Origin of the sequence: Flavobacterium sp. 22659 (assembly GCF_052044235.1) — a bacterium.
GTDB lineage: Bacteria > Bacteroidota > Bacteroidia > Flavobacteriales > Flavobacteriaceae > Flavobacterium > Flavobacterium johnsoniae.
This window is the reverse complement of sequence record NZ_JBQEMU010000015.1, coordinates 1-57,671: the sequence shown is the minus strand read 5'-3', so window position 1 is coordinate 57,671 and position 57,671 is coordinate 1. Positions and strand designations below refer to the sequence as shown.

Genomic DNA, 57,671 nt, shown 5'->3' with positions numbered 1-57,671 from the left:
TTCCAATTCAGACAAAACCTGAACCATTTTTATGAATTCTTCTCGGAAATTAGCATAGGCATATTTTTCTGTTTTATCATAATCCAGAATCGAAAGTCCCTCTTTAAAAGCGTCATGGTAATGGTCTAAAACAGCAGTTCCATAATCTGAAAACTCGATAAAAGAATCGGCTGCAATATCAGATACTTTATGGGTTGACGGAAAGTAGTTTTCGATAGTTAAAATTGAACCATCAGCATCGGTAACATTGCTGCAGATCAATACATCAGGTCTGTTTACACTAATTATAGCCTGAACATCTGTAAAACGTTCAAAATGCATCAGCATATCGTCACTGTAAATCAGCCAGGCAGTAACATCTCCTTTTACAAAAAGTTCTCCATGATTGTATTCTCCTAAAAGTGCATCGCATTTTACGCCTCCGCCTAAATAATGCACACTTCCAAACAAATTAATATTTACAGATTCAGTTTCTCCCAACACAATTAAAGCCGGAGAGTTGTCTGTATCATAAGAGCTTATAAGTTTAGTAACTTTAAGATTTCCTTTAAAAATAAATCCTAGTATAAAAATATCCGAATGCTCTTCTGTACTAAAATCCATTTCAAATGAATCCATTTCTACATCATCTTCTGCTAAAAGAAATATTGGATTTTCCTCATAATCAGGAAAACGCCAGGTATCTTCAAAAACATTGTAGATTTTCTGATCTTGAAAATTAGTAAGATCACCTATAATTTCATGGGCTTGGTGTCGATTAATGACTTTAAAAGTAACACCTGCAAACTGAATGGTTTCAAAAGGAATTTTTTCTTCTTTGCTCATATTGGGGCTTATATCATTTTTAACAAATGTAGAAATTATCTTCATTTATTAAAATAATACTTACTTTAAATAATTAAAAACTCTGCCGGAAAAATAGCAGAGTTTTTGAATATGAGATATATATTTTAATTATAAACTTTAAAAGGCAGATTACCTGACTTTTGAATATTCAAATCCTGGTCCATCACAGTTTTGCCAAGTGCTTATCAATGTACCTTCCTTAATAAACAATTCTTCGTTTAGTTTCCCTGTACAGCTTCCAATAATATCACTTTCGGCATTATAAGTTAATTGAAGGTGTGTCTGATTTTGAATTAATGTTGTTTTAAAAGTTCCGGATGCTGTTGTAGTTACACCATTTCGTATTCTGGTTTTTACAAATGTATCATCACTTTTAAAGTCGTAAAATTCTTTCCATTGAGGTTCTCCGGCAACATAAATAGCCAAAATAAAAGTAGTTGTATATTTTGTTAATTCCCATTTTCCGTAATAGTTGGAGGAATTTCTGGAATCTGCATCATCGTTTGAACAAGAAACAATGCTTAACATCAACATAAAAATAGAGGCAAACTTTTTCATCTTTGGTTTATTTTTAAGGTTAGTTTATATAATAGATGAATATATAGTTAAAAGGTTGCGTTTTAATTGATTAACTTAAGAATAGCATTGTAAAAAAAACATTTTAAGGTTCTGTCAAACATTCGATTTTCAAATTTACTAATTAAAATCTATCTTCGCTTTTCTAAATAAAAGAGCATAGAACAAAGAATATAGATTATTTTTATTTAAAATCAACAATCTAAAATCTATAGTCTAAAATCTAAAATTCAAAATTCTTCATGTCTAATAATCTTCTTGAAACTCCTATCGAATACTTAAAAGGTGTTGGCCCAAGCCGTGGTCAATTGCTTCGTAAGGAATTAGGAATTCATAAATATGGAGATTTAGTAAACTTTTATCCAAATCGATATATAGACAGAACTCGTTATTATAAAATTAATGAGCTTCAAAACACCGGATCTGAAGTTCAGATTATTGGAAAAATTATCAATATAAAAACAGTCGAATTTGCTAAGAATAAAAAACGTCTTGTTGCTTCTTTTGTTGATGATACAGGACAGATTGAACTTAACTGGTTTCAGGGTCATAAATGGATTCGTGAAAGTTTAAAACTTAATGAACCGCTGGTTATTTTTGGAAAATGTTCTTTATACGGAAGTCAGTTTAGCATGGCGCATCCGGAAATTGAATTGCTGAGCGAACACGAAAAAAGTCTTCGTTCTGCCATGCAGCCTGTTTATCCTTCTACAGAAACCCTTACAAACAGAGGAATTTCTAACAGAACAATAAACAAAATGATGGAACAGTTGTTTATTGAAACCGGAGCTTTGTTTACAGAAACTTTTCCGCCTTATTTACTTGAAGAAGTAAAACTGATCTCAAAAAGAGCCGCTTTATTCAACATACATTTTCCTAAAAGTGCCGATGCTTTGGCGAAAGCACAATTTAGATTGAAGTTTGAGGAATTGTTTTTTATTCAGCTGCAGTTAATTACTAAAAACCTAATTAGAAAACATAAAATTAAAGGTCATCCTTTTACAAAAGTGGGTGAACTTTTTAATGAATTTTATCAAAATCATCTCCCGTTTGACTTAACAAATGCTCAAAAAAGGGTAATAAAAGAAATTCGTTCTGATATGGGAAGCAATGCCCAAATGAACCGATTACTGCAGGGAGATGTAGGATCTGGAAAAACAATCGTAGGTTTTATGAGCATGCTTTTGGCTATAGATAATGGTTTTCAGGCTTGTTTGATGGCGCCGACAGAAATTTTAGCAAATCAGCATTTTATTGGTTTATCTGAGTTTGCCAATACTTTAAACATCAGTATAAAAATCTTAACCGGTTCAACCAAAACTTCTGAAAGAAGAATTATTCATGAAGATCTCGAAAATGGAAGTCTTCAGATTTTAATAGGAACTCACGCTTTATTAGAAGACAAAGTTAAATTTAAGAATTTAGGTCTTGCTATTATTGATGAACAGCATCGTTTTGGGGTAGAACAAAGATCTAAATTGTGGAAAAAAAATGAGATTCCGCCGCACGTTTTGGTCATGACAGCAACGCCAATTCCGAGAACTTTAGCTATGAGTTTATATGGTGATCTGGATGTTTCTGTAATTGATGAACTGCCACCGGGAAGAAAACCAATTCAAACCGTTCATCGATTTGATACAAACCGTTTAAAAGTCTGGAAATTCCTGCGTGATGAAATTGCGAAAGGCAGACAGATTTATATTGTTTATCCCTTAATTCAGGAATCTGAAAAAATGGATTACAAAGATTTGATGGATGGTTATGAAAGTATTTCAAGGGATTTTCCGCTGCCGCAATACTCAATTTCAATTGTTCACGGAAAGATGAAACCTGCGGATAAAGATGCCGAAATGAAACGTTTCTCTGAAGGAAAAACAAATATCATGGTGGCTACAACTGTAATTGAAGTTGGTGTAAATGTGCCTAATGCCAGTGTTATGATTATCGAAAGTGCTGAACGTTTTGGTCTTTCGCAGCTGCATCAGCTTAGAGGACGTGTTGGACGTGGTGCCGAACAGAGTTATTGTATTTTAATGACTGGACATAAATTAAGCTCTGACAGTAAAACCCGAATGGAAACTATGGTGCAGACCAATGATGGTTTTGAAATTGCCGAAGTCGATCTCAAACTTCGTGGTCCTGGAGATTTAATGGGAACGCAGCAAAGCGGTGTTTTAAACCTTCAGATTGCTGATATTGTAAAAGACAGAGAGATTTTGTCTTTCGCCAGAAATTATGCCCTGAAAATCTTAAAAGAAGATCCACCGTTACAAAAACCCGAACACGCTATTTTAAAAACTGTCTTCTTAGAATTAACGAAAAGAAAAAATATTTGGAATTATATTTCTTAGTCGCTGGCGCTCTAGGCACAAAGGTGCAAAGTCACAAAGTTTTTTAATGAGTATCATTCCGAGGAAAGTTGAAGGCTAAAAAACCTTTGTCACTTTGCCTCTTTGTAACTCTGCCACTTAAAAAAAATACTTCACTGCATCTAACTTTAGTAAGTTAAAATATTCAGGTGATTTAGATTTGTTGGGGGCAAATTTGTTTTTGAATATTGCCGACACAATGAAGTATAACTTTTTGTGATTTATTATTTTTTAGGAGGTGTTTTATCAAATAATCCGCTGAATAAACCCTTGCTGACTTTATTTTTATCGTCTTTTCCGGTCGCAATTAAATGATCTACATATTCCATATAGGTTTTCTTGCGTTCTTCTAAAAAACCAACCAAATATTCCTCAGAAGCTATTATCCCGCTGGTCTGCTCGATTTGCAGCAGTTTTTTATACAAAGGTTCTATGAATTTTGTAATAATAGGTTCAGGAACAGATTTTCGTGTTCCGAAATATCCAACTATATCACCGTCTCCATTTGTATCGGCTATAATTTTAAAGTCGGTTACAACCCAGTAATAACGGCCTGTTTTGGCCATATTTTTTATAATTACATGAATATTTTCACTTGATTTAATGCTATCCCACAAGAACTTAAAAATTACTTTTGGCATATCAGGATGCCTCACAATACTGTGAGGCTGTCCAATAAGTTCAAATTCATCATATCCGGAAACATCTATAAAATCTTCGTTGGCATATAGAATTGTTCCGTGCTTATCTGTTTTACTTAGTAATACTTTATTTTTATTCCAATCGACTTCTCGGTCTGATGGAGTTGGGCGGGTAAATCTAGTGTCCATAAATTTTCTATTAATAATTAACAAACAATGGTAGTGCTGCGTGTATTTTTTTGGAAGTTGGTTTTTTAATTATTTTAATGTCTGGTATTAGTAGATTTTACATGAATATCATTTACCAAATCATCGATTTTTTTAGCACTTTCACGCATCATATCCAGATAAGTCAGCAGTTTATCATTATCTGTATGACCTTTTGAAACATCAATTAATTTTAAAACAGAATTAACCGGAAGCTTTAAATCTAAAGTTGTTCTGTGAATAAAATCATTGTATTCTTTTGTAGCCGACATTGAACTGAATTTTGCCGAAGCAAGTTTCATGTTTTCTAATTCATATTCATCAGAAATTTTAGAAATATGATTTTGGCTGTGTTCTTTAAAATAGTAGGCCCAATATCCATTCATAAAAAATACAACTGCCGCTAAAACAGTATGAATAATCAGGGTTTCTAAATCAAAGTTTACCTGAGAAAAATAAACCTGAAGACCGTTTGCATCGTTAAAAACAAAATTTTGCAAATAAGCCAGACCAGCATGATGCAGTATAACTAAAAGCGTGAGCGGAATTTGTAATTTCCAGTTTTGATAGATAATCAAAATAGTACTTGCAATAAAAACCGTAAAATGCATTTCAAACAAACCATGCATTTGGTAAATGTACTGCGCCATAAAAATTGCCAGTATAACAGACAAAACATACTGATAGAATTTTGAATTCTTCATAAAAAACTTGGCAGAATAATACGCTAAGAGATTAAGAGTTCCTACTCCCACTCCTATTTCGAATGTATCGTACTTAAATGATAATCCAATTCCGAGAAGAAAATAAACAACAAGAACGTAATTAATAATAGTATCTGATTTTTGTGTCATTGTAGACATAAAACTGTGCAGATAATCTTGCTCATTCAAACTGGCTTTTGTTTTCATAGGTAAAAAATTAAGTTAGTGATAGATTTTATTTAGTGCAATTTGGTAACGAACATCCGTAAGCTCTTAGAGCTAAAGCATTAAATGAGGGCGAATTGTTTTGTTTTAACAGCGAATCGATCGCCATTTGAGCATAATTACTCTCTGCATCTGTACAATATCTTGTTTTATTGTAATTACCCCGGTAATATAAATTATGAGAAGGATCTAAAAGAACAGCCTGCGGCGTAGAAATTACACCGCATTTTTTTGCAATTCCTTCATCAAAATATACAGGAATCCGGGCTCCAAATTTTTGTTGGATTTCTTCAATAGTAAAAGTTTTGTGCTTGTTTAAAACAACTATTTTAAAGTTAATTCTATCGCCATACTTTTTTATGAGATCACTCACATGAGGTACATTAAAGCGTGAGCACGGGCAGTCAGGATTAAAAAAATGAAAGAAAACCGGCTTGTTGTCAAAAGGACAGCATTGCGATAAATTTATTTTACTTCCCATAGCTATATCATGATAGTTTTTGGGAATTGGCGTTGGCAGACTGTATTTAAACTCATTCTGCCAGAAAAGAAAGCCTATTGAAGCAAATAGTAATGTAAACCATAAACTTAGGAGTAATTTTTTCTTCATATAATATTTTTTAGCAATTAAGAACAGAAATTATAAACACTTGTTAATACAATTATCAATCAAATTCTATAAAAAACCCAAAAAAACTACACCAATCCTACTATTTTAACAATAATCCTAAGAGTATTCCTTAACAAATACTGATAAAATTATCATTTTGTTTAACATATCAATAATACAAATAAATTCGACAAACTGCAAAAAAAATCGGACAAATACTATTTTTTTTATTCTTTACCTATATCAATAACTGTTTTTAAAAATAAAACAGAAACAGCAGAAAACACATCTGCTTGATTTAAAGATAAATACAAATAAAGCATCAAAAAAAATTAAAAAAAATAACATTTTGCTTTTAAACCTTTTATTAAAAACAATATCTAAAAGCAAACTCTTTACAACAACTATGCATACTAAATACAATTTGAAATTATTGCAATCCAAATGTTAAATAAAAGCTAACATCTTTCGGTTTCAACACAAAAAGTTAAATTTGCCAGTTGCAAAAACATACACCAAAACACACATTCACCTAAATTTTTATGAAATTAAAACATCTAATCTACGCCTTGATAATCATCGTTTTAGGAGGATTTATTACGTATAGAATAATATCCAACAAAGGAAAGAACGACGAATCAAAAAAATTTGGCGACAAAGACAAACCAACAACAGTAACAGGATTAGTAATTCAAACTACTACTTTTGATAATAATTTGTCATTATCTGGTTCTATCGAAGCCAATGAACAAATTGAAATTCACAGCGAAGTTTCTGGAATTGTAGAAGGTATTTATTTTAATGAAGGAACTTATGTGAATAAAGGTCAGGTACTTTTTAAAGTAAATGATATCGAATTAAAAGCGCAGTTAAGACAAGCTGTAACTAAAGAAGGCTTGGCTGCAGAAAATGAAAGAAGAGCTAAACTTTTACTTCAAAAAGAAGCCATCAGCCAGGAAGAAGCTGATGTAGCAAGAGCAGACCATGCTTCTGCGCAGGCACAAAGCCAATTAATAAGAGCACAAATATCTAAAACATCTGTAAAAGCACCATTTTCAGGAAAAATTGGTCTTCGTTCTATTTCACCGGGAACTTATATTACACCAACTGTTTTGGTAGCAAAACTAGTAAACACAGGAAAATTAAAAATTACATTTTCTATTCCTGAAAAATATGCTTCGCAGGTACAATCAGGATCTACTATAGATTTTACGGTTTCGGGTTCAAATAAAACCTATACAGCAAAAATATATGCCATAGAACCTGAGGTAGCCGTTGCAACCCGTACACTGCAGATTCGTGCTATTGCCGACAATACCGACGGAAAACTTTTCCCTGGAACTTTTGCCGACATCAAATTACCTTTAAACATTATTAAAGACGCTATAGTTGTTCCTTCTCAAGCTATTATTCCAATACAAGACGGTAAAAAAGTTTTTATTGCCGATAATGGCAAAGCAAAAGAAGTTATGGTTGATGCTACAACAAGAACCGATTCTTCAATTCTAATTTTATCAGGATTAAAAGCTGGAGATACTTTAATTACAAGCGGTGTTATGTCATTAAAAAACGAAGCACCAATTAAAGTTAAAGTAAAATAGTCATAAAGACTTGAATATAGATTTAAAGATAGTAGTAAGATTTAGCAATAAATCTGAAACCTATAACCGACAATCTAAAATCTAAAATTACACATGAGTTTATCAACTACAAGTATAAGAAGACCAGTTTTAACCATCGTACTGAATTTATTAATTATTTTATTCGGTTTCATTGGTTATACTTTTCTCGGCGTACGAGAATTTCCTTCGATCGATCCGGCACAGGTTTCAATTAGAACCAATTATACCGGAGCCAATGCTGATATTATTGAATCACAAATTACAGAACCTCTTGAAAAAGCAGTAAATGCAATTGACGGAATTCGAAATATAACTTCTTCAAGTAATCAGGGAAGCAGTAACATTACTATCGAGTTTAATCTTGATAAAGATTTAGAAGAAGCCGCAAATGACGTGCGTGACAAAGTTTCGCAGGCAATTAGAAGCTTACCGCAGGATATTGATGCTCCTCCGGTTGTATCAAAAGCCGATGCTGATAGTGATGCCATTATTTCGATGACGGTTCAAAGTGATACACGAAGTTCATTAGAATTAAGTGATTATGCCGAAAATGTTATTTCGCAGCGATTAGAAACAATTCCTGGAGTCAGCGCCGTTCAAATCTGGGGACAAAAACGTTATGCAATGCGTTTATGGATTGATCCAGCCAAACTTTCTGCTTATGGCTGTACCGTAGCTGACGTACGTACGGCATTAAATTCTCAAAATGTTGAATTACCTTCAGGAAAGTTAACCGGAAACAATACTGAATTAACTGTAAAAACTGTTGGAAATCTTTCTAAACCAGAAGAATTCAATAATATTATTATTCGTACTGACGGTGATAAAATTGTTCGTTTAAGTGATATTGGAGGTGCTGAATTAGGACCGGAAAATTTAGAAACCAAACTAAGTCAGTCAGGACTTCCATTAATTGGTCTTGCTATTGTACCAATGCCGGGAGCCAATTATTTAGATATTTCGAAAGAATTCTACAAAAAGTACGAAACTTTAAAGAAAGATCTTCCTAAAGATATCAAACTAAATATTGCACTTGATAATACCATTTTCGTAAAAAAATCTGTACTTGAAGTTGCTGAAACTTTAGGAATTTCTATCGTTCTGGTTATTATCATTATTTATTTGTTCTTTAGAGACTGGGCAATTGCTTTCAGACCTTTAATTGATATTCCGGTTTCGTTAATTGCTACTTTCTTTATTATGTGGCTTTTCGGGTTCTCTATCAACGTATTGACCTTATTAGCTATCGTATTGGCAACCGGTCTGGTTGTAGATGATGGAATTGTAGTTACAGAAAATATCTTTAAAAAGGTCGAAGAAGGAATGTCGCCTATTGAAGCCGCAATTAAGGGTTCAAACGAGATTTTTTATGCCGTAATTTCGATTTCTGTAACTCTTGCTGCAGTATTTTTACCAGTAATCTTTCTTGAAGGTTTCGTTGGACGACTATTTAGGGAATTTGGGGTTGTAATTGGTGCAGCCGTATTAATATCTGCCTTTGTATCCTTGACTTTAACACCAATGCTGAATGCGTATTTAATGAAAGGCGGCGAACAGAAAAAATCTAAATTCTATATTAAAACCGAACCGTTTTTTGAAAAAATGAACAGCAGTTATGCCGAGGCATTAACGAAATTCATGGATCGAAAATGGATTAGTTTTCCAATCTTAATTGCTTGTTTTGGATTGATTTATTTATTTTTTACTATTCTTCCAAAAGAAACCGCGCCTTATGATGACCGAAGCTCTGTAACCATGCGTATGACAACTCCTGAGGGATCTTCATACGAGTATACAGATCGTTTTATGCAGGAAATTTCAAGATTAATTGATGATTCTATTCCGGAGAAAAAAGTGAGTCTGGTGATTACTTCTCCAGGATTCAGTTCAAACTCTGTAAACAGCGGATTGGTTAGACTTACATTAAAAGATGTTGATGAAAGAGAAAAATCGCAAAAAGAAATTGCTGATAAATTAACCAAATGGACTAAGCAATATCCAAATGCTAAAACTTCTGTAACACAACAGCCTACAATTGCAGTTAACAGACGAGGCGGTTTGCCTATTCAATATATTATACAGGCTCCAAATTTTGATAAATTAAGAGAGAAAATCCCTGTTTTTATGAATGAAGTTGGTAAAAGTGATGTGTTTTCTACTACTGATGTTAACTTAAAATTCAATAAACCAGAGATCAACGTAACTATCGACAGAGCAAAAGCCGAAAGTTTAGGAATTTCTATTCTTGACATTGCACAAACATTACAGCTTTCGTTAAGCGGACAGCGTTTTGGATATTTCATTAAAAACGGAAAACAATATCAGGTTATTGGGCAGTTTGACCAAAAAGACAGATCGAAGCCGTTAGATTTGACTTCGATGTTTGTGAAAAACAAAAATGGTGAATTGATTCAAATGGATAACGTAGTTAAAGTTTATGAGCAGAGTAATCCGCCTCAATTATACCACAACAACCGTTATATGTCGGCTACTGTTTCTGCAGGTCTGGCTCCAGGAAAAAGCTTAGGAGAAGGAATTCAGGAAATGGACCGAATTAAAGCGAAAGTTCTGGATGAAAGTTTCACAACCGATTTAGCGGGAGAATCACGAGATTTCGTAGAAAGCAGCTCGAATACATCTTTTGCCTTTGGATTAGCTTTATTATTAATCTTCCTGATTCTTGCAGCACAATTTGAGAGTTTTATCGACCCGTTTATTATCATTTTAACGGTGCCAATGGCCGTTGCAGGAGCATTATTTTCATTATGGCTGTTCAATCAAACCTGGAATATTTTCAGTCAGATTGGTACTGTAATGCTTATTGGTCTGGTAACCAAAAACGGTATTTTAATTGTTGAATTTGCCAATCAGTTACGAGAACAGGGAAAACCAAAAATGGAGGCTATTCTTGAAGCATCTGAAGCACGTTTACGTCCAATTTTAATGACCAGTTTAGCTATTGCATTAGGAGCACTTCCAATTGCTATGTCGCTTGGAGCAGCTTCAACCAGTAGAATTGGTATGGGAGTTGTAATTGTTGGAGGAACTATTTTCTCTCTTGCATTAACACTTTTTGTTATTCCGGCGATTTACTTTATGTGGTCTAAAGCCCGAAAACATTATCCTGAATTTGATCGTATCGACGAATACGAAAAAGAAAGTATCAAATAATTGTCCAAAAAATCACGAATTTTACTCAATTAAAATTCGTGATTTTAAAGTCAAAGAAAACAAATATGAATATTAAAAAACTATACAGCGCTTTACTAATTATTCTTTTATGTGTTTTTAAAACAAATGCACAAGAAGTTTTAACTATTGAAGATGCTATGAAAATCGCTTTAGAGAACAATTTTGAGATCAAAATTGCTAAAAACAACTCTACAATAAGCGAAACCAATGTTACTGTTGGAAATGCCGGAATGCTGCCTACAGCAACTGCTTCTGTTACAGACAACAACAGTGTAACTAATTCATCGCAAACGCGTCAGGATGGAACTTCGACATCTTTAAACAATGCCAAAAACAATAGTTTAAATTATGGAGTTAGTCTTGGGTGGACTGTTTTTGACGGATTAAAAATGTTTGCCAGATTAGATCAATTAAAAGAGCTTCAAAAATTAGGTGATTCTGAATTAAAAAGAATCATATTGGTTAAAATTGGTCAGGTAAATTCGGCTTATTATGATTTAGTGCAGCAACAGCAACAATTAGCGGCTTTAGACACAACAATTGTAATTTCTAAACAAAGATTAGAGTTAGCTAAAAATCGTTTTACAATTGGAAAAGCTTCAAAATTAGAAGTTTTAAATGCTCAGGTTGATTTAAACTCAGATCAGGTTGCATTATTAAGACAAAAAGAATCTTATGCAAATTCTAAAATATTGTTGAATCAATATCTGGCTCGTGATCCAAAGATTGATTTTAAAGTAACTGATGAAGTTAACGTAGACAATAAACTTGTTTTAGCAGATTTGATGGATCTTGCACAAAAACAAAACCCGGCATTAGAATCGCAGATAATAAGCAAAAGAATTGCCGAATTACAGCTTAAACAAGTAAAAGCAGACCGTTATCCAACTTTAAGATTAACTTCTGGTTATAATTTTGCTGAGAGCCAGTCTAGTTTAGGTTTTACCAGCGAAACATCTTCCAGAGGTTTTAATTATGGTTTTAATGCGAGCATGAACATTTTTGATGGATTTAATCAGCATAGAAATGAAAAAGTTGCTAAACTTCAAATTGAAAACTCTAAAATTGCTGTTGAACAACAAACTTCAATATTAAATACACAATTAAGTACTGCTTTTCAAACCTATTTAACCAATTTAGAGTTAATAGATCTGGAAGAAAACAACGAAGCAATCGCTAAGCAAAACTTAGAAATTACCCTAGACAAATTTAGAATAGGAACAATTACAACTATCGATTTTAGAACGGCACAGCTCAATTATGTGAATGCAAAAGTACGCTACAGCAACGCACAATACGAAGCAAAGCTATCTGAAATTGCATTAAAAGAATTGGCAGGAAATATTAATTTTTAAACTAAATTTGTTCAAAACAAACTTAGATGATTTCATATAATACCAAAGACTGGTTTACATTTATATTCCATTTTCACAAGTCAGATACCGTTAGAAAATTATTTCCCATAATGATTGCCATCGGCATTTACTCTGCCTTAGTAGGATATCTTGAAATTCATTATTTTAAAGTCAGTAAAAACGATTATATTCACAACATTCCCATTATGCACGGAATGCTGGGTTTTGTAATTTCGTTATTGCTTGTATTTAGAACCAATACGGCCTATGACCGCTGGTGGGAAGGCCGTAAACTTTGGGGAGGTCTTGTAAACAGCAGCCGAAATCTTGCTATTAAACTTTCGGCAGTTTTAAAAGATGAAAACGACAGAAACTTTTTCAGAAAATATATTCCATTATACGCTGATATCCTGCATAAACATTTAAAAGATGCCGATACCAGCAAACAGCTTTTTGAAGATGTTGAATTAGAAATTGATCAGCATAAGCATAAGCCCAATCAGCTCAAAAGAATAATGTATCATAAAATTAACGATTTGTATGATGCTAAAAAAATATCCGGCGATCAGCTTATTACTTTAAACGAAGAATTAACTGCTTTTACAGATATATGCGGTGCCTGCGAGCGTATCAAAAACACGCCTATTCCCTACTCTTACAGTGCTTTTATTAAAAAGTTTATCTTCTTTTATACCATGACACTTCCTTTTGGATATTCTGTAAGTTTAGGATATTTAGTGGCACCGGTTGTTGTTTTTATATTTTATGTTTTGGCAAGTTTGGAACTTATTGCAGAAGAAATCGAAGATCCTTTTGGAGATGATGAAAATGATCTTCCAACCAAAAAGATTTCTGAAAACATCAAAAAACACATCGAAGAGCTGATTTAATAAAACGTTAAATCATAATTTTCTAAACATATTTTTATTAAATTTAGAGTTTCCACTTTAAATTTAACGGCAATGCATAATCAACGTGTTTTAATAAATCCGCCTCATTTATCAAATGAAAAATCATTAAAAACACTTGTTGAAAACAGGAGCGTTTATACGCTTAATCAATGCGAATTAAATCTTTTTGAGACTTACGAATCGTCTAATCTTGTACCGCTTAAATTCAATGATTTTGTTGTGACTAGTATGCTTCGCGGTAAAAAAATCATGCATCTTTTTGATGAACCCGCTTTTGATTACCTTCCGGGAGAAACTGTAGTTGTTCCATCCAATATTGAAATGAAAATCGATTTTCCGGAAGCATCCAGAGAAAATCCCACTCAATGTCTCGCTTTAGCTATTGATAATACTAAAATTAATGAAACTTTAAACTTTTTAAACGAGCGTTATCCAAAAGAAGGAACTGATGCTTTCTGGCAGTTAAACTATCAGAATTATTTCTTTTATAATAATGTTGATCTTGCCGCAACGATCAACAAACTTATAAAAGAATGTATGAGTACCTCAATAACAAAAGATGCTCTTGCCGATTTAACTTTACAGGAATTATTAATTAGAATTATCCAGACACAAACTGCAAAATCTATTGATGAAGGCATTGTAATTCAGTCCAATAATCCAATTTATGAAGTAACAGAATTTATAAGGCTCAATTTAAAAGAAAATATAAATCTAAAAATCCTAAGCGAAAAAGCCTGTATGAGTACTACATCATTCTATCGCTTTTTCAAAAGAGAATTAGGCATGAGCCCGATTGAATATATTTTAAATGAAAAAATAAAGCACGCCAAAAAACTGCTTAGAAATCCGGGAATTCAAATAAACGAGGTTTGTTATTTATCTGGTTTTGAAGATGCCAATTATTTCATAAGATTATTTAAAAAACACGAAGGAATTACACCGAAACAATATCAGTTACTCTATGTTAATTAAAGGTGCTGAGATTCTAAGGTACTAAGGTTCTGAGCTTTTTTCCATTTTGGACATAAAAAACTTAGTACCTTAGAACCTCAGTACCTTACCAACTAAAAAAAATCCACAAATTTGACAAACTCAAATTTGTGGATTTTTTCGTTTTAGATAGTTCTAATTTAGCTTTTTATCCAATTAATTACTTCTGGTTCTGTTACTAGAGTTCTAGGTTTGATTACTTTAACCAATTCACCTTTTTCATTAATCAGGTATTTTTGAAAATTCCATTCAACTTCAGAATCCTGTAAACCGTTTTTAGATTTTTGAGTCAGGAATTTGTAAACATCACACATATCGTCTCCTTTTACAGAAACTTTGTTCATCATAGGAAAAGTTACACCATAATTCTGCTGGCAGAAAGTTTCAATTTCTTTGTTTGTTCCAGGCTCTTGTGATGCGAAATTGTTTGCAGGAAAACCAACAATTACAAATCCTTTGTCTTTGTATTCTTTGTAAACAGCTTCAAGATCTTTGTATTGAGGCGTTAAGCCGCATTTTGATGCTGTATTTACAATTAAGATTTTTTTGCCTTTTAAAGACGCAAAATCAAAAGTGTCTCCTGATAAATCTTCTACTTTAAACTGGTAAATTGTTTCTTTTGCCATAGCCTTATCTGATTTAGATAATTTATTTTTGCTTGTTTGAGCCTCAGCTTGTGCACTTAGAAAAAAAATGGCACTGCAAGCTATAAATAGTATTTTTTTCATTGTATAATTTTTTATAAAATTAATTAAAAAGTATTTCAGGCGTATGATTTTGAAGTCTTTATTTTTATTAATAATAAGTTAAATAAAAATTGAAGCCTGGCGTTAATCAGACGCCAGGCTTCCCCCCATACAAACAAATCAAACCATGAATTAATGATTGTTACCTTTATATATTGTAAATTATAGTTGATGCCCCGGTTGTATTGAAAATCATTTTCTTTTATTTAAATCACACTTATTCAATTTATTTATGGCGTGTATGTGTGGAAAATTTCTTCTTTGGAAAATGTGTAATTTATTATAATTTTCAGTTGGAAGTCCGAGGACATCAACTATTCAATATCTTTTTCTAAAATTTCAAATGCAATGCAGCCTTCTTTGTGATTTCGTTTTTAAAATCACTATTGCTAAAATTAATTAATGATAAAACGGCTGTTAAACCAACAATTAATATTTTCAAATTTTCTATCCTGATCATAAATACTTTTTTAAGAAATTCGAGAACGTTTTAATTATCATTTTCATTTCTAAGGTTATATACGTAAGAGGTTTGCTTTTGGATTTAAAAAAAGTAAAAAAAATTGCACTTTTTTTTACTTTTTTTTCTCAAGCCTTAATTTTCCTAAGTTTTTGGCTACTAAAAAAATAGTATTTTTCACAAAAAAATGAATTATCTTTATCTCAGGTTATAAAAATATGTTCGATAAATTTTTGTTTAAGCTTTAAATCCAAATCTATGAGTCAAGAAGAATTGTTAGTATTAATTTACAAAAAAGACGAAAGAGCTTTTACCCATTTGTACGATATGTACTCTAAAAGTTTATTCTCAGTTATTAATGTTCTAATAAAAAATCGCGAAGAAGCCGAAGATGTTTTGCAGGAAGTTTTTGTAAAAATCTGGAAAAACATCGATTCATATAATGAAAGCAAGGGCCGATTTTACACCTGGATCCTTAATATAGCTAGGAATACGTCTATTGACAAGCTGAGATCTAAAAATTTTAATAACAGCCAAAAAAACCTTTCCTCAGATAATTTCGTAAATCTGTTAGATGACAGTAATAAATTAACTAATCGAATTGATACAATTGGTATTCAGGAGTTCGTAAAAAAACTGAAACCAAAATGTATCGAAATAATTGATTTGTTATTTTTTAAAGGATATACTCAGCAAGAAGCTTCAGAAGAATTGGCACTGCCACTGGGAACTATCAAAACTCAAAACAGAAACTGTATTAACGATTTAAGAAATTATCTAAAAATATAATGGAAGCACAAGAATATATTGAATCAGGAATTCTAGAACTTTATGTTTACGGTTTATTAACCGAAAAAGAGAATCTGGAAATAGCCGAACTGGCGAAGAATAATAAAGATGTAGATCAGGAAATTATTGCGATAGAAAAAGCCATTGTAGCTTTATCATCCAGCTTTGCTCCTTTCCACTCTGTTGAAAATTTTGAAAAAATTAAAGCGCGTTTAGAACTTAAACATGGCAAAGTAGTTGAATTGAAACCAGCGTCAAACTGGACACAATATGTAGGCTGGGCAGCTGCGGTGTTATTATTGTTAGGTTTTGGATACCAGACTTTAGAGCTTACAAAAACAAAACAAGCTATTTCTACAGTTGGAAGTGAGAAAAACAAAATTCAAAGAGAATATGCGTTCTTAGATCAGCAGAATAAGCAGACTGAGAAAAACCTAAGTATCGTTAGAGATATTAAAAACACAGGCGTAACTCTTGGTGGTCAGGCGGTTTCTCCAACATCTTTTGCAAAAGTGTACTGGAACAAGCAGACAAAAACAACTTATATTGATGCTGCGGGTTTACCAACACCGCCAAAAGGAATGGTTTATCAGGTTTGGTCTTTAAAGCTTAGTCCGGTTCTTACACCAACAAGTATTGGTTTATTGGATAATTTTGAAGGAAATTCTCAAAAAATCTTTGCTGTAAGCCAGACAGATTCTGCAGAAGCCTTCGGAATTACTTTAGAACCTGCAGGCGGAAGTCCAACGCCTACAATGGAACAATTGTACACTTTAGGAAAAGTTTAAAAACGAACTTAATTATAAATTTTAAGCGCATATTAATTAATTTTAATATGTGCTTTTTTTATAAACCAAAAATCATAATGTATGAACGGAACTTTACTTTTAAGAATAGCCACAGCCATTATTTTACTTACCCATTCTGTTTTTGGAATGTTTAACGGCGGTGTTAATGACTTTGGAAATCTGTATTTAAATCAAATTGGCTTTGCTCCTTTTGGCGTATTTTTAGCTTGGTCAATTAAGATTTCACATATAGTGGCAGCTATTCTATTACTCTTTAACAAATATGTTAAACCGGTAGGTTTCATAACCATTTTTGTACTGCTTATGGGAATTGTTTTGGTTCATTTTCAGGAAGGCTGGTTTGTTGTGGGCGGAGGAAGAAACGGAGTAGAATACAACTTTCTATTGATTTGTGTTTTACTGGCAATTATGTACCCAAATGGTTTTCAATTAAACTCTAAATAGTTGAACTTGTCTTCTTATGGCAAGAAATCCATTTGCTTTCTAAAAAATTGCACTAAATAATCTTCCATCTCTCTTTTACATTCTGGCCAGTTTTGCTGCCATACTATTAATTTTCCCAGCATATCTATATCCCAGCATTCTGGATTAATAAACTTAAATAAAGCTTTTCCTTTTTCAGTAAAATCATAATGTTTGTTATCTTCTGTACCATTTCCATTATCTTCTATTAATCCGGCGTCAATTAAGTTTTGAACTATAGTATCTGAATAAAAACTTGAGGCTTCTGGATATAAACCTGTACCTTTCCAATAGTATATCATATCAAACATATCATCGAAGCTAAAATCAGATTTATTTTTTAGTGCGTAGAAAATCTGAAAAACATATTTGGTAAAAACAAAATCACTATTCAAAATGCCGGCTTTTTGTAAAGCTGGTTTAAATAGAACACAAGAGTTAAAATTAAAATTATATTCAAAAAAGCGTTTGGCAGTATAAAATGTTACACTATCCTGAAAAAAATCATCAGTTACAGCGACCGGATTTCTCATAGAAAGCTTAATTTTTTCTCTATCAAAACTTTCAGCACTGCAATATAAACAAGGTTTATCTGCTTTACCAAGAGTTTGGTTTATAAGTATCTCAAATGCAATTGCATCAGCTTGACCCAAATATGGAGACATGAAAATAATTTTTTCTGCTAATTTAAGAATAGCTGTATTACTGTAATCTGTTTTTACAACTTCCATATTTTCAAGATGCCATACATATCCAATATCTTCTTTATAATTTTTCCATGAAGGTTCAGTAACATAAGGAAAGTCTAAAAGATCAGTATTAGCAGGATAATTAAACTTATATAGAACCTGCCCTGAATAATTTTCTAAAAAATATATGGAATGCGAAGACCAGATTTTTTCAACTTCATTTTTAAAAAAATTAAAAAATTTTTCACCTTCAACTACAATTACTAAAATAGGTTTTTGAGTATTCATTGATAAACTTACATTGGTTTAATACTTTGCAAAAGTAAACAAAATATAAGTTTTTTCCTTCTTTATATTAAACCTATTGGATAAAATAGGGTACATTCCCTTTAAATCCTTTTTGAAGTACTTCGTTTGGTGATGATAAGAATTGATTCGTTTTCCAATTTAATGATCCTAAAAATTGATTTAATAATTTTATTGATTCTGTATTATTATAAATGAATGAAGTTTCGAAAAAAAAATCACGAGGAATCGATTTTTCTTCATAGGAATCATAAAACATATCACCACCTTTTAAAGTTATATCTGCATAATATTGCAAAGGAAAAGTTTCAAGAAGTTTGTAAATTGATTCGGACAACCATTTATTAAATATTCGTTTATGCGGAATTAAATTTTGTGTAAAAACTATTAAGTTTATTAAGCACTTGGTTGTAAAAGAAGGCATGTACTTTTTATCTGTATATTGTTCTAATAAAAAACTCAAGATAGCTAGATTTACTTCTATTGGAGTTTTTGAATTTTCAATTTCTGGTCCATAGTGAAAGTAAAAACTTTTTAAATATACTGGATCAATTACACTGGCCCATAATGCATTAATAACTGGAACAAAAATTTCTGATCTTTTATCTGAATTAAGATACCAATAATTCCATTCACTTAATGAAGCAGCTAATGAAATACAGCCTTTATAACTAATTTTTGAAATTTGTTCTTCTAAGTAGTAATTTGTTACAAGTAAATGGATATATCTATTAAAATTTTCTTCATTCCAAACAATATCTAATCTATCTATTCTAGCTTCTCTGATTATTTCTGGTATAATAAGATTCATTTTTAATAATTAAAAAATTTTTCACCTTGAACTACAATTACTAAAATAGGTTTTTGAGTATTCATTGATAAACTAACATTGATTTAATACTTTGCAAAAGTAAATAAAATATAAGCTTTTTCCTTCTTTTTAAAAAATTTAAATTAAAAAATTATACGATTAACTTCAACTTATCATATAACGCTTTTTGTCCGTTTGCTGTTATCGATACAGCTCTGGAATTATCTATTCTTCTGATCCAGTCCATCTCAAACATTTTGTTTAAAAGTGCTGCCGCCAATGAACCTGAAAAATGATGTTTTCGTTCACTCCAATCAAGACAGGGCTTTGCGAAAATTCTTTTTTGCTTTTTTAATGCTTCAAGATCTATTCCCAAATTGTTGAAAAAAGTTTTCCCTTCTTCTGTCACTAAAAAAGCCTTATTATCTAATACAATATATTTTTTATCTATTAATTTCGCTGTAATTTCTACGCCAATTTTTCCTGCTAAATGGTCATAACAGGTTCTGCAATATTTAATTCCAGAATTATTATCTGTTACTTTTTTTTGTCTTTCTTTGGGAACTAAATTTGCAATTCCTTCAATGACACCAGCAATTTCGGGATTTAATAACTTGTAGTATTTGTGTCTTCCCTGGCTTTCAACAGTCAGTAAGTCAGCATTTACTAGTTTAGATAAATGAATGCTGATATTTTGCGGTGATGTTTCAACAACATTAGCAAGTTCAATTGCCGTATACGCCCTATTATCTAATAGTGTCCATAAAATTACTGATCTCACCGGGTCACCTATTATTGTACTTATTCTGCTAATTTCATTATTCATACCCTGCAATCATAGTTAAGTTTCTATTTAACTGTCAAAGTTATTCCAATTTTATTTTTGTAAAAAAAATACAATGAAAAAAAATACTATTCTGCATGTGTTTATGTTTTTAACTTCATTAATAAATGCTCAAAACAACACTAAAATTTTAAATTCAAAAAACTCAGATTCAATGGAAATTTTAAAAATTCAAAGCCATATTCCCGAACTCAAAATTGCAATTAACCATATAATTCCACAAAAGACTTCTAATGATTATCCTGTTCTTTTTCTTCATGGATCATCATTTCCTGCTGAACTTTCATTTGGTTTTAAAATGAATAATTCTTCCTGGATGCAAAATTTATCTGAAAATGGATATAATGTTTATGCATTAGATTTTTTAGGTTATGGAAATTCTGACCGATATCCAGAAATGAAAAGTCCGTCAAACAAGATTGTTGGAAGAGCTGCTGAAGTTTCTTTGGACGTAGAAAAAGCAGTAGATTTTATTTTAAAAGAAACTGGTAAATCTAAGATTTACTTAATTGGCCATTCTTGGGGAGGTTCTGTTGCTGCTTTATACGCATCTAAAATTCCTGATAACGTAGAAAAATTAGTTCTGTTTGCTGCAATAACAGCTAGAAATGAAAATACAGAATTTGAAAAAATATCAAATTCATTCGAAGAAATGACTCCGCAACAGCGTATAAGTGCTATGAAGAGTTTAACACCAGTAAACAGTGAATGTCAATTAGAACCGGAAATATTTGAATCTTGGGGAGAAATTTGGAAAAAAAGCGATCCTTTGACTTTGAAATCTGAAAATGTGACTGTTCGATTCCCTTCTGGGCCTTCAGCTGACGTTCAGGATTTATTACATAACAACTCATATTATGATCCAAAAAAAATCACTGTAAAAACAATGATTATAAGAGGTGAATGGGATAAATACCCTGATAATAATGATGCTGAAGGCTTGTTTGTTTCATTGGAAAATGCGGCATCTAAAAAATATGTTGTTATTCAAAAAGGAACACATGTTATGCATTTAGAAAAAAGCAGAAATGATTTGTACAACGAAACTTTAAGTTTCCTAAAAGACAATAAAAATACTTTGGAGGATAAAGAACACGATATTGCTGTAATTTTTGAGGTCATTCCAAATACTGCTTACAAACAAAACTATCTTGATATTGCATTAAGTCTTAAACCTGAATTAGAAAAAATAGAAGGCTTTATTTCTATCGAAAGATTTCAAAGTATTTCTAATCCCGAAAAAATACTATCATTGTCTTTTTGGAAAAATGAAAAAGCTATTGAAAAATGGCGCAATCTGGAAAGTCATAGAAATGCACAATCAAATGGCAGAGATTTTATATTTAAAGACTATCATCTGCGAATAGCTAATGTGGTGAGAGACTATGGAATGTTTGACCGCAACGAAACTCCTAATGATAGTAAAAGAGTAAATAAGTAAAATAAAAAAAGGTTCAACTTAATTGTTGAACCTTTTTTATTTATCTAAAGTCGAATACTATTTCTTTTTATAATATTTGCGGTATTTTGGGTATGTAACTGCTCCAATTACTGAAATTACTGCCAAACAATAATAAATCCAGTTTAATGAATGCGCTTCTCCGCTTGCATAAGAGTGTAAACCAACTAAGTGGAAGTTTACTCCATAATAAGTAAACAAAATTGAGATAAAGGCAAACATACTCATTAAGTTAAAGAACCATTTTCCTCTTAAAGCAGGTACAAAACGTGCGTGAATTACAAACGCATAAACCATAATCGAGATTAAAGCCCAGGTTTCTTTTGGATCCCAGCCCCAGTAACGACCCCAGCTTTCATTTGCCCATTGTCCTCCAAGGAAGTTACCAATTGTAAGCATGATCAAACCAATTGTTAAGGCCATTTCGTTAATGTAACTTACTTCTTTGATATGTAAATCCATTTTAGCTTTGTTTTTCTCATTGGTAAAGAAAATCAATACTAAAGCAACAAAACCTAAAATCATTCCTAATGCTGTTGGACCATAACTTGCTACAATTACGGCAACGTGAATCATTAACCAATATGAATTAAGAACAGGCTGTAAGTTTGCAATTTCAGGATCAATCCAGTTCATATAAGCCGCCATTAAAATCATTGCGGTAACAAACGCAGATGAAGCCACAGTTAATTTTGATTTTCTGTCAAAAGCCAGTCCAAAGAACATCGTTGACCAAGCTACGTAAACTATAGATTCGTAAGCGTTACTCCAAGGAGCGTGGCCAGAAATATACCAGCGGGCAATTAATGCCAATGTATGAAGAACAAATAACAATCCTACAATAATATGGAAACCATTAACGGTAATACGAAGCCATTTTTTCTCGAAGAAAATGTTTAAAATCGTAAACATTAACATCAATATAGATGCTGTAATATACCAATATGGCAATACTTTGAAAACATCATATTTGTTGTAAGCAATCTCTGCATCGATTTTATCTTCTGATGGACGTACTTTGGCTCCAAATTTCTTCTGGAAACCATTAATGCTTTCTACTAATTGATCTGCAGTATCCCAGTTTTTAGAAATTGAAGCATTATTTAAAGCGCTAAAATATAATGGAAGGATTTGTTTCACATACGTAGAATCCATTCCTTTAAAATTGTTATTATCACGCTCTAAGTATGAAACCCATTTGTGGTTTGGATCATTTGGAATTGGAAAAATTTTCAAAATGCTGCCGCTTAAAGCAGATTCCATTAAGTTTACTTTTTTATCTGTTTCAACAAAATCTTTCTCAAAGTTATTTGGATTTGCTGCTTTATAAGCTGCATCTAAATAAGGAGATAATTTATAATTTCCCTGCTCGTCAAAGAATTTTATAAAAGGAGCATATTGATCTTTTGAATCAATTCCGATAATTTTACGAATACTATCGTTTCCTGATTTAATATAGATTAAAGGAATCTGAATCCAAACCTGCCCATATTGCGTCATAGACAAGAAAACCTGATCAGAATTCATTCCGTTATATTTATCACTGTGGCTTACTTTACGAAGTAATTCAGATGAAAACGTATTAATAGGTTTCATTCTTCCTCCAGCATCCTGAATAATCAAACGTCCAAATTTTGCTGCGTGAGATTCTGGCGCTTTGTAAATATTCAATAATGAGTCTAATTGTTTTTGACTTGGCGGTGCTGTAACATGATTAGCGTGATCATTTGGATCTGTACTATGATTATGTTCGTGTTCATGAACGTGTCCCGGTGTGTGAACGTGCGGCGCTTCCTGAGCAAAACCACTTAATCCATTTAAAGCAATAAATAAAACCAATATTTTAATTAGTTTTTCTTTTTTCTTTTGAATCGCTTCTAATTTCTTTTTCAAATCTCCAAAACGAGAATGTTTAGTAAACATAATTGCCATTAAACCAATGTATAATAGAAAATAACCTAAATAAGTAATATTAGTTCCCCAAAAATCATGGTTTACTGATAGAACAGTTCCTTTTTCGTCCGGATCAAATGAAGACTGAAAGAAACGATATCCTTTATGATCCAAAACGTGATTCATAAAAATATCTGCATCAAAAGTTTCTGTAGAATCCTGAACTGTTACTTTACTTTTAAAAGCAGAATAACTTTTTTCTGTTCCAGGGTATTTGTCTGCAATAAAATCGTTTAATTTTATTTTAAACGGCAATACATACGCTTTACTTCCATAGAATAAAGAATATTCAATATTTCCTATTTTAACTGTTTTAGGTTCTCCAATACTTCCTTTAGAACCCATCAGCATTACTTCTTTTTCCTGTCCTTCAGCTTTTACTTTTACAATCAAAGCATCAGTATGAGATTTTGCTTTAAAGTCATTATTCGATTCATAATCAACTTTTCCTTTAATTGGCGGTTCAGGAAAAACGATACGAATATCACCAATACTGTATAACGAACGCATCATTAACGGCTGTACATTATCCTTAGTAACTTTTCCTTTAAACTGATCTGCCATTCGCATAAATTCACCTTCAAACGGAGTCTGAATAGTGTATTCTTTTCCGGTTGTATTAATATTAATAGCGCCGTCAGTTGGTTTATTTAAAGCGAACAATACATTGTGAATGTTTTGAACTTCACCTTCTTTCAGGTAATGCTCTTCACGTCCGCCTGCTCCTGCTTCAACTAATTTAAGATATAAAATTCCGTTTGGATCTTCTTTTACAACCTCTTTGGCTCCCATTATATACTTAGAATAGGTAACCTCAAACGGAGTCTGATCGAATTTTCCGTCAATAGAAAAATCGTTATTGGTAACTGGAGAAAGCAGCAGGCTTTTTTCAAAAACTCTACGTTTCATTTCTCCTTTATATTCACCGTCAACAAAAACGGTTAAGAATGTTTTATCTGAATAAATTTGGTTTTCTGCCGCACCTTCGCGAATTGGCATCATTCCTTCATAACTAATATAACGTGTAATAAAAGCTCCTAAAATGATAAAAATAAAGGCAATGTGAAGTAATAAAGTGGCCCATTTTTCTTTTTTATGCAATTGATAGCGTTTGATATTTCCGAAGAAATTAATCACAAACACCAGCATTATTGCCTCAAACCACCAAGTATTATAAATTAAAATTCTGGCTGTATCGGTATTGTATTTACTTTCGATAAAAGTTCCAACACCCATTGCAATTGCGAATGTTAGAAAAAGAACGGCCATTAATCGTGTAGAAAACAAAAAAGAGAATATTTTTTTATCCATTTCTTAGGAATTACATTGTATAAAAGTGCCACAAAAATACTTAAAAATGTTGATTTGAGGTAAATGTTATTTGTTAATAAAAACCAAATAATCAGGTGTAACAAAAGCCCGCAGATTACACAGATTTAATGGATTATTTTTTAAGTTTCTTTTATTTTTCTGCAATAAATAAAACATAAAACCATATAAATCAGTCTAATCTGTGTTATGTGTAGTCAAACTTAGCCATACCATATTTTCTTTAGAAAAAATAATGTTAATTTTGCGGGTATGATTCGACTCACAATTATTGGTTCCGGAAACGTCGCACAGCATCTGATAAAAGCTTTTTCAGCAAATCCTCTTGTCGAAATTGTACAGGCATTTTCGAGAAAAAAAGAAGCCTTAATTCATCTTCTTGATTCAGATAAAATTGTAACCGAATTTTCTGCATTAAAAGAGGCCGATTTATACATTATTTCGGTTTCAGACAATGCCATTTCAGATGTTTCAAGTCAATTACCTTTTGAAAACCAATTGGTTGTTCATACTTCCGGCACGACTTCAATTGATGTTTTAGATTCAAAAAACAGAAAAGGCGTTTTTTATCCCCTGCAGACATTTTCAAAAACCAAAGAAGTTGATTTTTCAGTAATTCCGATTTGTTTAGAAACTGAAAATCAGAATGATTATGCAATTTTAGAAAATACAGCAAAAAGTATTTCAAATGCTGTTTTCTCCATAAGTTCTGAGCAGAGAAAAGCATTGCACGTTGCAGCCGTTTTTGTAAATAACTTTACCAATCATTTGTATCAAATTGGTCAGGAAATATGCGAAGAACATCAGGTTCCTTTTGAAGTTTTAAGACCTTTAATTCAGGAAACTGCCGAAAAAATTAAAACATTAGATCCTGTTGATGCTCAAACCGGTCCCGCAAAACGACATGATTCGGTTACAACCGATGCACATATGGATTTTATTACAAACGAAAATCAAAAAAACATTTATAAAATACTAACACAATCTATACAGAATAATGGCAAAAAGTTATAAAGAAATGATGAACGACATTACAACATTTATTTTTGATGTTGATGGCGTACTTACAGACAGTTCGGTTTTTGTAACCACAGAAGGAGAAATTCTTCGTACGATGAATATTCGTGACGGTTATGCCATGAAAGCGGCTGTAGAAAGCGGTTATAATGTGTGTATTATTTCTGGCGGCAGCAACGAAGGTGTCCGCGTAAGACTTCAAAATTTAGGAATTACTGATATTCATTTAGGAACTCCTGATAAAGTTAAAACATTTAAAGAGTATACAGAAGCGAACAACATCAAACCAGAACAGGTTTTATATATGGGAGATGATATTCCGGATTATCATGTAATGAAATTAGTAGGTTTACCAGCTTCTCCTCAGGATGCAGTTCCTGAAATTAAAAACATCTGCCGTTATATTTCGCACGTAAAAGGCGGAAAAGGTGCAGCAAGAGACGTTATCGAACAGGTAATGAAAGTACAGGGAAAATGGATGGAATATTTTAACGGAAAACACGATTAAATTTAATTGTGAATTGTTAATGATAAATTGTTAATTAAAAAGCTTAGAACCTTAGCATCTTAGCATCTCAAAAAATGAAATACCTAAAACTAATTCGATATAAAAATCTACTCATGCTTGCTTTTATGCAGGTTTTATTTCGTTATGCTTTTTTAAAACAACAGGATATTCCTTTGGCATTAGCTGACTGGCAATACGGACTTTTGGTTTTAAGTACAGTTTTGCTTGCGGCGGCAGGTTATGTAATTAACAATATTTTTGATGTGCCGACAGATACCATCAATAAACCACAGGATGTTGTTGTTGGTAAAGGAATTTCTGAAACCAGAGCGTACAATATTTATATAGGATTAAACATTACAGGTGTAGCATTAGGGTTTTATCTTTCAAATGTGATCATGAGGCCAATGTTTGCTTCTCTTTTTATTTTTATTGCATCGCTTCTTTATTTTTATGCAACTAATCTAAAACAGATCATGATTCTGGGGAATTTTGTAGTTGCTTTACTCCTTTCTATTAGTGTTTTAATTATTGGTGTATTTGATTTATTTCCTGCTACAACTACCGAAAATCAGGCTCAAATGGCCAGCTTATTTTCAATATTGGTTGATTATGCTTTGTTTGCCTTTATGATCAATTTTGTGCGCGAAATAGTAAAAGATATTGAAGATATGGACGGCGATTACAATCAGGGAATGAACACACTGCCAATTGCTATCGGGAAAAACAGAGCTGCTAAAATTGCGTTGGGATTTACTATAATTCCGTTTATTTTATCACTGCTTTACATCAATAAATATTTCTTCCAAAATAATCTGTTAATCGTGACGTTTTATACGTTTGTTTTTGTTCTTGCACCATTATTATATTTTATAGTAAAGATATTCGGCGCTAAAACAAAAAAGGATTTTCATCATTTAAGTACTATTTTAAAATTGATTTTGTTCTTCGGAATTTTATCAATTTTAGTAATCAGCTTAAACCACCAATACAATGCTTAAAGAAAAACTCAAAAAATATAAAATTATACTGGCTTCGGGATCACCTCGCAGACAGCAGTTTTTTAAAGATATGGATCTTGATTTCGAAATTCGCTTAAAAGATGTAGAAGAAATCTATCCGCCTGAATTAAAAGCAGTCGAAATAACCAATTTTCTCGCAGAATTAAAAGCAAATGCTTTTGAAGGAGAATTAAAAGAAAATGAAATATTGGTAACCAGCGACACAATTGTATGGCATCAGAATAAAGCTTTGGGCAAACCAAAAAATGCCGAAGATGCTTTTCAAATGATCAAATCAATGTCGAATACAACTCATGAAGTTATTACATCGGTTTGTTTTAAAACTAACACTGCTTCTACCCTTTTGCATGATGTTACAAAAGTTACTTTCAAAGATTTATCGGATGAAAGTATTTTATATTATATCGAAAACTACAAACCTTACGACAAAGCTGGTGCATATGGCATTCAGGAATGGTTTGGTTTTATGGCAGTTACAAAAGTCGAAGGTTCTTATACCAATGTTATGGGACTTCCAACAGCCAAAGTTTACGAATATTTGACTACATTAGTGTAAAAATTTATTTATGTTTTCTTTAAAAGAATATACTCAGGAAATACTTGCCACAATAATTCTTCTTTTAGCTTTAGTCGCTTTACGAATGATTACGGCCAAATTAATCCGCCGTTTTGCCGCCTCAAGCCACTTATTAGAACATCGTACTAATTTAGTTATCAAATACACTCATGTATTTATGAATATTTTGGTAACAATTAGTTTAATTGTAATTTGGGGAGTAGAAACAAAAGATATATTCATTACTGTTTCATCAATTGCAACCGTTATTGGTGTTGCCATGTTTGCGCAATGGTCTATTTTGAGCAATATTACTTCTGGAATGATTTTGTTTTTTTCATTTCCTTTCAGAATTGGCGATACTATAAAAATTCACGATAAAGATTTTCCAATTGAAGCCGAAATAGAAGATATAAACACTTTTCATGTAAGTTTACGAACTAAAGAAGGCGAAAAAATTATTTTTCCTAATAATCTCCTGTTGCAAAAGGGAATTTCAATAATGCCTGCACATTACGAAGAGAAAGAATTTTTTGACTAATTTTTGAATGGGAATTTTATAAAGTATATAGAAAAAGCTGGAACGTTATAATTTAATTATATTATAATATTTGCTTTACGAATTGTATATCTATTTATAAAATTTCACCAAAATGACTCAACCTTTAAAGCTGCCGTTTTATGCAAAGCTTGCTTGTATTTTAGTAAGTTTAATTTCTTTTGCTTACATTTTCTGCATTGCAAAAGATATTTTAACTCCCGTATTACTGGCATTTTTATTTGCTGTTTTATTACTTCCAATATTTACTTTTTTAAACACAAAACTTAAACTACCAAGACATCTGGCAGCAATAATCTGCATGGCTGTTTTTCTCTCTTTTATTGTGGGCATTTTAGTGTTTATTTCCTATCAGGTAACCTATATGGCTAACGATTTTGACACCATAAAGAAAAACGCCAATTCATTTATTATTGAAATTCATAAGTTTATCAGAGAAAATTTTGAGATCAGCATTGGAGATCAAAAAAAATATCTTGACTCAGTTACAAAAGATTCAGTTAAAAATGGCCAGGCAAAATTAGGATCGGCCATAATATCTATAAGCGATGTTCTTTTAGACAGTACTATTATTATAATTTATACGTTTTTGTTCTTAATCTATAAAGAACATTTTAAACTGTTTTTAGCGAAACTTATAAGTAAAGAGAACCATTCTGTTTTAAAAGATATTCTTTCTCAAATCAAAGTTTCTATTAACAATTACATTGTTAGTTTAATAATTGAAATGATCGTTGTTTCTGTATTAACCGGTTTAGGATTGTGGATTATCGGCATTAAATATTTTATCTTATTGGGATTGATAACCGGAATACTAAATCTTATTCCTTATATCGGAATTTTAATTGCCGGAATTATAACTGTTTTGGCTTCATTGACGGGTTCAGCCGAGATTTCGATGATTTTAGGAATTTTAATAGTAAATATTATTGTTCAGTTTATTGACAACAATCTGCTTGTTCCATTAATTATAAATACAAAAGTAGAAATCAATGCTTTTGTCTCAATTATGGGAATTATTGTGGGCGGAGCCGCCGCCGGAATCTCCGGAATGTTTCTAGCAATTCCGCTTTTAGCGATATTAAAAATCATATTTGACAGAATTGAATCGCTTGAACCATGGGGATATTTAATGGGAAATCATATTCCGAGAAAATTTGCCTGGCGAGTACGCAGAACCAAAACACAGGAGTAAAATAATCTCTTGATTATTTAAATATATCTGTTATTTATCTTAAATTCATAGAATAATCTGCCTTAAAATAAAGTTTTAAACCGATCTGAATGTTACTAAATAAAAAAATAATTGTTTTTATTTCCTTATGCTTTTGTTTACAAAGCATTTGCGCTCAGACAGATAAAACAAAAAAGGAAAATCCTCCCAAAAAAGACAGTACGGAGATTTACACCAAGATTAAAAACTATTCTAAAAAAAATAAATTTACGCAAACACTTCATAAACTGCTTTTTAGAACCAAAAGACCTAAAAAAAAGGAAATTATTATACCTACAGATTCTCAAAATTATGAAGGTAAAATTATTCGAAATATAAATATTGTTACACTGGATCCGTTTGGATATTCCATTACAGATACAGCGGCAAAGCCAAAAAATTGGGGAGAAAGAACCGGAAACAGACTGCATTTAAAAACCAAGAAAATAGCCATCTACAATCTTCTTTTATTTAAAAGAAACAGTGTTTACGATACTTATAAAGTACAGGAATCTGAGCGTTTAATTCGTGCCCAAAGATACGTTACAGCTGTTCGAATTACTAATGAACTGGCAAGTCCGGCTTCAGATTCTGTTGATGTAACCATCAGGGTTTTGGATTCCTGGAGTACAATTCCGCGTTTTTCGATATCCAGCAGCAGAGTTTCTGTGGGATTTAAAGAAAAAGATTTTTTTGGTTCAGGACAACAGCTTGAATATCGTTTTACAAACAGGTTTGATGATGGAGCAAATGGAAACGATATTACATACACGGTTCCTAATATAAAAAACACGTATATCTCGACCGTCCTTCACTACAATATGGATTTAGATAATAATTATACTAAAAGTATTGATATTGAAAGGGATTTTTATTCTCCGCTGACAAAATGGGCGGGCGGTGTTTTTGTAGGCCAGAATTTTAGAAAAGATACTCTGCAGGCACCAGACCAATCGTTTGCTTTTCAAACTTTTAAAAACAATTTTCAGGATTTATGGGTTGGTAAAGCCACAAAAGTTTATGAAGATGATAATGAAGCTATTACTAATTTAATTACTTCTGCGCGATTTTTAAACGTCAATTACAGCGAATCGCCAGATTCTATACATGATCCTACCCATTTCTATTCTGATGAAAAACTGCTCTTAATGGGCGTTGGACTTAACAGACGTAAATTTATCAAAGACAGCTATATTTTTAGAAACGGTCAGATTGAAGACGTTCCTATTGGGAGAATTTATGGAGTTACATTTGGCTACCAGTATAAAAATAATATCTGGAGACCTTACGCCGGGGCACAATTTTCTTTTGGAAACTATTATCGTTTAGGATTTTTAAGTATGAATTTTGAAGCTGGAACTTATTTTCATGAATCAAAAACGTATCAGACATCTTATTTATTTGAAGCCAATTATTTTACTAAGCTTTTTAGTATAGGAAACTGGAAATTACGACAATTCGTTAATCCAAAAGTAGTTGTTGGAGCAAATCACGAAAATATTATAGGAGATCAGCTTAACGTAAATGAAGAAAATGGTCTGGCAGGATTTAGGACTGCATTATACGGAACAAGTAAAACAGTTTTATCCTTGCAGACTCAAACCTATTCTCCGCATGCACTTTGGGGATTTCGTTTAAATCCGTTTTTTAATTATTCGATCGCATTTTTAGGAAATCCAAACAGCGCAATGTTTGACAGCAAATCGTATTCTAAAGTAACTTTAGGACTATTAATCAGTAATGACTATTTGGTTTTTAGTTCCTTTCAGCTGTCACTGTCATACTATCCAAGTATTCCGCTTCAGGGTGATAATGTTTTCAAAACCAATACTTTTGAAACTACAGATTATGGTTTGCAAAATTTTGAACTTGCAAAGCCAAGAATTGTAGAATATAAATAATTAAAAATATTTTGATTTTTTTTGATTTGTTTAAGACTCAACAAACACTTTAAAAATCAATATTTTACAATAAACTTACCTTTATTCTGCTCGACAAAACACATATTTTATTCGACGAAATGCAGTTGTTTTTTATTTTTGGCACGGTATATGAAAATCTCTAAACAAGATTAACATTTTAAATTTTAGAAAAGATGAAAACAATAAAAATAGCAATCGCCGGATTATTTCTTTTGGTTGCAAATGCCACACAAGCTCAGGTATCAATTAACGTTAATATAGGAACACCTCCAGCTTGGGGACCTGCAGGATATTCTGAAATGGAATATTATTATCTTCCAGACATTGAGGCTTATTATGATGTACGTGCATCACAATTCATCTATTTCGGAAGAGGAAAATGGGTTAGAACAACTTATTTGCCAAGACAATACAGAAACTATGATTTATACGGAGGATACAAAGTAGTTTTAACAGATTACCACGGAAGAACTCCTTATGTATATTTTGACCGTCATAAAGTAAAATATTATAGAGGATACCACGGTGCACCGCAAAGACCTTACAAACCAAGACCGGTTTACGGATATAATGATCGTCATGACCACAGAGATTACAAACATTATGACAAACATGATAAACACCACGGAAAACACGACAGACATGACCACGATGATGATCATAGACACGGAGGTCCTGGAAGAAGATAATATCAAATTACTAAGTTTTAACTGCAAGAGAGTATCAAAATTATTGATACTCTCTTTTTTTTAACTATTATTTTTAATAACTTTAGTTAAAACAGTAAGCTTTTCGCATAAATAGCATAACACAATGATTTAAAGCTATTTATTAACAGAACAAACTTGTTTTATTAGATTTATAACATACATTTGCAGCGAATTTCAAAATCCAAAAAACACAATTATGAAAAAGAATGTCTATTTATTTTCATTTTTAGCATTGTCATTATTAATTTCTTGTGACGATAACAATGACAACAAAAACGATCAATCGTTAGACAGTATTACAATTACCTCAGATCAAAACACTTTAAATCAAAGACTTGATTACACTAACTCAGGAGTAATTGCTATCGAAAACGGTGCGTTAACTGGTAAAACTGCCGAAAACACCGTTACTTCTTTCCCTTTAGTCCAGATTGCTGAAATAAAACCACCGGTAGACGCTAATGGAAAAACTTTACAAGCAAGCCATGTAACTGTAAATGGCAACTACGCTTATGTTTCTTATATTACAAGAGGCGATGTATATTCTGGAGCTATCGATGTTATTGATGTTTCAGATCCTTATAAACCAAAATTAGTTACATCTGCTTTAATTCCTAATACAGATATTACCTCACTTACCTACTCTAACGGAAACCTTATTATTGGTGCTGCAAAAGATGTAGACAAAGATCCGTTATTAGGCAGTAATCCAGCTGTTGTTTTCAATATGCCGTTAAGCTCAGGATTACTAACAGATAAATTAACTACTAATTATTTAGAAAGCAGAGTAACAACAGATGTTGCGGCTAATACTTCTAACTATTTTGCTGTAACTGGAGATAACGGAAGTTTATTTAAAATAAGTACTTCAACAAAAGCAGTTACAGGAAAAACTGCAATGGCAGATTTACGTTCGATTGCTTTAACATCTGATAAAGTTGTGACTTTAAGCGGTACTAAAGGCGTTAATATTTACAATCAAACAACACTTGCTCTGCAAAAAAGCTTTACAACATCTACAGATGTAAGCGGTGCAAAAAGAACTATGGATATTGACGGAACAAAACTTTTAGTTTCTGAAGGTTCAAACGGTCTTGGTGTGTATGATATCAACAGCGGTTCTAAATTACAGACCATTGCAATTGCGACAGCCGGAGAAGATAATGTTACCAATGCAGTTTCTATAAACGATGGATATGCATTTCTTGCTAATGGTGCATTAGGACTTAATGTTTACCAGCCGGGAACACAATACAGCTTATTAGGTTCTGTAGGAATTGCAGGTTCATCAAACTATGTAAAATCAAGCGGTAACTACATTTATGTTGCCAGCGGAACAGGCGGTTTAAAAATCATTAAGATGGAAAAACCAAATACAACGTTTGCAAGCTGTTTAACTTATGGTTTATATAATCAAGGAAAAGATTTAATCTTGAATTCAAATGAAATTAAATCGTATCAGGGAGCAACTTCTATAAATTCAGCAATTATAAATTCTGGAGCAACATTAACACATTGCGGTGCTATCTCAGTTTTAAGTAACTTAACTTTAAACAGCGGCGGTACTTTTAATATGAGAGGAAGTTTATCTCAGGGTAAATACCAGCAGTCAAACCCAACAGAACTTGTTATCAACAGCAATTCACTATTGCAAATTGAAGGTTCAGTTGTAATTTGGGGAGATTTAAGATTAAACAGCGGTGCCAAAATTAATTTTATCGGAAACGATTCTTCTATTACTATTTACGGAAAAGTAACTAAAGGAAGCAACGTAACCATAACAGGAAATTACAAAGACACCGAGAACAAATTAAAATAAAATTGTAAGCGTTAAGGCACTTTACAACTTAATATAGAGAAGCTGTCAGATTTATTTCTGGCAGCTTTTTTTATTTTATTCTTAAAATTAAGGTATAATTATTGTGCGTTAACATTTCATTTAAATAATCTTCCATAAAATAATTAGTATTTTTGGGACAATTTCAAAAAAACATCTAACTCAGCCATGCGAAAAATACAGGTTTCATTTCTTCTTCTATTTTTTATAGGTTTTCAAATCACATTTGCACAACAGCCTCAAAAACCAAATTCTGTTGAAATTTACAATCAAATTAAAAAGCTAAACTTTTTAGGTTCTGTATTGTATCTTGCCGCACATCCTGATGACGAAAATACCCGTATGATTTCTTATCTGGCCAACGAAATGAATGCCAGAACAGGTTATTTATCGTTAACAAGAGGCGACGGCGGACAAAACTTAATTGGCCCGCAATTGCGTGAACTGCTTGGAGTTATCAGAACTCAGGAATTAATCGAAGCCCGAAAAATTGATGGTGGAGAACAATTCTTTTCAAGAGCAAATGATTTTGGTTTTTCTAAAAATCCAGACGAAACACTCGAAATTTGGGATAAAGATAAAGTTCTTGCCGATGTGGTTTGGACCATCAGAAATTTTCAGCCGGATATTATCATTAACCGATTCGATCATCGTTCGCCGGGAACTACTCACGGGCATCATACATCATCTGCAATGCTTAGCGTTGAAAGTTTTAAATTAACAAACGATCCTAAAATATATCCTGAACAGCTTAAATATGTTGCACCGTGGCAGGTAAAACGCCAGTTTTTTAACCCGTCTTGGTGGTTTTACGGAAGTCAGGAAAAATTTGATGCTGCTAACAAATCTAAATTTACCAAACTCGAAACAGGAGTTTATTATACAGGAACAGGAAAATCGAATCAGGAAATTGCAGCTTTAAGCCGAAGCCGTCATCAATCACAAGGTTTTGGAAGTACAGGAGTCCGCGGTTTAGAAACTGAATACCTTGAACTTATTAACGGCGAAGCTCCAAAAGACCGTGATAATTTGTTTGATGGAATTGACACCAGCTGGAACCGCGTTAAAAACGGAAAACCAATTGGAGATTTGATTTCCACAATTATTGAAAAATACAATTTCAATAATCCATCTGCCAGTATTCCAGATTTGGTAAAAGCGTATTCTATGATTGAAGCTTTAGACGATACGCATTGGAAAACTGTAAAAGCAGCAGCTATTAAAAATATTATTGCTTCCTGCTCTGGTTTATACCTTGAAGCTGTTGCAAGCGAACAGGAAGCAACTCCGGGAAGCACTATAAAATTAAGTCTTGAAGCCATAAACCGATGTGCTGTTGAAATGCAGTTAACAAGCATTACAACATTGCCGGACAATAAAACGACAATTCAAAATAGTGTTTTAAAAGACAATAACGATCAAAAAATCAATCTGCAGATACAGCTTCCAAATAATATTGAATATACACAGCCATATTGGTTAAAAGAAAAGGCATCAATTGGAATGTACACCGTTTCTAACCAATTAAATATTGGAATTCCTGATATTATTAGAGAAGTAAAAGTTGTTTTTAATGTAAAAATAAGCGGTGTTGAAATTCCGTTTGAACGAACTGTAGTTTACAAATACAATGACGGTGTAAAAGGCGAAATGTATAATTTTCTGGATATAGTGCCAGAAGTTACAACCTCGATCTTAGAGAAAGTATTGGTTTTTAGAGATACTAAAACCAAAATGATTCCGGTAAAAGTACGTGCAGGAAAAGATGATATAAAAGGAAATTTGCAATTAGAACTTCCAAAAAGCTGGAGTGTATCTCCAAAACAAATTCCGTTTACTTTAGACAAAAAAGGAACAGAACAAATCTTTTATTTTGAAGTTACACCGCCCGTTAATCCAGAAGAAGTTGTCGCAAAAAGCATTGTCGTTGTAGATAACAAACGTTTTGACAGAGACCAAACCATTATTGATTTTAATCATATTACGAAACAAATGGTTTTAAAACCCGCAGAATCAAAATGTATCAGAATAGATTTAAAAACTTCTGGCGATGCGATCGCTTATATTATGGGCGCAGGTGACGAAGTTCCGGAAAGTTTAACCCAAATGGGTTACAAAGTTTCTATTTTAAAACCAGAAGAAATTACTCCTGAAAAATTAGATTCATTCAGTACGGTGATTACAGGAATCCGTGCTTACAATACCGTAAATGCATTAGCAAACAAACAAAACATCTTGTTTAATTTTGTAAAAAGCGGTAAAAACATGATCGTGCAGTACAATACCAACGGGAAATTGGTAACCGATAAAATTGCGCCTTATCCGTTAAAATTATCAAATGACCGTGTAACCGAAGAAAACGCAAAGGTTACATTCTTAGCTCCTAATCATCCGGTTTTAAATACGCCAAACAAAATCACGTCTAAAGATTTTGAAGGCTGGACACAAGAACAAGGTTTGTATTATCCAGACGAATTTGACCCGGTCTTTACTCCTATTATTTCATCACATGATAAAGGAGAATCAGCTAAAAAAGGCGCTTTATTAGTAGCACCTTACGGAAAAGGATATTACATCTATACCGGTTTAAGTTTCTTTAGAGAATTACCAGAAGGTGTTTCCGGCGCTTATAAACTGCTGTCGAATATTATTTCGCTAAAACAGCCAATTGAAGCTCCAAAACAAGATATAAAGCAATAAAAACCGCAATATGGAAGCTAAAAAAACAAAAAAATGGAAAAAAAGCTACACCTATGTTTTGGTAGCTAACGCAATTTACATTGTGATTTTTTTCTTAATCATGCAATTTTATTCATAACCTTATGCAGCTATTTGACTGGATCGTACTTATTGTAACCCTTTTATTCATTGTTGGATATGGTTCATGGAAAACCAAAGGAAGCAAAAACGTTGAAGACTTTATTTTAGGAAACAACGAAACTCCGTGGTACACCGTTGGACTTTCTGTAATGGCAACACAAGCCAGCGCTATTACTTTTTTGTCTACACCGGGACAGGCTTATCACGACGGAATGGGATTTGTTCAATTCTATTTCGGACTTCCAATTGCCATGATTGTGATTTGTTTGACATTTATTCCGCTTTATCATAAATACAAAGTATTTACTGCCTATGAATTTCTCGAAAAAAGATTTGATGTAAAAACGCGTTCGCTTGCCGCTATTCTGTTTTTAGTACAAAGAGGATTAGGAACCGGACTTACCATTTATGCTCCTGCCATTATTTTGTCGGCACTTTTGGGCTGGAACCTTACCGTTATGAATATCATAATTGGAGTAATGGTAATTATTTATACGTTTTCTGGAGGAACCAAAGCCGTAAACGTTACGCAGAAACAGCAGATGTTTGTAATCATGTCGGGAATGTTTATCACCTTTTTCCTGATTCTGCATTATCTGCCAAACGATATGACTTTTACAAGCGCTTTGCATATTGCTGGTGCAAACGATAAAATGAATATTGTGGATTTCTCTTTTGATCCAGAGGAAAAATATACTTTTTGGAGCGGTATTACTGGAGGATTTTTCTTAGCCCTCGCCTATTTTGGTACAGATCAGTCGCAGGTTGGAAGATATTTATCAGGAAAATCAGTTGCTGAAAGCCAGATGGGATTAATCATGAACGGACTTTTAAAAGTTCCAATGCAGTTTTTCATACTTCTTACCGGAGTAATGGTATTTGTGTTTTTTCAGTTCAATCCAGTTCCGTTAAATTTTAATCCGAACAATAAAGTTGTAATCGAAAAATCAGCTTATAAAGAAGAATATCATGCTTTAGAAAAAAAACTAAGTAAACTTTCTGAAGATAAAAAAGTAATTAATCTGCTGTATATCGATCAGTTAAATCAGGATTACGATAATCCGATTCTGAGAAAAGAATTAGTGAATTTATCGAATAAAGAAAAAGATTTACGCGACCGCGCCAAAGAAATCATTTCAAGAGCCGACAGCAACAGCGAAACGAATGATAAAGATTATGTCTTTTTCCATTTCATTCTGCATTATTTACCAAAAGGATTAATTGGTTTACTGCTTGCCGTGATTCTTTCAGCTGCCATGTCATCAACAGCTTCCGGATTAAACGCTTTGGCTTCTACAACCGCAATCGACATTTACAAAAGAAACCTCAAAACCGAAAAATCAGAGAAACATTATCTTCATGCAACTAAATTTTTCACTTTATTTTGGGGAGTTGTAGCAATACTTTTTGCCTGTGTGGGAACTTTGTTTGAGAATTTAATTCAGCTTGTAAACATCATTGGTTCTATCTTTTACGGAACAGTTCTGGGAATCTTCCTTGTTGGTTTTTATTTAAAAAGAGTTCAGGCAAAACCAATGTTTATCAGCGCCATTATCAGCCAGTTAACCATTTTTGTAATTTATTATTACATGATTTACAGTCAGGAAAAATTAGGTTATTTATGGCTGAATTTCATTGGTGCGATTTTAACTATTGTATTGTCGCTTTTATTGCAATTCTTATTCTTTAAAGGAAAACCAAATGATGAAGAGCTGGTATTAGAATAATACATCTCTTGTTATTACATAATTTTTTCATTTCAACGAACGAGAAATCACATTAGAAAATCTACAAGATTGTCGTCTTTCTACGCAGAAATACTGGTGTGATTTCTTGTTACTCGAAATGACATTTTGTTGTTGTTTTCAAGTTTCGAAAAATACTGTTTAGTCAGAAACAAATTTCTATCTTTGAGAAAAGCAATTTCCTAAACTAAGCATTATGAGAGACCAAAAAAAATACAGCAATAAAACCAAAGCGGCTTTTGTATTGCTGATTGTAATGCTTATCATCTTATTAGGAAACTTTAATACACTCCGGAATTCTAAAAATGTAAACGAAAATATCAACGCGATTTACAAAGACAGATTGGTTGTTGCCCACTATATTTTTCAATATTCCAAACAATTGCATTTCATAAAAGCCGAAGCCGAAAAACTGGATTTAAGCGATAACATCAAAAAAAGTGAAATCATTCATACACTTGATATTATTCATAACATTGATGATTTGTATGCCAAAACAGTTTTAACCAATAAAGAAAAACAATACTTTGATACTTTTTTAAGCTCCTGTAAAGAAATCAACAAACAGGTTGAAAATAAAAACTGGAGTAAAATTGCCAGTTCAAGTGCCGAAGCCCTGAAAACTTTAGAATCTTTATCGCAGATTCAAATAAAAGAAGGAAAAGCAAAACTGGCAAATGCAAATGCGATGTACAGCAAAAACAATAGTTTAGGACAATTGCAAATTGCTTTATTAATTGTTTTAGGCGGTATAACTTTTTATCTTTTAATTGTAAAAAAAATTAAGAGAAAGATAAAAATCCCTGAACCGCCTAGTATGAATTAATTCATTCCGTAGAATTTATCTTAACTTCCTGTCTTCTTCTTTTATTTGCAGGTCGTTTATACTGGCAAATCTTTTCTGCATTAAACCATTGGCATCAAATTCCCAGTTTTCATTTCCATAAGCTCTAAACCAGTTTCCGTTAATATCCTGATATTCGTATTCAAATCGTACTGCGATTCTGTTGTCAGTATGAGCCCAATATTCCTTTTTAAGTTTATAATTTTTCTCTTTCTTCCATTTTTCGGTTAGAAAAAGAACAATTTCCTCACGTCCGTTTACGAATTTATCTCTGTTTCTCCATTCGCTGTCAATTGTATAAGCTTTTGAAACTCTTTCCGGATCCTGGCTGTTCCAGGCATCTTCTGCCAGTTGAATTTTTTCTATTGCGGTTTCTAAAGTGAAAGGCGGCAATGGTAATTTCTGTTCCATTATTTTAAAATTAAAGTTTGAATTATTTTTTTTGACTGCTCTATTAACTCGTTTGATTTAAACAACTGACTTTCTATTATACAGCTTTCAAATAATAAGTACACATGATCTGATAGTTGTTCATCTTTTAAAATATCCCTAAAATAATTCCTCAAATCACTTTTATGACTTTGAATAACGCTGCGTATTTTACTATTATCAGGCGGAATTTCAGAAAGTATATTAAGAAAACTGCATCCTCTAAAATTTTCTTTTGCGTTCATGAAAATTAAAAAGTCAAAAGAGCTTAAAACTTTAGAATTTAAGTCTTCTGCATTTAAAGTAAATTTCTCCAGTTCATCAAACCAAAAAGAATGACGCTGGTTCAAAAAAGCCACACATAAATCTTCCTTCGATTTAAAATGCTGATAAAAGCTTGCTTTGGCTACTTTCGCTTCTTCAATAATCTGATTGATTCCTGTAGCATTATAACCTTGTTTGTGGAATAAAGTAAAAGTCTTTTCTAAAATTCGTTCTTTAGGGAGCATTTTCAAATAAATTAGAATACAAAGATAATAGTTTTTCAAAACAAATAGACAGACTTGTCTGTTTGTTTTGAAAAATAAAAAAAGACGCATCATTCACAATGCGTCTTTATAGAAAAAAACTTTGTCCCTTTGTTACTTTGAACCTCTGAACCTCTTAGCCTTTGAATCTCCCCCTTCAATCAAAAACCTTTACAGGTTGCAAATCCTTCTCTTCCTCTTCGCTGAAAATTCTATATTCAATTTGAAAAGTCTTTTTTAAAGGAGTTTCGAGAGAAAAACCTCCCACGCCAAAAGCATCAATAACTTTAAGAGTAAAATGCGCATGTTTCCAATATTCGAATAAATCTTTATCTACCCAAAATTCAGTATTTTCAATCGTGCCAATACATACATCACCCATTCGCTGGTAATAACCGCCTTTTTCAAAACATTGCGGCTGCGTTCCTTCACAGCATCCGCCTGCCTGATAAAACATCAAATCACCATGTTTTTCTTTTAGAATTTGTATTAATTCTACAGCTTCTTTTGTTGCATCTAACCTTTTTATCATGACATTTTTATTAAATTAAAAAAAGGCAAGTCCGAAAACTTACCTTTTAAACCAATCAAATAACTATTTAAAAGAAACCTAATTTCTTTTTATCATAAGAAATCAACATGTTTTTGGTCTGACGATATTGACTTAACATCATTTTGTGGTTTTCACGACCAATTCCCGATTGTTTGTATCCTCCAAACGGAGCACCTGCAGGATAAGAATGGTATTGGTTTATCCAGACACGACCTGACTGAATCGCTCTTGGAACCTGATAAATTTCGTGTGCATCACGTGTCCATACTCCTGCACCTAAACCGTACATAGTATCGTTAGCAATTTCAATTGCTTCTTCGGTAGTTTTAAAAGTAGTTACTGCCAAAACCGGCCCGAAAATTTCTTCCTGAAAGATTCTCATTTTATTGTGGCCTTTAAATAATGTCGGTTTGATGTAATAACCGCCTTCAAGATCACCTCCCAAATGGTTAACATCTCCTCCAGTCAGTAATTCTGCACCTTCTTCTTTTCCTAATTTAATATAAGACAGGATTTTTTCTTTTTGAACCAATGAAGTCTGCGCTCCAATCATAGTTGATTTGTCTAACGGATTTCCGGCAATAATAGCTTCTGTTCTTTCGATTACTTTAGCAATAAACTTGTCGTAAATATCTTCATGAATCAATAATCTTGAAGGACAGGTACAAATTTCACCTTGATTTAAGGCAAATAATACTGCGCCTTCAATAGCTTTATCGAAGAAATCGTCATCATGATCTGCCACAGAAGGGAAGAAAATATTTGGTGATTTTCCGCCTAATTCTAAAGTTACCGGAATAATATTTTCAGTCGCATACTGCATTACCAAACGTCCCGTAGTAGTAGAACCTGTAAATGCGGCTTTAGCAACTTTTTTGTTTGTAACCAGCGGACGTCCAAGTTCAGCACCAAAGCCGTTTACAATATTTAAAACTCCAGGAGGAAGAATATCGCCTATTAATTCCATTAAAACCATTATAGAAATTGGTGTGCTTTCTGCTGGTTTTAAAACGATTGTATTTCCTGCTGCAAGTGCCGGAGCAATTTTCCAGACAGCCATTAAAATTGGGAAATTCCACGGAATAATCTGTGCTACAACACCTAATGGTTCGCTTAATGCAATCGAAACGGTCTGCGAATCCAGCTCTGCAATTGAACTTTCTTCGGCACGGATTACTCCGGCAAAATATCTAAAGTGGTCAATTGCCAGCGGAATATCAGCCGCAAGGGTTTCGCGAATTGGTTTTCCGTTATCGATCGTTTCAACCGTAGCGATATACTCTAAATTGTCTTCGATTTTTTGTGCAATCTTATTCAATAAAATACTTCGGTCTGTTACTGAAGTTTTTCCCCATGTTTTAAACGCTTCGTGCGCGGCATCTACCGCTTTTTCAAGGTCTTCTTTACCAGAGTGTGCTGCTTTTGTAAAAACTTTTCCATCTATAGGAGAAACTACATCAAAATATTCGCCTGTAATAGGAGCTGTAAATTTTCCGTTGATGTAATTGTCGTATTTTGCCTTAAATTCAGGTCTTTTTGCGGTTGTGCTCATAATTAGTAAATTTTGGATTTATTTCAAATTTACCTTCATATTCCCGAAGAGAATAGCACTTTTCGTTCATCTAATAGCACAAATATTACACTTTTGATTTTATAAGTTTCTTTTAATGTTTTTTTATTAAAATTTTAATACTAAAAATATAAAATACTTATTTCTGTAAGCTTTTTCATAAATAAAATGCAGTGAGAAAAAACCAAATAATTTCTTTCTTACTACAATTCGCAATTCTTATATTTGTATCCTCATAAAAAGAATTAAACTAAAATGAAAATATCTTACAACTGGTTAAAACAGTTTATTAAAACTGATTGGACATCTGAGCAAACTTCTGAATTATTGACAGATTTAGGTCTTGAGGTTGAAGTTGTCGAGAAATACCAGTCTATTAAAGGCGGATTAGAAGGAGTTGTTGTAGGACATGTACTTACCTGCGAAAAACATCCTGATGCCGACAGATTAAAAGTTACTACTGTAAATATTGGTTTAGAAGCTCCTGTACAAATTGTATGCGGTGCTGCAAATGTTGCTGCTGGTCAAAAAGTGCCGGTTGCTACTATTGGAACTGTTTTATATGATAAGGAAGGCGCTGAGTTTACTATTAAAAAAGGTAAAATCCGCGGACAGGACAGCCACGGGATGATTTGTGCCGAGGATGAATTAGGTCTTGGTACAAGCCACGACGGAATTATGGTTCTAGATGAAAATCTGGTTCCGGGAACTCCTGCTTCTGAAGTTTTCCAGATTGCAAATGATGAAGTTTTCGAAATTGGATTGACGCCAAACCGTGCCGATGCCATGAGCCATTTTGGAACTGCACGTGATTTAAGAGCGGGAATGCTGCAGCGTGGTGTTAATATAGAATTAATTACGCCGTCTGTAAGCAACTTTAGAGTAGACATGCGTACGCTTAAAATTGATGTTAATGTTGAAGAACCAACTTTAGCACCAAGATACTGTGGTGTAACAATCTCAGGAATTACGGTACAGGAATCTCCAAACTGGTTACAAGATCGCTTAAAAGCGATTGGTTTAACACCAAAAAATAATATCGTTGACGTTACTAATTATGTATTACATGAATTAGGACAGCCGCTTCATGCTTTTGATGCTGCAAAAATCAACGGTAAAGTAATCGTTAAAACATTACCTGCAGGAACTAAGTTTACTACATTAGACGATGTTGAAAGAACTTTGCATGCAGAAGATTTAATGATCTGCGACGAAAAAGGACCACTTTGTATTGCTGGTGTTTTTGGTGGAAAAAAATCGGGAGTTTCAGAAGGAACAACTGCTATTTTCTTAGAAAGTGCTTATTTTGATGCTGTAAGCGTTCGTAAAACGGCAAAAAGACATCAATTGAATACAGATGCTTCTTTTAGATTTGAAAGAGGAATTGACCCAACTATAACTGAGTATGCTTTAAAACGTGCTGCACTTTTAATTCAGGAAGTTGCTGGCGGAAAAATTACTTCTGATGTTGTAGAAGTGTATCCTAAAAAAGTAGAAGATTTTTCTGTTTTATTGAATTTCAGTCATGTTTCTAAAATCATCGGACAGGAAATTCCGAAAGATACAATCAAAAAAATATTAGTTTCTTTAGATATTAAAGTAAACAGTGTTTCTGACACTGGTTTAGGTTTAACTATTCCTGCATATCGTGTAGATGTACAACGTGAAATTGATGTTATCGAAGAAATCTTAAGAGTTTATGGTTATAACAATATTGAGTTTTCTAAAAAATTCAATGCAACGGTAGCCAATTCTCCAAGAACTGAAGATTATAAAGTACAGAATGTTATTGCTTCTCAATTAAACTCACAAGGTTTTCATGAAATGATGGCAAACTCTTTAACAACAGCTGCGTATGCTAAATTATCTTCAGCTTTAAAAGAGGAACACAACGTCACGATGTTAAATCCTTTGAGCAGTGATTTATCAACAATGCGTCAGTCGTTATTGTTTTCAGCATTAGAAGCAGTTTCATACAACATTAACAGAAGAAATTCAGATTTAAAATTATTTGAATTTGGAAAATCATACCATAAATACCTTAACGGTTACGAAGAGCACAAACATTTAACTTTATCTATCTCTGGAAACAGAAACAAGGAAAGCTGGACAACTCCTCAAAAAGGAACAGATTTCTTTTTACTAAAAGGTTATGTGAAGGCTGTTTTGGCTCGTTTAGGAATTGAAAAAATTTCGAATGCTCCGGTTCAGTCAGATGTTTTCTCTGAAGGAACTTCTATTTGCTATAACAATGATACATTAGTTGAAATGGGAGTGGTTAAAAAATCAATCTTAAAGCATTTCGGAATTAAACAAGATGTATATTATGCTGATTTCAACTGGGATTTAGTTTTAAAAATCATTACCGGAAAAATTAAATATACTGAAATTCCTAAATATCCAGAAGTACGAAGAGATTTAGCTTTGTTAATCGACGAAAAAACAACTTACGAAAGCATCTTTAATCTGGCGAGACAAACTGAAAAAACGCTTTTAAAAGACATTAATTTATTTGATGTTTACCAAGGAAATAAGCTTCCTGAAGGGAAAAAGTCGTATGCTTTAAGTTTCACTATTCAGGACAATACAAAAACGCTTACAGATGCTCAAATCGATAAAATCATGTCGAAATTACAGCAGACTTTTGAAACTGAATTAGGCGCAAGCTTAAGATAATAGTTTTATCTATATAAATATTCAAACCCGACAGGCTTTAAAACTTGTCGGGTTTTATTTTTGTTCCAAGTTTAAAATCATTTAGAATATTTCAAATAAGCACGCTGCAGTTTTTCGTCATATTTGTTGGTTTTATAAGCCGGACCATTGTATTTTAAAGCAAATACTGCCCAGTTTTTACTTCGTAATGTTTCTATTAAATTATTTTTCTTTAAAAACATTCCAAAAGCTTTTAAGTGTTCGCCTTCGTTCTCGTTCATTTTATTAACAAACTCATCAATACTTTGATAACCAATTGGCACTGCATTGAAGCCCATTATTTGGAAAAGTCCCCATGAAGCCGAACAATTAGCCGCATCTCTAATTTTTTTATCTGTACCTAAACTTGCTGCTTTTTCTAAACGGTTGTACTCTTCGGCTCCGCCCACATAATATTTTCTGTTATACTTTTCAAATAGAATATTCTCATTTAAAGTATTAACGTATATATGCGGGTCTATATTTCTATTTTCCAGCTGTTTCCAAAAAACATGACCTTCGAATAAAATCTTTGGTCTTCCATCGACTAAAAAGCCTTTTCCATTGCTTTCAACTTCATTTACAGCTTTTACAACAGCCAACTCAAGGTTAAACTGTTTAGCAAAATCTATAAGATTTTGCTCTGAAAGCAGCTTAGAATTTGACGTATTACTATTTTTACTTTTTTCTAAAAGTACTGTCCACGTTTTCAAACCCACCTCCATCTACAACTAAATTGTTTTTTAATTGAAAATCTCTGACTGACTTGTCTGTTGCCGTTCCAAAACTATCAGAAACTACAACGCTGTACCCTAATTTTACGAGAAGCTCATTTAAGTAATAAACTTCATTGGATTTTACTCCTAATTTAATAGTTCTCATGCCTTTTTATTTAGAATTATTTTTTTACTGAAATTCATTTAGGCTTTTAGATTAAGAGCTGTAAAATTTAAGTTTTGTTACCCAGGAAGCTCTTGATTTTTACATCGTATAAATAACATATTTAAATGGTTTATTTAGTGCTTAAAATTGATGTTGTAAAATTATTTAATTATAATTAACTACTAAACAATACTTTACCCCAAATTTTTAGATAATTTTACCTAACAAAAAAAGGGTATTTTTCCCCTTGCGGTGTTTTTGGGTTTCAGATAATTTTGTCCCATCAACAAATAAAAAAACAGTAAACTAAACCATTAACCAATTAAATTTTAAACAATTATGAAAAATCCACCCGCAAAACCTAGTCAGTTAATAACTAAAGAATTTGCAAAGCAGTTAAATATTAATTACAACAATAAGAAAACTGCTTCTTTAACAGCAAAAGGAGCTAAAAAAGAAGATGCTAATGCTATTTGGTATTCATTAGAAGCACTAGAAAGCTATATCCATTACATTAAAACACATGGTGCAAAAGACGGATACAACGTAGATGGCATACGTTTTTATTTTGGTGTATATCCAGATGACGAAAAACACGGTGAAAAAGCCGGATTAACAACCCTATTCTTGGTCCCAACGGGAAAAAAAGTCGAAGACAATACTGCAAAAATTCAAAGTTTTGCTTTAGTTCAAGACGCAGCACCAGCTGATATACAAAGCCTTGAACCTATGAACTATGGAAACATCGGCAGACCGCCAAGCTTAATCTATTAATTAACTTATGTTTGAATTTTTAAGATCTTATATCATTTATTTAGCTTTATTATCAGGAAGCATCGGATTAATTTCAATGCATAAATTACCTGGTAAGAAAGCTAAATTTTTAGTAATTTTAATCTGGTTTTCTGCACTAATAGAATTTGTAGGATACTATTTTACGTATTGGACGGGCTTATTAAATTATTATGTCTATAATTTCTATATGTTCGTTAGTTTCTCAGCCTATATTTTATTACTGCGAAGTCTTCTGCTAAAAATAAATTACAGATTGACCGCAGTTTATTTTCTTATACTATTTATGCTTTCCTTCTTTTTAAATATTATGTATTTTAAAGAAGACCCTAATCGTTCTTTTACCTATAGTTTTGCGATTGGAGTAGTATTGGTATTAATATTATCATGTCTATATCTGGTAGAGATTTTTAATTCAGACAAAATTTTAAACTTTAAACGATCTGTTTTTTTCTGGTATATTTTAGGAATATTGGTTTTTCATGTCCCTTTTACGCCTTTTATGCTGGCTATAAACTGGTTTCTCATTAAACAAGATGATTCGGTGTTCAGCCTTGTATTATTTATTTTAAATATCCTGGCGCAAAGTTGTTACATAATCGGATTTCTATGGAGCGAAAAGAAATACAATTATTAGTCATTTCATTAAGTATCGTTTTTTTAACCTTACTTGTTACTGTATTGGTTCTTTTCCTGTATTTTTTAAAGAAGAAAAACAACTACTTAGTCGAAAAAATGGAAGCTGAAATGTATTTCCAATCAGAACTTGTAAAAACCAGAATTGAAATAAAAGACCAGACCCTTTCTGAAATCAGCAAAGAACTTCATGACAACATTGGGCAGATTATTTCTGTTGGCATAATGCAGCTCAATATGTCTATCAGCAGCAAAAGCATTGAGGTAAAAGAATTAAAAGATCTTAAAGATGTTCTGGCAAAAGCATTAGACGAACTCCGAATTTTATCCCGCATTATCAACAAAGATAATCTACTGCAAAACAACTTTATAGAAGCCATAAAACAAGACTTAGAACGTGTAAAAAAACTGAAGAAAATTCATTATCGCTATACTTTAACGGGAGAAATTCCGAAAATTAATGAAGAACACGATTTATTCATTTACAGAATTTTTCAGGAAGCTTTACACAACAGCCTAAAACACTCTCACAGCGATTTATACGAAGTAAATATTACAACAACCGAAACGCTTTTTCAATTAAAATTAAAGGATTTCGGAATTGGCTATGACATTAACAAAGCAAATTCCGGATTAGGATTAACCAACATGAAACTGAGAGCTAAACTTATTGGCGCTCAATTAATCATGGAATCAAATGCATCAGGAACAACCGTAACCTTAGAATACCCTTTAACAACAACCAATGAAACCGAATACTAAAAGTAAAATTATTATAGTCGACGATCATCAGCTTTTTTCCCAGTCATTAGAACTTTTAATCAAAAGCTTTGGAAATTATGAAGTTATCGACCGATTTGAGAATGGAAAAGTCTTTATTTCCTATCTGCAGGAAAACCCGGAAACCAATATAGATTTGGTTTTGCTTGATGTAAATATGCCTGTTTTAGATGGCTTAAGCACTATGAAATGGATTAAGGAAAACAGACCTGATTTAAAAGTAATTGCTCTTTCTGTAAATGACGATGAGGAAATAATCATAAAAATGATTACAAATGGCGCAAAAGGTTATCTGCTGAAAGATACGTCACCGGATATCTTTAAAGACGCTATTGAATGTGTTATAGAAAAAGGATTCTATTACACTGAACTGGTTTCGGGAATTCTTATTAACAAAGTCAACAGTGACAATAAAAGAGTAAATTTAAAAGAAAAAGAACTGGTTTTTATAAAACATGCCTGCACCGAGATGACTTATAAAGAAATCGCTTCAGAAATGTGCCTGAGTCCTAAAACCATCGACGGTTACAGGGAATGTTTATTTGATAAATTAGAAATAAAAACCAGAATAGGTTTAGTACTGTATGCCGTTAAGCACAAAATTGTATTTGTATAATTAATAAGTCAGCGCAGCAAAAACAGGGTATTCTTTAATTTTTTCACGTCCGTTTAGAAAAGTTAACTCCATCAGGAAATTACATTGTACAATTTCTCCGCCTAGTTTTTCCACCAATTCACAAACGGCTTTAGCTGTTCCGCCGGTTGCCAGTACATCGTCATGAATTAAAATACGATTTCCTTTTTTAATGGCGTCTATATGCATTTCCAGACTGTCTGTTCCGTATTCTAATTCGTATGAAGCTGAAATAATATCAAAAGGCAGTTTTTTAGGTTTTCTAACTGGAATAAATCCTGCTTTTAGTTCTTGTGCCAATAACATTCCGAAGAAAAAGCCGCGGCTTTCTGCTCCTACTACCTTATCGATTTTCTGCCCTTTTAGAGAATTTACGAGAATTGACAAGCATTCCTGTCTGGCTTCAACGTTATTTAACAGCGGAGTGATATCTTTAAATAAAATTCCTTCTTTTGGAAATCCCTGAATATCACGTATATAATTTTCAATCTTCATTTTTTTTTATTTTTATCTTATTTTATGTTTGTATATGTCACATTTATGTCTATCTTTGCACCCGCAATAAGCAATCAACAAAGCTACAAAAAAATAGCTAATTGATAACAAAAAGGCCTCGTGGCGCAACTGAATAGCGCATCTGATTACGGCTCAGAAGGTTACTGGTTTGAATCCAGTCGAGGTCACAAAAAAATCCCATTTCTAACGAAATGGGATTTTTTTATGTCTTTTTCATAACTGTTTAGTATATTTATTCACTATCACTTTTCAACATAAACATTTGAGAGCTAGAAGATCGCACCAATAGGAGGATTCAAAGAATTTTCTCGCTTTTAAAGGTGTGTTAAAAACCATTTAATCTATAATAATTTACTTTTTTTTTGGTTTTAAAAGCCATTTACTTGCTAACCAAGTTAATAAAAGAGGTGATGTCATTGCTAAAAAATCAAATATATAAAGTGCAATAACTCCTCCTGCATCAAGTGATGCATATGCTCCAAATAAAATAATGTGACCAATTAAGCCTGCAGTCAAAGTTGCCGCCATTGCCCATCCACTCATTACTTTCCATTTTAAGCAAGCACGAATCATCAATATAGTTACAGGAATAAATAAAAACATACTGGTAATTGTACCGCCGCTAACATAATAATATAAAGGATTTCCCGATGATAGCCAACCTCCAATATGAAGGAGTCCGTTAGCTAAAATGAGGCCGTATGGAGCTAATGCAACCATTGGGTTTGTTTTGTAGAATTTCCAAGCTCCAAGCATTGCCATCAGCCATAAGATAATATTCACAAGCCAATAATGCTGTAAAGGAATCGGACAATTTGGATAAGCTCCATACCCTACTTTTTGACAAATCATATCCGCAAAAGGATGATGAAGAGAATGCACATCATAATAAAGCGCATATTCTTCAAATTGATGAATCATATACATTGGCGCCGCAACCCAAGCATACCAACCTGCATCTTGCCAACGAGGTTTGTTCAAATCGCTTCGTAGCAAATCTGTAAAAAACAATAGGACAAAAAATACAATTGCCATTCCTAAACCTATCCATGACCAAGCAAAGTCAAATTTTATTACGAAATCTTCCATATTTATTTGATTTTAAATTATGATGCAAATTCGTTATAAAAAAAATACTTCAAATCAAATTAATTTGATTTCACTAGCATTATACTTCTGATTTAAGTTGTTCTACACGTTTTGTGTTTTAGACTGCTAAGCCAAGTAGGTGTAATACCCATAAAACTGGCAATATCTTTCGATTGAAATCGTTGGAACAGAAAACCATAATGCTCTAAAAGCCACTTTAAAAATTCTAAGCTGGTTAAGCCTATGAGATGATTTTGAAATTGTATAAGACTTTGGATATAAAGCAACGTGTTTTGATACACCTGTTTAGCGTAAAATGGATATTTTAAAATTGCATTTGAAACAAAATCATAAGGAATAACAACTGCTTTGATGTCTTCATTAACTTTTGCATAATGATTAACAGAGGAATGATCAATTCCAATAAAAGAATTTCCTGTAAAAGGCAAAAAGCTCTCCGTATGAAACATAATTGCTTTTTCTCCTCCGTCAGGCGTAACTACGAATTGTACTAAACTACCACTTATAATTAGGAAAATTTGTTTTGTGTTACCGGCTGTAAATAAAATTTCACCCTTAGGAACTTCAACGTACATTGCTATTGCTTCAATTTCATTTAAAAAATCCTGTGTAATGTCATTTTTGTAGTATTCATTGAATTTTTGTAAAATATTTGACGGCAGCATATTTCTTATATTTATTACAAAGTTGGCTATTTAATTTAATCGTTTAAAATTACAGATAATTAATAATAAACAATACCTATATGACATTATTAAGCAGATTTTTTTTCTTTATAATTATATAACATTTTTCTACAAATTTTACATAAAAATGCACTTGAGTAGGAATCCCTCACAGGATATCTAAACCAAATTTACAAAGCCAATGAAAGACAAACGAAACAAATTTCAGCCGTATTAAAAATTCCTGTCGAAGCTTTTCAGAATTTTGATGAAGAACAGGCTGTGAATTTAATTTCCTGTAATTTCTCGGATAATGCAATGTTCAATAACAGAATTGAAATTTTCAACAACAATCCTATTGAGGAAATCAAAAAACTTCATGAAGAAAAGATTGCGTTATACGAACGTATGTTGAAAGAGAAAGATGAAATGATGGCGAGGCTTGAAAAATTGATCAATAAGTAATTATTCATGTAAGATATATTAAAACAAAAAAGAGACTTTCGAGTCTCTTTTTTGTTGTTTTGAATAATATTTACGAGGCGAATTCGGGAGACATTCTAATAGCTTTCATTAAAAAATCTTCGAAAAGATGTTTTTCAATTTTAAAAAAAGTATTAATTGATTTCTTCAATTCAGTTTATTTTAATTTACTATATGCTTCTAAAAGAAGGGATTTATTCCTCTCCAAGTAAGTTTTTAGCGATTCAGGCTCAATTCCTAAACCTGCTGCTTCTTGAGGGTCAACTTTATATCCTTCAACATTCTGCCAGATAAAAGCTTCGGTTCCCCATTTAAACAATCTGCTTTCGACGGCTTGCTCATCTGTTATACTAATGGCCTCAAATTGCTTACCCGTAACGCTTGAAAGCGCATCTGCAACCTCTCCCATTGTAAGTGAATCTCCCACTATAGCGAATTCTTTCTTGTTGAATTTGTCAGGCTCTGCAAATGCCTCAGCTGCAAAACGACCAATATCTTCAGGAGACACCCAGTCTATTTTTGTATCTGGCGCAGTTGGACTCATTATTTTACCCTCAGAAATAGTAGGAAACATCCATTCATTTTTAGGAGGAAGCAGATTCACCATGATAAACGGTGGTTTTATGATCGTCCAGAAATTAAATCCGGCATCTTTAACAGCGTTTATAGCTGCAGCTTTCTCTTCCCAGTAAAGCGGCTCCCATCTACCTTTATCCCAGTCCGCAAAGTTTTGATGATCTCCCGCGCGGGCAACAGAGGTGTGCACTATCTGCTGAATCCCAGCGGTTTTTGCTGCAGCAACCAGATTTTTTGCATGTCTGGTTTCCTCTCCCTTATTTCCAGGATGGGAACCCATCTGCATCGAGAATACGCCTGTTGCACCTTTAGCGGCCTCAGTCAGACTTTCTAAATCATCAAACGTCGCTTCAGCTAATTCAACATTCCTTGCAGCGAGTGCTTTTGCAGCTTCACTGTTTTTATTTCGCACAATAGCCCTCACCGCTATATTTTTAGCTAATAATGCTTCAATCACTGCTCCTCCCTGAGTACCTGCCGCGCCAGCTACCAGAATTAATGATTTATCTTTCATATTTTTATAATTTAAATTTTTTGTAAATTTACGCCGTAATTGGTTTACAAAAGATACCAGTTACCTAAAGGATGCCAGATATACAAAAAGATAATTCAGAAAATGCACAGCAGATCAAGCATTTGCAGGATGCCCTATACGTGATAAGCGGAAAATGGAAACTCCCCATATTGACAGCTGTGCACCAGGGTAACAGCCGATTCCGTGACATACAGAGGAGTGTGAACGGCATCACAAGCAAAGTACTGTCAAAGGAACTTAAAGAACTCGAACTAAACAAGCTGATTTTGCGCAGGGTCTATAATGACTCGCCTCCGACCGTTGAGTATACGGCTTCTGTGTATTGCGATACGCTGCACAATATGATCTCCGAAATGATTGAGTGGGGTAAAAACCACCGTGACAAGATCAGGGAAGTTTAATAAATAATAGGACTACTTTGTTGTTAGAGATAAGTATAAGGTCTTACATCAGCATATTATTTACAGTCAAAGTTTTGTATTAAAATCATAACATGATCGTGTTGGATTTTATCCAATATCAGCCACAAAAATTTAATACTAATTCCAAAAATCACTCCCGTTTTAACATTTTTTAACATTTAACCCTTACGATACATACAAACCGTTTGTAAATAAAAATTCAAAATAATTATCTTACAAATTCACTTAAAAATAAGCCAATTTCTTTAAATCATTCATAAAATGGTTTGTAAATTGTTCAGTAAGGGTTACTACAAAAAATGCTAAAACTGATGTTTTAGCGTTTTTTTTACCTTCTTAATACAATTAATCCGCTATAACGTATAAATATGAACGGCTTTTAAATACTGTACAGTTACCCCTACAAGATACAAATCTTACTTAAAACCTTGTAAATACTAACCTTAAAAAAATTTCATTATTTATATATTACAATAATTTATGCAAATGGAAAAACTGATTTGAATTTAGGTGCAGAAGTTGGTGCATTTAGATTTAAAACTAACTTAAAACACTGTAATGAAAAATTTAAAGGCTTCAGTTCGAAACATTACTAATCACTGCTTTAAGATAATATATCAATGATTCGTTTTACAACATGTTCCACACAGCAATTTATATATTAAAACAACAATACACTCCAACCAGTATCTCCCTTACCAGCCAAAATAATACTAAAAACAACCTAAAATAAAAGAAGAAAAACACAACTAATTAATTAAATCAAAGACATAAACACACAGCAGGAAGAAATCCAAAAGCACTTTCCAATGAATCTTAAAAAAAGACTTTTCAAATAAACTTACATAAGATTTTATGTAGCTTTGCTTCAATACTATTTTTCAGCATATCATAAGACATTGGTTTCAAACATATAATGAACAATATCATGAAAGTAAAAAACATATCTGTTATTTTTTTTATTGGGGTTGTAATGCTTACAGCCGTTTTAGCAGATAGAGCCTGGTGGTTTCTGATATGCAGTCAATATACGACCTTTGAGCAGTCTAAAACTGCTTATCTTAATTCTTTTCCAAATTGCCTTCAAGATCCTTACCTTCTTACTATAATAGATATTCTTCTTTCGGCACTGGCCGCGTTTCTCTTTTCGCATTGCCGCAAAACAAAGTACAGAGAAAGAACGTCGAGAATATTAATGATCCTATCTCTAATTCTATGTTTCTGGAGTATTTTTTCCTTGATGTAACCAGCAATGAATTAGAAAAATATTGATAATGGACTTGATACTATTTTCAGCCAGTTACGTGGTTACATTATAAAAACACCTAATCTGATACACTAGCACAAAAATTCATTTTTATCAAGACATGATGTCTTCCTTTTCCAAATACTGGAAAAGGTAATTGCAGTACTCGGTCATTGTTTAGGATTATTTTAATTTTTTTTTGAGGAATTTTTCTAAATCTTCGGGGCTAATATTTCTTGCAACTATTTTACCTTCGGGGCTGACTAAAAAATTTGACGGGGTAAAAGAAATATATTTTTTTACAGCTTCGCTATTGTCAATCCCCTTTTTTTCAATCAAATTTTTCCATTTTAGATCATGTATTTTCAAGAAATTTTGCCATTGTTGCAAATCTTTATCAACGGAAACTGCTACAATTCAAAATTCCTGTCTTTATATAAATCATGAATGTTTTGTAATTTAGGAAATGCAGCGATACAGATACTACAATAGGTTGCCCAAAAATCTATAAGATACCATTTCCCTTTTAAAGATACTGTTTTAAATATAGTATTGTTTTCATCCGGCAATTCAAAATCATAAACCATATCGTTTACATTTATATCGTTTTTAGGATACAGTTTTTTTTCTATAACATAAATAGTGCTTTTTCGTTGATTTTTTTTATCTAATTTACTATATATTTTTTTTAATTGATTTTTATCCAAGGTACTATCCCAACACATTTCCTCTATTAAATTCCCTACATAAAAATTTTTTGGGTTTTTAACTACCATTGCGTTTAGCTTTCTGTATAACTTTTCATGTCGGTCTTCAACAAATAAATTACCAGCAACAAATCTTTCGTAATCGTTCTGTATTAGAACTGTTTTTGTACCCACAATTGAAGTTGTATGAAAAAAAACTGTCGTATCCTTGTTTTGGACTTCTTCATAAAAAGCTAAGTTGATTTTAATGTTTTTATTTTCGAGAAAAAATTCTTTTTTCATTATACAAGGTTTTCCTCTCAACCAGAAAAATACATTTGTCATGTTACGTTGTATATGCCCTTTGAAAGAAAATTTATTATTTTCTACTAAGCAACTATCATTTTTATCATCATAAGAAACGTATAAATACCCTTTGTAATTGTTTTTTAAAACGCCCTTTAATGTAAAATAATCTTGACTATTCTTTTGTGCTTTAATTAGAGTAGTAAAAAAAAATAGGATAATAATATAGGTTTGCTTTTTCATGAGTAATCATCTTGTAATTAGAATAATTATTGACATTTGAATAAAACGTTTATAAACTTTTTTGCTGTGTTTCTTATTATGTATGTGGCTATATACGGCAATACGTAATTTAAGTTAGTACTATTATAAATTAGAATTATATTAATACTGATAAGCAGCAAAAAGATCATTCAGATATCTTCAAATAACATTTTATTATTAATTTTCTTAAAATTGATTACAAACATAATTTTTTTTAAACTATTTCATATTTCAACAATATTTTAAGCCAAACATTGAATTATCATTTTTTTTCAAAACCTATGAGTGTTTAATAAAAAAAGACAATGTGAAAAAAATTTTATGATGTGTATTTATATAGGTTATCTATTATTTTACCCCTAATATCTACGGTAGCATACCCCAAAAAAACATTGCTTAGTATTAAATAAGTTAAAACTAATAACAACAAAGATGAACAAAAAAGCTTCACATTTCTCTGAAGCTTTACTTAGCAGCGGGAAGTATTCAAATATCTAAGCAGTTAATTGAAGATTATTTTAGTATTATCCTATGTGAATCTTAATATTTTTTTTTAATCAATCATCAAATAAAGTTACCCAAATTTGGATAGCTTTGTAGTTTCTCACACATATAAACAAGTTGTACAGCATTTAAGAAATGACAGTAAAAGATAAAGAGATACAAGCTGATTACAAAAATCGAATTAATAGAGTTTTTGAGTTTATTGACCAAAATCTGGAATCAGACTTATCGTTAGATGCGGTTTCGGAAATTGCTTTTTTCTCATCCTTTCATTTTCATCGAGTTTTCAAATTTATTACAGAAGAAACGCTGCATGAATACATAAAACGAAGAAGAATAGAAAAATCAGCATCTGATTTGTTACATAAAAACATAACAGCAACAGAAATAGCTCATAAATATGGATTTAGTGATAATTCTTCCTATTCCAGAGTATTTAAAAAGTATTATGGAGTGAACCCGACTGAATTTAAAAACCAAAATCCAAATAGATTTAGCAAGATTCGTCAACTTAAAAGCAAGAATGGACAAGAATATCCTGATTATGAAAAATACATTTGCTTCATTAATAATCTTAAAAATTGGATAAAAATGAATGCAAAAATTGGAATTAAAGAAATGTCAAAAATGGATTTGGCTTATGTATCGAGTATTGGTCCTCATAACCTTGAAAAGAGCTATGGAAAATTAATACAATGGGCAGCACCAAAAGGATTAATGAACGACCAGACAAAAATGATTACGGTATATCACGACAGTTTTAAAGTTACTGAAGCCAGCAAAGTTAGGATAAGTGCTTCAATTTTACTTGATAAGGCAGTGGAAACAAATGGAGAAATTGGACTGACAACAATAGAAGATGGAAAATTTATCGTTGGAAGTTTTGAAATTGGATTAAACGAATTTGAAAAGTCGTGGACTGGATTATTTTTATGGATGAACGAAAATGGATATAAGAAAGCTGACAGAGCACCTTTTGAAATTTATTATAATAATTTTAAAGAACATCCAGAAAGGAAAGCTATTGTTGACTTTTGCATACCAATTGAATAAAACACGATATAATAAGTATTAAAAACCTTTCCTGCTGTTTCAGCCACAGGAAGTTCTGTTATATATTATGATTAAATCCGGACAGTATTTAAATTAAAGGTTTACAACCGGCGAAGATTTGGGTTCTTCGTTCCAAACATTTACAAA

At 32.4% G+C, this 57,671-nt stretch carries 50 protein-coding genes, 1 tRNA gene and 1 pseudogene (1 of these 52 running past the window's edge); 30 read left to right on the top strand and 22 right to left on the bottom strand.

All coding sequences use genetic code 11. The features are described 5' to 3' along the window. Together ACTJIW_RS15250 and ACTJIW_RS15245 are read right to left on the bottom strand one after the other, a co-directional pair. Positions 1-825 carry the 5' end (the start) of a hypothetical protein gene (locus ACTJIW_RS15250; RefSeq protein ID WP_440716599.1) on the bottom strand. 963 nt of this gene lie to the left of the window's left edge, so 825 of the gene's 1,788 nt are visible here — the first part of the coding sequence; it begins with the start codon at positions 823-825; its stop codon lies beyond the left edge, outside the window. A 150-nt stretch (positions 826-975) separates the two neighbouring features. Beyond that, a complete protein-coding gene (locus ACTJIW_RS15245) occupies positions 976-1,404 on the bottom strand; it encodes a hypothetical protein (protein WP_440716598.1) in 429 nt (142 codons plus the stop codon). Between the two features lie 260 nt (positions 1,405-1,664). Between ACTJIW_RS15245 and recG the strand changes: the two genes are divergently transcribed. Further along, positions 1,665-3,773, top strand: a complete 2,109-nt coding sequence (gene recG, locus ACTJIW_RS15240; protein ID WP_012024994.1) for an ATP-dependent DNA helicase RecG — start codon at positions 1,665-1,667, stop codon at positions 3,771-3,773. Positions 3,774-4,015: 242 nt separating this feature from the next. On the opposite strand, the gene ACTJIW_RS15235 is transcribed toward recG, so the two are convergent. From ACTJIW_RS15235 to ACTJIW_RS15225, 3 genes are all read right to left on the bottom strand, one after another. Next, a complete protein-coding gene (locus ACTJIW_RS15235; RefSeq protein WP_121361288.1) occupies positions 4,016-4,621 on the bottom strand; it encodes a PAS domain-containing protein in 606 nt (201 codons plus the stop codon). 74 nt (positions 4,622-4,695) lie between these two features. Next, positions 4,696-5,550, bottom strand: coding sequence for a hypothetical protein (locus tag ACTJIW_RS15230; protein WP_012024996.1), 855 nt, complete (start codon positions 5,548-5,550; stop codon positions 4,696-4,698). Positions 5,551-5,578: 28 nt separating this feature from the next. Next, positions 5,579-6,178: a redoxin domain-containing protein gene (locus tag ACTJIW_RS15225; protein WP_012024997.1), complete on the bottom strand. Its 600-nt coding sequence runs from the start codon at positions 6,176-6,178 to the stop codon at positions 5,579-5,581. Between the two features lie 542 nt (positions 6,179-6,720). Here ACTJIW_RS15225 and ACTJIW_RS15220 point away from each other — a divergent pair. From ACTJIW_RS15220 to ACTJIW_RS15200, 5 genes are all read left to right on the top strand, one after another. Beyond that, positions 6,721-7,779, top strand: a complete 1,059-nt coding sequence (locus ACTJIW_RS15220; RefSeq protein WP_012024998.1) for an efflux RND transporter periplasmic adaptor subunit — start codon at positions 6,721-6,723, stop codon at positions 7,777-7,779. Positions 7,780-7,872: 93 nt separating this feature from the next. After that, positions 7,873-10,971, top strand: coding sequence for an efflux RND transporter permease subunit (locus ACTJIW_RS15215; protein WP_012024999.1), 3,099 nt, complete (start codon positions 7,873-7,875; stop codon positions 10,969-10,971). Between the two features lie 65 nt (positions 10,972-11,036). Next, on the top strand, positions 11,037-12,347 hold the full coding sequence (locus ACTJIW_RS15210) for a TolC family protein (RefSeq protein ID WP_440716597.1): 1,311 nt from the start codon (positions 11,037-11,039) through the stop codon (positions 12,345-12,347). A gap of 26 nt (positions 12,348-12,373) precedes the next feature. Further along, entirely contained in the window at positions 12,374-13,237 is an 864-nt protein-coding gene (locus ACTJIW_RS15205) for a bestrophin family protein (protein ID WP_073410452.1), read from the top strand. A 72-nt stretch (positions 13,238-13,309) separates the two neighbouring features. Further along, complete coding sequence (locus ACTJIW_RS15200; protein ID WP_012025002.1) at positions 13,310-14,233, top strand: AraC family transcriptional regulator; 924 nt, start codon at positions 13,310-13,312, stop codon at positions 14,231-14,233. A 158-nt stretch (positions 14,234-14,391) separates the two neighbouring features. Here the strand turns inward: ACTJIW_RS15200 and ACTJIW_RS15195 are convergent, their stop codons facing one another. Further along, on the bottom strand, positions 14,392-14,979 hold the full coding sequence (locus ACTJIW_RS15195) for a glutathione peroxidase (protein WP_121361292.1): 588 nt from the start codon (positions 14,977-14,979) through the stop codon (positions 14,392-14,394). 736 nt (positions 14,980-15,715) lie between these two features. On the opposite strand from ACTJIW_RS15195, the gene ACTJIW_RS15190 reads away from it, so the two are divergent. The 3 genes from ACTJIW_RS15190 (at position 15,716) to ACTJIW_RS15180 (ending at position 17,499) form a co-directional block, all read left to right on the top strand. Further along, on the top strand, positions 15,716-16,246 hold the full coding sequence (locus ACTJIW_RS15190) for an RNA polymerase sigma factor (protein ID WP_012025004.1): 531 nt from the start codon (positions 15,716-15,718) through the stop codon (positions 16,244-16,246). After that, positions 16,246-17,034, top strand: coding sequence for an anti-sigma factor (locus tag ACTJIW_RS15185; protein ID WP_121361293.1), 789 nt, complete (start codon positions 16,246-16,248; stop codon positions 17,032-17,034). The genes ACTJIW_RS15190 and ACTJIW_RS15185 overlap by 1 nt, the downstream gene beginning before the upstream one ends. 81 nt (positions 17,035-17,115) lie before the next feature. Then, the gene (locus ACTJIW_RS15180; protein WP_440716596.1) at positions 17,116-17,499 is read left to right on the top strand and encodes a DoxX family protein; all 384 of its coding nucleotides are present in this window, start codon (positions 17,116-17,118) and stop codon (positions 17,497-17,499) included. A gap of 14 nt (positions 17,500-17,513) precedes the next feature. Here the strand turns inward: ACTJIW_RS15180 and ACTJIW_RS15175 are convergent, their stop codons facing one another. From ACTJIW_RS15175 to ACTJIW_RS15165, 3 genes are all read right to left on the bottom strand, one after another. Next, positions 17,514-18,494, bottom strand: coding sequence for a hypothetical protein (locus ACTJIW_RS15175; RefSeq protein ID WP_440716595.1), 981 nt, complete (start codon positions 18,492-18,494; stop codon positions 17,514-17,516). Positions 18,495-18,567: 73 nt separating this feature from the next. Beyond that, positions 18,568-19,323 (bottom strand): hypothetical protein, encoded by a 756-nt coding sequence (locus ACTJIW_RS15170; RefSeq protein WP_440716594.1) that lies wholly within the window; start codon positions 19,321-19,323, stop codon positions 18,568-18,570. 151 nt (positions 19,324-19,474) lie between these two features. Next, positions 19,475-20,149, bottom strand: a complete 675-nt coding sequence (locus tag ACTJIW_RS15165) for an ArsR/SmtB family transcription factor (RefSeq protein WP_440716593.1) — start codon at positions 20,147-20,149, stop codon at positions 19,475-19,477. Positions 20,150-20,222: 73 nt separating this feature from the next. On the opposite strand from ACTJIW_RS15165, the gene ACTJIW_RS15160 reads away from it, so the two are divergent. Next, entirely contained in the window at positions 20,223-21,608 is a 1,386-nt protein-coding gene (locus tag ACTJIW_RS15160; RefSeq protein ID WP_440716592.1) for an alpha/beta fold hydrolase, read from the top strand. Positions 21,609-21,665: 57 nt separating this feature from the next. Here ACTJIW_RS15160 and ccsA read toward each other — a convergent pair whose 3' ends face one another. Beyond that, positions 21,666-24,890, bottom strand: a complete 3,225-nt coding sequence (gene ccsA / locus ACTJIW_RS15155) for a cytochrome c biogenesis protein CcsA (protein WP_440716591.1) — start codon at positions 24,888-24,890, stop codon at positions 21,666-21,668. 270 nt (positions 24,891-25,160) lie between these two features. Here ccsA and ACTJIW_RS15150 point away from each other — a divergent pair, with 270 nt between their 5' ends. The 12 genes from ACTJIW_RS15150 (at position 25,161) to ACTJIW_RS15095 (ending at position 39,643) form a co-directional block, all read left to right on the top strand. Beyond that, positions 25,161-25,922, top strand: coding sequence for a Rossmann-like and DUF2520 domain-containing protein (locus ACTJIW_RS15150; protein ID WP_440716590.1), 762 nt, complete (start codon positions 25,161-25,163; stop codon positions 25,920-25,922). Beyond that, positions 25,906-26,433 (top strand): KdsC family phosphatase, encoded by a 528-nt coding sequence (locus tag ACTJIW_RS15145; RefSeq protein ID WP_012025012.1) that lies wholly within the window; start codon positions 25,906-25,908, stop codon positions 26,431-26,433. Before ACTJIW_RS15150 ends, ACTJIW_RS15145 begins: the two co-directional genes overlap by 17 nt. A gap of 74 nt (positions 26,434-26,507) precedes the next feature. Then, a complete protein-coding gene (locus ACTJIW_RS15140; protein WP_440716589.1) occupies positions 26,508-27,434 on the top strand; it encodes a geranylgeranylglycerol-phosphate geranylgeranyltransferase in 927 nt (308 codons plus the stop codon). After that, entirely contained in the window at positions 27,427-28,011 is a 585-nt protein-coding gene (locus tag ACTJIW_RS15135) for a Maf-like protein (protein WP_440716588.1), read from the top strand. The genes ACTJIW_RS15140 and ACTJIW_RS15135 overlap by 8 nt, the downstream gene beginning before the upstream one ends. A gap of 10 nt (positions 28,012-28,021) precedes the next feature. Continuing rightward, the gene (locus tag ACTJIW_RS15130) at positions 28,022-28,552 is read left to right on the top strand and encodes a mechanosensitive ion channel domain-containing protein (RefSeq protein WP_012025015.1); all 531 of its coding nucleotides are present in this window, start codon (positions 28,022-28,024) and stop codon (positions 28,550-28,552) included. Between the two features lie 112 nt (positions 28,553-28,664). Next, positions 28,665-29,765 (top strand): AI-2E family transporter, encoded by a 1,101-nt coding sequence (locus ACTJIW_RS15125; protein WP_440716587.1) that lies wholly within the window; start codon positions 28,665-28,667, stop codon positions 29,763-29,765. A gap of 89 nt (positions 29,766-29,854) precedes the next feature. Next, a complete protein-coding gene (locus ACTJIW_RS15120) occupies positions 29,855-31,684 on the top strand; it encodes a hypothetical protein (RefSeq protein ID WP_440716586.1) in 1,830 nt (609 codons plus the stop codon). A 194-nt stretch (positions 31,685-31,878) separates the two neighbouring features. After that, complete coding sequence (locus ACTJIW_RS15115; protein WP_012025018.1) at positions 31,879-32,394, top strand: hypothetical protein; 516 nt, start codon at positions 31,879-31,881, stop codon at positions 32,392-32,394. Between the two features lie 217 nt (positions 32,395-32,611). Continuing rightward, positions 32,612-34,234 carry a hypothetical protein gene (locus ACTJIW_RS15110; protein ID WP_440716585.1) on the top strand — a complete coding sequence of 541 codons (1,623 nt, stop codon included), beginning with the start codon at positions 32,612-32,614 and terminating at the stop codon, positions 34,232-34,234. A gap of 186 nt (positions 34,235-34,420) precedes the next feature. Further along, complete coding sequence (locus ACTJIW_RS15105) at positions 34,421-36,952, top strand: PIG-L family deacetylase (protein WP_440716584.1); 2,532 nt, start codon at positions 34,421-34,423, stop codon at positions 36,950-36,952. A 122-nt stretch (positions 36,953-37,074) separates the two neighbouring features. Continuing rightward, positions 37,075-38,799 carry a sodium:solute symporter gene (locus tag ACTJIW_RS15100; protein ID WP_012025021.1) on the top strand — a complete coding sequence of 575 codons (1,725 nt, stop codon included), beginning with the start codon at positions 37,075-37,077 and terminating at the stop codon, positions 38,797-38,799. A gap of 214 nt (positions 38,800-39,013) precedes the next feature. Next, complete coding sequence (locus tag ACTJIW_RS15095) at positions 39,014-39,643, top strand: MCP four helix bundle domain-containing protein (RefSeq protein ID WP_012025022.1); 630 nt, start codon at positions 39,014-39,016, stop codon at positions 39,641-39,643. A 15-nt stretch (positions 39,644-39,658) separates the two neighbouring features. Here the strand turns inward: ACTJIW_RS15095 and ACTJIW_RS15090 are convergent, their stop codons facing one another. The 4 genes from ACTJIW_RS15090 to ACTJIW_RS15075 form a co-directional block, all read right to left on the bottom strand. Continuing rightward, positions 39,659-40,072 carry a nuclear transport factor 2 family protein gene (locus ACTJIW_RS15090; protein ID WP_149207452.1) on the bottom strand — a complete coding sequence of 138 codons (414 nt, stop codon included), beginning with the start codon at positions 40,070-40,072 and terminating at the stop codon, positions 39,659-39,661. Next, a complete protein-coding gene (locus tag ACTJIW_RS15085) occupies positions 40,072-40,599 on the bottom strand; it encodes a TetR/AcrR family transcriptional regulator (protein WP_149207453.1) in 528 nt (175 codons plus the stop codon). Before ACTJIW_RS15085 ends, ACTJIW_RS15090 begins: the two co-directional genes overlap by 1 nt. Positions 40,600-40,774: 175 nt before the next feature. Next, on the bottom strand, positions 40,775-41,149 hold the full coding sequence (locus ACTJIW_RS15080; RefSeq protein WP_149207454.1) for a DUF779 domain-containing protein: 375 nt from the start codon (positions 41,147-41,149) through the stop codon (positions 40,775-40,777). 67 nt (positions 41,150-41,216) lie between these two features. Continuing rightward, entirely contained in the window at positions 41,217-42,722 is a 1,506-nt protein-coding gene (locus ACTJIW_RS15075; RefSeq protein WP_121361311.1) for an aldehyde dehydrogenase family protein, read from the bottom strand. Positions 42,723-42,995: 273 nt separating this feature from the next. Here ACTJIW_RS15075 and pheT point away from each other — a divergent pair, with 273 nt between their 5' ends. Further along, a complete protein-coding gene (pheT, locus tag ACTJIW_RS15070; RefSeq protein ID WP_149207455.1) occupies positions 42,996-45,416 on the top strand; it encodes a phenylalanine--tRNA ligase subunit beta in 2,421 nt (806 codons plus the stop codon). A gap of 77 nt (positions 45,417-45,493) precedes the next feature. On the opposite strand, the gene ACTJIW_RS15065 is transcribed toward pheT, so the two are convergent. After that, positions 45,494-46,147 carry an N-acetylmuramidase family protein gene (locus tag ACTJIW_RS15065; RefSeq protein WP_440716583.1) on the bottom strand — a complete coding sequence of 218 codons (654 nt, stop codon included), beginning with the start codon at positions 46,145-46,147 and terminating at the stop codon, positions 45,494-45,496. Beyond that, positions 46,113-46,316 carry a peptidoglycan-binding domain-containing protein gene (locus tag ACTJIW_RS15060; protein WP_440716582.1) on the bottom strand — a complete coding sequence of 68 codons (204 nt, stop codon included), beginning with the start codon at positions 46,314-46,316 and terminating at the stop codon, positions 46,113-46,115. The genes ACTJIW_RS15065 and ACTJIW_RS15060 overlap by 35 nt, the downstream gene beginning before the upstream one ends. 339 nt (positions 46,317-46,655) lie before the next feature. Here ACTJIW_RS15060 and ACTJIW_RS15055 point away from each other — a divergent pair, with 339 nt between their 5' ends. The 3 genes from ACTJIW_RS15055 (at position 46,656) to ACTJIW_RS15045 (ending at position 49,140) form a co-directional block, all read left to right on the top strand. Next, positions 46,656-47,090 carry a hypothetical protein gene (locus ACTJIW_RS15055; RefSeq protein WP_012025029.1) on the top strand — a complete coding sequence of 145 codons (435 nt, stop codon included), beginning with the start codon at positions 46,656-46,658 and terminating at the stop codon, positions 47,088-47,090. A gap of 627 nt (positions 47,091-47,717) precedes the next feature. Further along, on the top strand, positions 47,718-48,506 hold the full coding sequence (locus tag ACTJIW_RS15050) for a sensor histidine kinase (RefSeq protein ID WP_073099495.1): 789 nt from the start codon (positions 47,718-47,720) through the stop codon (positions 48,504-48,506). After that, complete coding sequence (locus ACTJIW_RS15045) at positions 48,490-49,140, top strand: response regulator (protein WP_440716581.1); 651 nt, start codon at positions 48,490-48,492, stop codon at positions 49,138-49,140. Before ACTJIW_RS15050 ends, ACTJIW_RS15045 begins: the two co-directional genes overlap by 17 nt. Here the strand turns inward: ACTJIW_RS15045 and ACTJIW_RS15040 are convergent, their stop codons facing one another. Next, the gene (locus ACTJIW_RS15040; protein ID WP_440716580.1) at positions 49,141-49,653 is read right to left on the bottom strand and encodes an adenine phosphoribosyltransferase; all 513 of its coding nucleotides are present in this window, start codon (positions 49,651-49,653) and stop codon (positions 49,141-49,143) included. 114 nt (positions 49,654-49,767) lie between these two features. Here ACTJIW_RS15040 and ACTJIW_RS15035 point away from each other — a divergent pair. After that, positions 49,768-49,841 (top strand) — tRNA-Arg (locus tag ACTJIW_RS15035). A gap of 184 nt (positions 49,842-50,025) precedes the next feature. Here the strand turns inward: ACTJIW_RS15035 and ACTJIW_RS15030 are convergent. Next, positions 50,026-50,763, bottom strand: coding sequence for an HXXEE domain-containing protein (locus ACTJIW_RS15030; protein ID WP_440716579.1), 738 nt, complete (start codon positions 50,761-50,763; stop codon positions 50,026-50,028). 92 nt (positions 50,764-50,855) lie between these two features. Beyond that, a complete protein-coding gene (locus tag ACTJIW_RS15025) occupies positions 50,856-51,449 on the bottom strand; it encodes a Crp/Fnr family transcriptional regulator (RefSeq protein ID WP_440716578.1) in 594 nt (197 codons plus the stop codon). Positions 51,450-51,665: 216 nt separating this feature from the next. Between ACTJIW_RS15025 and ACTJIW_RS15020 the strand changes: the two are divergent. Next, positions 51,666-51,914: pseudogene (locus tag ACTJIW_RS15020) on the top strand (XRE family transcriptional regulator); the annotation flags it as partial. 175 nt (positions 51,915-52,089) lie between these two features. Here the strand turns inward: ACTJIW_RS15020 and ACTJIW_RS15015 are convergent. Next, positions 52,090-53,022 (bottom strand): NmrA family NAD(P)-binding protein, encoded by a 933-nt coding sequence (locus ACTJIW_RS15015; RefSeq protein ID WP_440716577.1) that lies wholly within the window; start codon positions 53,020-53,022, stop codon positions 52,090-52,092. Positions 53,023-53,093: 71 nt separating this feature from the next. Between ACTJIW_RS15015 and ACTJIW_RS15010 the strand changes: the two genes are divergently transcribed. Further along, positions 53,094-53,444 (top strand): winged helix-turn-helix transcriptional regulator, encoded by a 351-nt coding sequence (locus ACTJIW_RS15010; protein ID WP_440716576.1) that lies wholly within the window; start codon positions 53,094-53,096, stop codon positions 53,442-53,444. Between the two features lie 1,450 nt (positions 53,445-54,894). Here the strand turns inward: ACTJIW_RS15010 and ACTJIW_RS15005 are convergent. Beyond that, on the bottom strand, positions 54,895-55,050 hold the full coding sequence (locus ACTJIW_RS15005) for a hypothetical protein (protein WP_440716575.1): 156 nt from the start codon (positions 55,048-55,050) through the stop codon (positions 54,895-54,897). Between the two features lie 71 nt (positions 55,051-55,121). Beyond that, positions 55,122-55,946 carry a DUF4369 domain-containing protein gene (locus ACTJIW_RS15000; RefSeq protein ID WP_440716574.1) on the bottom strand — a complete coding sequence of 275 codons (825 nt, stop codon included), beginning with the start codon at positions 55,944-55,946 and terminating at the stop codon, positions 55,122-55,124. 660 nt (positions 55,947-56,606) lie between these two features. Between ACTJIW_RS15000 and ACTJIW_RS14995 the strand changes: the two genes are divergently transcribed. After that, on the top strand, positions 56,607-57,524 hold the full coding sequence (locus tag ACTJIW_RS14995) for an AraC family transcriptional regulator (RefSeq protein WP_440716573.1): 918 nt from the start codon (positions 56,607-56,609) through the stop codon (positions 57,522-57,524). The last annotated feature ends 147 nt before the right edge of the window (positions 57,525-57,671 follow it).

Excerpts from the sequence above, each read along its gene's own strand:
- ACTJIW_RS15125 (WP_440716587.1), top strand. The coding sequence starts at position 28,665 with ATGACTCAACCTTTAAAGCTGCCGTTTTATGCAAAGCTTGCTTGTATT.
- ACTJIW_RS15180 (WP_440716596.1), top strand. The coding sequence starts at position 17,116 with ATGAACGGAACTTTACTTTTAAGAATAGCCACAGCCATTATTTTACTT.
- ACTJIW_RS15110 (WP_440716585.1), top strand. The coding sequence starts at position 32,612 with ATGAAAAAGAATGTCTATTTATTTTCATTTTTAGCATTGTCATTATTA.
- ACTJIW_RS15050 (WP_073099495.1), top strand. The coding sequence starts at position 47,718 with ATGGAGCGAAAAGAAATACAATTATTAGTCATTTCATTAAGTATCGTT.
- ACTJIW_RS15205 (WP_073410452.1), top strand. The coding sequence starts at position 12,374 with ATGATTTCATATAATACCAAAGACTGGTTTACATTTATATTCCATTTT.
- ACTJIW_RS15225 (WP_012024997.1), bottom strand. The coding sequence starts at position 6,178 with ATGAAGAAAAAATTACTCCTAAGTTTATGGTTTACATTACTATTTGCT.
- ACTJIW_RS15160 (WP_440716592.1), top strand. The coding sequence starts at position 20,223 with ATGAAAAAAAATACTATTCTGCATGTGTTTATGTTTTTAACTTCATTA.
- ACTJIW_RS15080 (WP_149207454.1), bottom strand. The coding sequence starts at position 41,149 with ATGATAAAAAGGTTAGATGCAACAAAAGAAGCTGTAGAATTAATACAA.
- ACTJIW_RS15000 (WP_440716574.1), bottom strand. The coding sequence starts at position 55,946 with ATGAAAAAGCAAACCTATATTATTATCCTATTTTTTTTTACTACTCTA.
- ACTJIW_RS15175 (WP_440716595.1), bottom strand. The coding sequence starts at position 18,494 with ATGAATACTCAAAAACCTATTTTAGTAATTGTAGTTGAAGGTGAAAAA.
- ACTJIW_RS15220 (WP_012024998.1), top strand. The coding sequence starts at position 6,721 with ATGAAATTAAAACATCTAATCTACGCCTTGATAATCATCGTTTTAGGA.
- ACTJIW_RS15245 (WP_440716598.1), bottom strand. The coding sequence starts at position 1,404 with ATGAAAAAGTTTGCCTCTATTTTTATGTTGATGTTAAGCATTGTTTCT.
- ACTJIW_RS15015 (WP_440716577.1), bottom strand. The coding sequence starts at position 53,022 with ATGAAAGATAAATCATTAATTCTGGTAGCTGGCGCGGCAGGTACTCAG.
- ACTJIW_RS15215 (WP_012024999.1), top strand. The coding sequence starts at position 7,873 with ATGAGTTTATCAACTACAAGTATAAGAAGACCAGTTTTAACCATCGTA.
- ACTJIW_RS15090 (WP_149207452.1), bottom strand. The coding sequence starts at position 40,072 with ATGGAACAGAAATTACCATTGCCGCCTTTCACTTTAGAAACCGCAATA.
- ACTJIW_RS15195 (WP_121361292.1), bottom strand. The coding sequence starts at position 14,979 with ATGAAAAAAATACTATTTATAGCTTGCAGTGCCATTTTTTTTCTAAGT.
- ACTJIW_RS15075 (WP_121361311.1), bottom strand. The coding sequence starts at position 42,722 with ATGAGCACAACCGCAAAAAGACCTGAATTTAAGGCAAAATACGACAAT.
- ACTJIW_RS15170 (WP_440716594.1), bottom strand. The coding sequence starts at position 19,323 with ATGAATCTTATTATACCAGAAATAATCAGAGAAGCTAGAATAGATAGA.
- ACTJIW_RS15105 (WP_440716584.1), top strand. The coding sequence starts at position 34,421 with ATGCGAAAAATACAGGTTTCATTTCTTCTTCTATTTTTTATAGGTTTT.
- ACTJIW_RS15185 (WP_121361293.1), top strand. The coding sequence starts at position 16,246 with ATGGAAGCACAAGAATATATTGAATCAGGAATTCTAGAACTTTATGTT.
- ACTJIW_RS15165 (WP_440716593.1), bottom strand. The coding sequence starts at position 20,149 with ATGAATAATGAAATTAGCAGAATAAGTACAATAATAGGTGACCCGGTG.
- ACTJIW_RS15025 (WP_440716578.1), bottom strand. The coding sequence starts at position 51,449 with ATGCTGCCGTCAAATATTTTACAAAAATTCAATGAATACTACAAAAAT.
- recG (WP_012024994.1), top strand. The coding sequence starts at position 1,665 with ATGTCTAATAATCTTCTTGAAACTCCTATCGAATACTTAAAAGGTGTT.
- ACTJIW_RS15200 (WP_012025002.1), top strand. The coding sequence starts at position 13,310 with ATGCATAATCAACGTGTTTTAATAAATCCGCCTCATTTATCAAATGAA.
- ACTJIW_RS15130 (WP_012025015.1), top strand. The coding sequence starts at position 28,022 with ATGTTTTCTTTAAAAGAATATACTCAGGAAATACTTGCCACAATAATT.
- ACTJIW_RS14995 (WP_440716573.1), top strand. The coding sequence starts at position 56,607 with ATGACAGTAAAAGATAAAGAGATACAAGCTGATTACAAAAATCGAATT.
- ACTJIW_RS15120 (WP_440716586.1), top strand. The coding sequence starts at position 29,855 with ATGTTACTAAATAAAAAAATAATTGTTTTTATTTCCTTATGCTTTTGT.
- ACTJIW_RS15040 (WP_440716580.1), bottom strand. The coding sequence starts at position 49,653 with ATGAAGATTGAAAATTATATACGTGATATTCAGGGATTTCCAAAAGAA.
- ACTJIW_RS15230 (WP_012024996.1), bottom strand. The coding sequence starts at position 5,550 with ATGAAAACAAAAGCCAGTTTGAATGAGCAAGATTATCTGCACAGTTTT.
- ACTJIW_RS15085 (WP_149207453.1), bottom strand. The coding sequence starts at position 40,599 with ATGCTCCCTAAAGAACGAATTTTAGAAAAGACTTTTACTTTATTCCAC.
- ACTJIW_RS15145 (WP_012025012.1), top strand. The coding sequence starts at position 25,906 with ATGGCAAAAAGTTATAAAGAAATGATGAACGACATTACAACATTTATT.
- ACTJIW_RS15045 (WP_440716581.1), top strand. The coding sequence starts at position 48,490 with ATGAAACCGAATACTAAAAGTAAAATTATTATAGTCGACGATCATCAG.
- ACTJIW_RS15140 (WP_440716589.1), top strand. The coding sequence starts at position 26,508 with ATGAAATACCTAAAACTAATTCGATATAAAAATCTACTCATGCTTGCT.
- ACTJIW_RS15190 (WP_012025004.1), top strand. The coding sequence starts at position 15,716 with ATGAGTCAAGAAGAATTGTTAGTATTAATTTACAAAAAAGACGAAAGA.
- ACTJIW_RS15235 (WP_121361288.1), bottom strand. The coding sequence starts at position 4,621 with ATGGACACTAGATTTACCCGCCCAACTCCATCAGACCGAGAAGTCGAT.
- pheT (WP_149207455.1), top strand. The coding sequence starts at position 42,996 with ATGAAAATATCTTACAACTGGTTAAAACAGTTTATTAAAACTGATTGG.
- ACTJIW_RS15100 (WP_012025021.1), top strand. The coding sequence starts at position 37,075 with ATGCAGCTATTTGACTGGATCGTACTTATTGTAACCCTTTTATTCATT.
- ACTJIW_RS15095 (WP_012025022.1), top strand. The coding sequence starts at position 39,014 with ATGAGAGACCAAAAAAAATACAGCAATAAAACCAAAGCGGCTTTTGTA.
- ACTJIW_RS15060 (WP_440716582.1), bottom strand. The coding sequence starts at position 46,316 with ATGAGAACTATTAAATTAGGAGTAAAATCCAATGAAGTTTATTACTTA.
- ACTJIW_RS15055 (WP_012025029.1), top strand. The coding sequence starts at position 46,656 with ATGAAAAATCCACCCGCAAAACCTAGTCAGTTAATAACTAAAGAATTT.
- ACTJIW_RS15030 (WP_440716579.1), bottom strand. The coding sequence starts at position 50,763 with ATGGAAGATTTCGTAATAAAATTTGACTTTGCTTGGTCATGGATAGGT.
- ACTJIW_RS15135 (WP_440716588.1), top strand. The coding sequence starts at position 27,427 with ATGCTTAAAGAAAAACTCAAAAAATATAAAATTATACTGGCTTCGGGA.
- ACTJIW_RS15210 (WP_440716597.1), top strand. The coding sequence starts at position 11,037 with ATGAATATTAAAAAACTATACAGCGCTTTACTAATTATTCTTTTATGT.
- ACTJIW_RS15150 (WP_440716590.1), top strand. The coding sequence starts at position 25,161 with ATGATTCGACTCACAATTATTGGTTCCGGAAACGTCGCACAGCATCTG.
- ACTJIW_RS15010 (WP_440716576.1), top strand. The coding sequence starts at position 53,094 with ATGCCAGATATACAAAAAGATAATTCAGAAAATGCACAGCAGATCAAG.
- ACTJIW_RS15115 (WP_012025018.1), top strand. The coding sequence starts at position 31,879 with ATGAAAACAATAAAAATAGCAATCGCCGGATTATTTCTTTTGGTTGCA.
- ccsA (WP_440716591.1), bottom strand. The coding sequence starts at position 24,890 with ATGGATAAAAAAATATTCTCTTTTTTGTTTTCTACACGATTAATGGCC.